A 45,459-nucleotide genomic window follows, 5' to 3' on the forward strand; every position below is an offset into this window, starting at 1 on the left:
GTGAGAAGGGTTTTCATTCTCAGTTTCGTCTGAAACAAAAAATTTCTATCTAACCTTGGCATAGACACACTCAAGGTTTATCTTTCCAACAGCCCCACGTTACGAACAGGAAATAAAATCATGCAAGGCGACGCGAAAGTCATCGAATTTCTGAACGCGCAGTTGAAGAACGAACTGACCGCGATCAATCAATACTTCCTGCACGCGCGGATGTATCAGCATTGGGGCCTCGAAAAGCTCAACAAGCACGAATACGACGAATCGATCGGCGAGATGAAGCACGCCGACTGGCTCATTCAGCGCGTGTTCATGCTCGACGGCCTGCCGAATCTGCAAGACCTGCACAAGCTGCTGATCGGCGAAGAGACCAAGGAAATCCTCGAATGCGATCTGAAGCTCGAACAGATTTCCCAGTCGACCTGCAAGGAAGCCATCGCTTATTGCGAGTCGGTGCGTGACTTCGTCTCGCGCGAAGTCTTCGAAAAGATCCTGCACGACACCGAAGAGCACATCGACTGGCTGGAGACGCAACTGGATCTGATCGACAAGGTCGGCATCCAGAACTACCAGCAGACCATGATGGGCGATCACGAATAATCGAATGTCCGGCGTAGCGCCTCACCCGATGCCGAACGAGCGTGCCGCGTCTGACGCGAGCGCGCCGGTCGGCATTTTCGATTCCGGACTCGGCGGTTTGTCGGTGCTGCGCGCCGTGCGCGCGATCTTGCCGCACGAGCGCCTGATCTACGTTGCCGATTCGCTGCACGCGCCCTACGGCGAGCGCGACGACGATTTCATCGTCGACCGTACGATGGCGATCGGCGAATGGCTCGTCGGACAGGGCGCGAAGGCGCTGGTCGTCGCGTGCAACACGGCCACCGCGCAGTCGATCGCGCTCGTGCGCGAACGTCTGCCGATTCCGCTCGTCGGCGTGGAGCCTGGCGTGAAGCCGGCGGCGGCGGTGTCGAAGTCGCGCGTGGTCGGGGTGCTGGCCACCGCCGTTACCTTACGCTCTGCCCGTTTTCAGTCGCTGCTCGACCGGTACGCCGGCGATTGCCGCTTCATCTGTCAGGCGGGACACGGCCTCGTGCAGGCGGTGGAGCGCTGCGACACATCGTCGCCCGCGCTGATGGCGCTGCTCGAAAATTATCTCGCCCCGATGCTCGACGCCGGCGCCGACACGCTCGTACTCGGCTGCACGCACTACCCTTTTCTGGACCGCGCGATCCGCGACATCGCGGGCGAGCGCCTGCAGATCGTCGATACGAGCGTGGCGATCGCGCGGCAACTCGATCGCCTGCTCGACGCGCACGCGTTCAAGAACCCTGCCGCGCCGCCCGGCAACCTGCCGCGCTTCTGCTCTACTGCCGACGGTGAATCCCAGCGCCAGCTCGCCGCGGCGCTCCTGCAAATCGAAGCCAAAGTCGAGCATGTCGACATCCCTTCGCGCCGCACGCGCCTCGCTGAACCCGACATCGTCTGAGGGTTTCTCACGCGCGTAGCCAGTTTCAGCGCGCGCTTCGCCCCGCCAGGCAAGCCTCCTAGCAATAAACCCGCTAACTTGGGCGCTCTGTTACAAAAAAGACGGAGCCCCGCTTGCAAACGCGCCAATACCGAATGATAATAATTCGCATTAACGCTAACTATTGCGAACGATCATGATTGTCTGTGTCTGCAAGTCAGTGTCCGACCGGAAGATCCGAACCGCCATCGCCGACGGATTAGACTCCTTCGACGAACTGCAATTCGAGCTCGGCGTTGCATTGTGCTGCGGCAAGTGTGAGGAAAGCGTTCGCGACGTAATGGCACAAAGCGGCGTCTGCGCGTCGCGCTGCGGAGTCGAGCAGCGCGAACACGTTGCACCGCTGACGTTCTACGAGCGCCAGGCTGCCTGAAGGAAGCCACGCCGCCGGGCCGCGCTCAACCGGCGGCGCCGAAGTTTCAGCCGCGCCGCCCGTTTTATCGCCTCCAGCAAGCCAGATTACCTTCGTACACCGGTCACTTCTAGCCAGCCGCGCAACCCCTTTACCCCTGGAGGGAAAGATGGAATTGCTGATCGGTTTCGTGACCACCCTGTTTATCTCCCTGCTTATTTTCCGAAAATGACGTCGTCTGGTTTCTTCCGCACCGTGCCTGTGCAACCGTTGGATGGCGAACCGGAAGGCAGCATTATCGGCAAGCATTCACGCGGCATCGCAAGCAGCCAATAACAATGCAGTCCCCGACCACTACTCCCGCCGCATTTCAGTCGGCGCCGGCAGCGAACGTCAATCCGCGCGTCATCGCGGCTTGCGTCGCGGTCCTCGCCATTCACGCCGCGCTCCTGGCCGTCGCGCTGACGATGCGCAACGCGCCGCTGCCGCGCCCGATCGTAGCCAAATCGATCACCGCGCAGTTGATCAGCGAAACGCCGCAGCCCGCGCCGCAGCCGGTTGCGGTCGAAACGCCGCCGCCGCCCAAGCCGGTGCCGAAGCCCGTTCCGAAGCCGCAGCCCACGCCGAAGGTCAAACCGAAAATCGAGCCGAAGCCCACGCCGATGCCCGTGACCGAAGCGCCGTCGCAAATCGCCGCACCCGCGCCTGAACCCACGCCGCCCGCTCCGCCCGCTCCGGCTCAACCCGCGCCGCCGCCGGCCGCGCCCGCCATCGGCAAGCCGAGCATGGATCTCGCCGCGCCGAAGAACGTCGCGCACCTTAGCTGTAACATCGCGCAACCAGACTACCCGGCAATGGCCAAGCGTCGCGGCGAAACCGGCACGGCCGTGATCCGTCTGACGGTGGGTCTCTCGGGCAAGATCGAAAACGCCACGCTGCAAAAGAGCAGCGGCTCGTCGCGCCTCGATGACGCGGCGCTTGAGGCCGTGCGCGGCAGCGCGTGCAGCCCTTACAAGGAAAATGGCGAAGCGATTCGTGCGAGCGCCACGGTGCCATTCGTTTTCAGTCTGAACGACTGATCGGTTTATTTAGAAACAAGGAAAGAGAAATGGAAAACTACGGGATTGCGCACGTCTGGGCGCAAGGCGACTTCGTGACGCGGGGCATCGCGCTCACGCTCGTCATCATGTCGGTGCTTTCGTGGACGGTGATCGTCGTGAAGGCGTGGAATGTCGTGCGCCTGAAGCGCCTCACCAAGAATGCTGAACAAGCGTTCTGGCATTCCGACGACTTCAACGACGGCATCAAGAAGCTCGGCAGCCAGTCGTCGAGCCCGGCGGACAACCCGTTTCTCGCGCTCGCGCTCGCCGGCCAGGAAGCCGCCGATCATCATCACCACACGCAGCCGCATCTGCACGATCGCATGGACGTGTCGGACTGGATCACGCGCTGCCTGAAGGATGTCATGGACGAAGGCGTCGGCCGCATGCAGTCGGGTCTCGCGGTGCTCGCGTCAATCGGCTCCACGTCGCCGTTCGTCGGTCTGTTCGGCACGGTCTGGGGGATTTATCACGCGCTGTTGACCATCGGCGCGACGGGCCAGACGTCGATCGATCAGGTCGCCGGTCCGGTGGGCGAATCGCTCATCATGACCGCGTTCGGCCTCTTCGTCGCGATTCCCGCCGTGCTCGGCTACAACGCCCTCACGCGCGCGAACAAGGGCATCGTCACGAAGCTGAACCGCTTCGCGCACGGCCTGCACGCGTTCTTCGTGACGGGCACGAAGCTCTCGTCGACCAAGCGCGCGACGAACGCCGCGTCGGACAATCTGCGTCTCGCGACGCGCGCGTCGTAAGCCGGGGAGGTCCGCATCATGGCCATGAGCCCTTTCGCCGGCGACGAAGACGACGGCATGATGAGCGAGATCAACATGACGCCGCTCGTCGACGTCATGCTGGTTCTCCTGATTATTTTCCTCGTCACGATCCCGGCCATGCATCACGCGGTCAAGATCGACCTGCCGCATGCAAGCAGCCAGCCGCAGGACGAGAAGCCCGCGCACGTGAATATCGCGATCAAGGCCGACGGCACCACGCTGTGGGACGATCAGCCGATTGACTCGGCGACGCTCGACGCACGCATCGCGCAAGCGGCGCAGCAGAATCCGCAGCCAGAGATTCATCTGCGCGCGGATCGTCAGGTGGCGTACGAAAAGGTCGTCGATCTGATGTCGGCGGCGCAGGCGGGCGGATTGACGAAGATCGGTTTCGTCACCGAGCCGAAGCACGGCAAGTAAGTCCCGGCGCGCCCTCTTTCGAGCGCACAAAGTAAAAGGCCTTCATCGTCGGATGAAGGCCTTTTTTAGTGCGCACTCGGCGCATTCGGGTGAGGCGGTCATTTCGGACTTTGATACCCAGAGCCCGAGTTCCCGTCACATGCAGCAGCCGTGGTCGACACGGACAGTGCAATCAACCCTATCAGGCTAACTATCAGAGCAGCCGTCAGTTTTCGCATAAGGAGCTCCTTAGCGAAGGGAGCTTCAATATACCGCCGCAACCTCTGACGATCAATTGAATCTGTCCATCGCAAGCGCGCGCTTCAATGTCATAAACCAATGACAAACGCCGATGCGGTCAAACTGTTTCCCGTTCCGGCTGTTCGTGAACAGGACATTCTCCTGGGAAGCGTTGACCGCTACCGATCGACTCGACAAGAAAATCCACGAATGCGCGCACCGCCGGGACCATGCCCTGACGCGACAGGAATACCGCGTAAAGTTGCGGCGACGGAAACGTCCAGCCCGGCATCACGGGCGATAGCTGCCCGGTGCGCAGCGGCGCGCCGTACATCATCTCGGGCAGCGCGGCGATACCGACGCCGCGCATCACGGCCTCGCGGATCATCGACAGGTCCGCCGTGACGAGCCGCGGCTCGTGTTCGAATTCGTGACGCGTGCCGTCCGGCGCGATCAGGCGATAGACGTGGCGGCCGTCCGACGAGGGCGTGTCGATCGTGTCGTATTGCGCGAGTTCGGCGGGCGTCATCGGCGGCGCGTTCGATTTCAGCAGCGACGGCGCCGCGACCAGCATCTGTTCCGTGCGCCACAGCGGCCGCGCGACGAGGTTCGAACTCGCGGGCGGTTCCGAACGCACGCGCAGCGCGACATCGACGGCATCCTCGAAGAGATCGACGACGCGGTTCGTCACGCGCAACACGACGCGCACCTCCGGATAGCGATGCATGAAATCCGGCAGCACGGCGGAAAGAAAGGTCTGCGCGATTGTCACGGGAACGCTCACGCGCACCGTGCCGCGCGGCGAGTCGCGCAGGCTCTGCACGACATTGACGGCCGCCTGCGCTTCGGCGAGCATCGCCTGGCAATGCTGGTAGAAAAGCTGCCCCGCCTCGGTCAGCGCAAGCTTGCGCGTCGAGCGCTGCAACAGGCGCACGCCGAGCGACGCCTCCAGTTCCGACACGCGCCGCGACAAGCGCGACTTCGAGATGCCGAGCACGCGTTCCGCGGCGGAAAACCCGCCGTGCTCGACGACGTGCGAAAAATACATCAGGTCGTTCAGGTCATGCGAGTCGGCTTTCATGGTCGCTCGTTGAAACTCTGGAGATGAATATCGGCGCGGATCGTCGCGATTCAGCGCGGTTCGTTATCCCCAGCGGGACAATCCATTGCGCCACGACGCCTTTTACTGCGAAATGCGGCCCATATAATAGCTCTGTGTTTCAAATTTATCGCTATTCCCTCATTTCTGTATCCGCGACGCGAGGCAACAATGTCCATCAGCCGCAGCATCGAACGCATCATTCCGGCGACCCGCACTGTCGAAGGCGGCGGTTTCGTCGTCTATCGCCCGTTTCCGACCCGTCTTCTGATGGATTTCGATCCGTTCCTTCTTCTCGACGAAATGGGCCCCACCGACTACGCGCCCGGCGAGGCGAAAGGCGCGCCCGATCATCCGCATCGCGGCTTCGAAACCGTGACGTACATGCTCGAAGGCGAGTTCGGCCACAAGGATTCCGCCGGCCATTCCGGCACGCTGCGCGCGGGCGACGTGCAATGGATGACCGCAGGCGCGGGCGTCGTGCACAGCGAAATGCCCGCCGAGGAATTCACGAGCCGTGGCGGACGTGTGCACGGCTTGCAGCTTTGGGTCAACCTGCCGCAGCGCGACAAAATGATCGCGCCGCATTATCAGGAGATTCCGTCGACGCAGATTCCCGTCGCGACGAGCGAAGACGGCAAGGTCAGCGTGAAAGTCATCGCCGGTGAAGCGCTCGGCGTGAAGGCCGCGATCGAGACGCGCACGCCGATCCTGTATCAGCACTTCTCGCTCGCGCCAGGCGGGAAGGTCGAGCTGCCCGTGCCGCGCGATTACCGCGTGTTCGCCTATCCGCTTTCGGGCACCGCGCTGTATGGGCCGCAAAGCCAGCCGGTGCGCGCGCAGCAAATGGTGATCTTCCGACACGACAGCGACACGATCGCGCTCGCAGCCGGCGAGGAACCCGTCGAGCTTCTGCTGATCGGCGGCGTGCCGTTGAAGGAGCCGGTCGTGCGCTACGGCCCGTTCGTGATGAACACCGAGGACGAGATCCGCCAGGCGGTGACCGACTATCAAGCGGGCCGGATGGGCGCCATCTCACACTGAGCGCGCTGAGCGCACTAAGCGCCCTCGCCCACGCAGCTCGGTCGAAATCGGCGAAGACGGTGCGGCATGAACGGACACATTGCGTCACAATGACCGTTCTTGTTGCACCGTATTCGTCATTCCTGCAGTCTCAACCCGAACCAGGAGCACGCATGGCCGGACCTTCCGTGACCGCCAGCATCGGCAGCATCGACTATCAAGTCCGTCTCGAAGACGGCACGCATTCGTGGATCGCGGACGAACCTGCCAGCATCGGCGGCGGCGACACGGGACCGGAGCCCGCGTCGCTGCTGCTCGCGAGTCTCGGAGCGTGTACATCGATCACGCTGAAGATGTACGCGAAGCGCAAGGAATGGCCGCTGGAAGGCGTGCACGTCGAGTTGTCGATGAAGAGCACCGCCGAAGGCACGAACATCGACCGGCGTATCACGCTCACGGGCGCGCTGTCCGGCGACCAGCGGGAACGGCTCTTGCAAATTGCCAATGCGTGCCCGATGCATAAGGTCCTGTCCGGCGCGATTCATATCGAGTCCGGTCTCGCGCAGTAATGCGTCGCAGGCACCACGAACGTCCAAGGAAAACGTCGTCTTGAATTTCGAACACCTCATCCAGATCAACGATCCGCTCAACCCGCTTCTCGACTCGCTGACGCGCGAGCAACTCTGGGAAGGCCTCGTCCTGCGCGCCGAGCAGCCGCAACTGTTCGTGCTGGGCCTGGATAGCTGCGACATCCTCACGCGTGATGGCGACACGATGGAACGCGAGCTCCATTACGGCCAGGCGACCGTGCGGGATCGCGTGACGCTCACACCCGGCTCCAGCGTGCGCTACGACATCCTGCCGACCGCCGATTACGTCGGCGGCTCGCTCACGATGGCGATCGAGCAGCCCGATGCGCTCCAGCTCTTCCTGCGCTTCAGCTACAGCACCACGCTGCCGGAAAACCAGAACCCCACGCCCGACGAGCGTCAGACGCAGGAGATCGTGAAGTCGGCGTATCGCGAATCCGACATCGACACTGTGCGGCTGATTCGCCAGTTCGTGCACGGCCGCAAGGACCAAAGTCCACTGCATTGAGCGTTTCCCGAATGCGGCAGCGAATGCCTCGCCGCCGCATCGAGATTGGCTATCAGAAGTTGTGCTTCAATCGGAAAGTCTAGTTGCAAATAGGAATAGTTATCATTTACTATAGACCCATCGAATCAACGAACACACACTTTCTGACATGACCGACACGCCGCGATCCTCCACGCTCAGGCTGCGCCGCCCGGCTGTCCGCGACGCCGCGATCACCCGCCCGAAGGCGACCACGGTCACCACGGTCCATGTCGCTCACGCCGGGGACGGCACCGGCGAGCGGTCGCTGAAAAGCGACGCGCTGCTGCAGGGACGCAGTCACGTGAGCATCGTGCATAACGGGGAGACGTATCAGTTACGCGCAACGCGTCTAGGCAAGCTGATCCTGACGAAGTAAGCAGCAACGAACGGCAAGAACAGCAGTACGTACCGGGTATTGTGGGGACCACCTCGCCAAGAGGTGTTTGGCCTTAGCCAGCGAGGACGACTTGCACGCGAGAATTTAGACCCCTTCGTGCAAACACCAGCCAGTCGTCGATAGCAAGCGAAGCCGCTTTTTTTGGTTCCCGCGCTTTTGCGATGCGCTCAATGACCGAGCCACGCAATGATGATCGAACGAACGGCACGCGCTTCATCACGAAGGCGTGCCGTTTTTGTTTTGCGGTACCGAACGGCGATAAGCCGTCAGACGTTCTCGATGCCCAGCGCCGCGATGCCCGCCTTCGCGATCTGCGCATCCTGATCCGACTTCACGCCCGACACGCCCACCGCGCCCACGATGTCCGCGCCCACGAAGATCGGCACGCCGCCTTCGAGCATCGCGGTCATCGGCGCGCTGAGAAAGGCCGTGCGGCCCTGCTTGATGGTGTCTTCGTAGACTTTGGTTTCGCGGCGGCCGAGCACGGCCGTGCGCGCCTTGCCCGTGGCCATTTCCACGGTGCTCGCGCCGGCGCCGTCGAGACGATGCAGATTCAGCAGATGTCCGCCATCGTCGACGATCGCAATCGTCACGTTCCAGTTGTGTTCTCTCGCGTGCGCCTCGGCGGCCGCGGCCATCGCCTTGACGTCTTCGTCGGTCAGTACAGGTTTGGTTCTCACTTCTCGCTCTCGTTGCCGCGCGTGACGGCGTGGACGGTTTATCGGCTGAAGCCCCAGAACATCAGGTACCACGCGCTGTCCGCAACGGCCAGCGCCGAGACAAACCATACCATCGCGAGCAGACGGGAACCAAGCGCCGATGCATGGCGGCTCGTCACGCGCCACGCAAGCCACGCGCTCCACAGATTCGCGGCCGCGAGCAGACCGAGCCGCAGACCCGGCACCCACCACAGCGGCAAATGCTCGGCGCGCAACAGCGACACCGTCGTCGCGGAAAGGCCCAGGAACACGCCGACGCCCGCGACCGGAATCAGCGCGAGCGTCAGATGATGCAGGCGCGTAGCGTTCGACTTGCCGAGCATGCGCGAGGCGCACGCGAGGAGCGCGAGCAGCACCGTGCCGTACACGAGCCCCGTCGCGACGATATAGCCGATGACCATCGTCCCGTCGAGCCACGAGAAGACGTCGTTCTGTTCAGGGTAATGCGTGAACAGGAACCACGGCGCGTTGGTATCGAGCGGCCAGAGGATGTTGTGATCGATCAGCCAGGCGGCGAGAAATTGCTTCAGATCGACGAACCACGTGCTCACGGTCCAGTGGAACGCGCCGATCGCGATGCCGAGCAGACCGTACAGAATGAGCGCGGTGTCCCACGGGTTCGCGGCCTTGTGGCCGAGCGTCACGACTTCCTCGGACGGCGAGCGCCACGTGAGCGAAATCGCATCGCGATGGCCGCTGCATCGGCCGCACATGTGGCAGTCGGCGGCGCCTTTCATATTGCGCAGCGGAACGAGCGGCGCGCAGTTGATCGGAATTACGCGATGACCATGCTCGCCCTCTTTGTACGAGCGGCGCCACGCGTCTTCGCTCACCTTGTAGTGAAACGGCGCGAGCCGCGCGAGCAGCGAGAACACGCCGTTGACCGGACACAGATACTTGCACCACACGCGCTTCTCGCGCCCATACAGCACGCCGATGATCATCGCGCCGACGGTCGAACCGCCGAGCACGAGCAGCACCGCTTTCGGATACTGATAGACGCTGACCATCTGCCCGTAGATCGTCGTGAGGCCGAACGCGACGAACGGCCAGCCGCCCCAGCGCATCCAGCGCGGAATCGCCCAGCCGCGGCCGAACTTGCTCGCGAACTCCGACAGCGCGCCTTCGGGACACAGCACGCCGCACCAGACGCGGCCGAGCATGACCATCGACAGCAGCACGAACGGCCACCAGATGCCCCAGAACACGAATTGCGCCGCGAGCGTGAGATTGCTCCACAAATGCGCGGAGCCGTCCGGAAGCGGCGTCACGGCGGGAACGATGATCAGAAATGCGTACACGGCAACGACGACCCACTGAATCATGCGGATCGTGCTGCCGTGGCGTTGCATCCATTGGCCGGCTTGTTGAAGCCGGCCCGGTCTAGGCATTACGGAACTCATGCTGGACGGCTTGCCGCCTTTTGTTTTTGCGCCATCCGGTGATTCGAACGACGCAGCAGAAGATAGATGACGACCCAATACACCGCATACGCGACGAGATTCATGCCCGCCGGATGCGCGCGATAGCCGGTGAGTGTAGCAACGAGCGATCCGAAGGTGCTCGAATCGTCGAGCAGCCACGACGTGTTCCACACCTGATTGACGATGGCCGGCAGCACTTCCATGTCGATCAGCTTGTCGACGCCCGACTCGAACAGACCGGCCGCGAGGAACAACAGCATGATTTCGGTGACGCGGAAGAACGAGCGCCACGAGAAGATCTTCCCGCCGAGTTGCAGGATATAGAACGTGAGCAGCGCGAGACCGAAGCCGAGAATGATCGCGATGTATTGCGACACGTCGACGTGCCCCGACTGCCCGAAGCCGACGCCATACAGGAACACGGCCGTCTCGCTGCCTTCACGCGCGATCGCCAGCGCGACGAGCAGCGCGATGCCCCACCAGTGCCCGTCCTGCGTGTTCTTTTGCAGCGAAGATTCCATGTCGCGCTTGAGCGTGCGGCCGTGGCGCTTCATCCACAGGACCATCTGCACGATCAACACGCACGCGACCAGCACCATCGCGGTCTGGAAGTAATCCTGCGCATCGCCCGACAGCACTTCCGTGAAGCCGATCAGCGCGGCGCCCAGCGCCACCGCGGCGAGCAGCCCGATGACGACACCGGCCCACAAATAAGGCAGGCCCCGGCGCGCCTGATGGTCGCCGTTCTTCAGCCACGCGTAGAGAATGCCGACGACGAGCAACGCCTCGACGCTCTCCCGCCACACGATGAAAAGTACCTGCCCCATACCCAACCTCCAGCAATTCCACTTCAACCGTCCGCGCGCGGCGTGAAACCGTCGCGCGCGGCACGTCCGTTACTTCGCGACGATCACGCCTTGCGCGCTCTGATGAAAGTCGTCGAAGAACTTGTATTCACCCGGGTCCAGCGGTGCGATCACCACGAACGAATCCGCGCCCGGCGCAAGCACTTTTTCCTTGCGCAACTGCACGCTTTCGAACTCGGCGGCGCCCTTGCCGATGTTGTGCACTTCGATCTTGATGCGCTGCCCCGCCGGCACCTCGATGCGCGCCGGGTTGAGCTTGCCGTCGTTCATTTCGAGCTTGAACGTCGGCAGGTCGGCGGCGCGCGCCATGTCGATCCCGGCAAAGGCGAACGCGGACATCGCGAGCGCGGCCACCTGGCTTTTCAGTTTCATGCGTACATCCTGAGAATTAACACGCCCGGTCCGGGATGCCGGGCGTCGCGGACGGTCAGTAGCCGCCCTTCTTGCCGATGCCCGCGAACGGGAAGTCGTATTCGATCGTGAACGGCTTGAACCACGGGCCCACGCCCGTTTCCTTGTCGGTGTGACGGCCGAACGCCATGTGACCTTCCTGCGAAGGCGCCGAGATATGCAGCTTCAGGTGATACTTGCCCGGCCCGAAGAGCTTGACGTTGTCGCCGTAGTGCGGGCCGTCGCTCGCGACCATCGGCATCAGGTCGCCCTTGATCGTCTGCGTCGTACCGGTCTTCGTGAGTTCATAGGTGACTTGCAGGTACGGCATCCAGTCGCCTTCGGCGAAACCGTTCGGGTTGTTCTTGACCGCGTGGATGTCCGCCTCCAGGTGGATATCCGAATCCGACGCCTTGCGCATCATGCCTTCCGGCGACATCGTGATCGGCTGAAGGTACACCGCGCCCGTTTCCATGCCGGCCTCGATGTGCTGCTTGCCGATCGGATATTCGGCTGCGGACGCCGCCATCATCGCCGTGAGACCCGCAGCGGCGACGAGGCCGCGCATCAACGTTGAACCCATAGAAACTCCTTGTTGTTATCGATCGGCGCGCGTGCCACGCGAGCCTTGTCACCGGAAGACCGGACCGGCACTTCAGACGCCCGGAATAGAAAGCGCCGGCCAGTTAAAACCTTCATTCGCAACGGTCCGCCAGCGCGTTCTTCAGAGCCGGCGAAGCACAACTCTGTGAACGTTAATACGAACCATTCTCAATGTTCGTCAGTTTAGCATCGTTCGACACCTGGAACAATTTGGGCGAGCTTACAGACCTAGACGCAGTAAGGCTTTTCGCTGGATCGGGCGATGCCGGCAGGCAATAAAAAAGCGCGGCGAACCGTCCGATTCGCCGCGCCCTTCAATTCAAGCCTCGGAATTCATTCCAAAAAGCTTATTTTTCACCGATGCCGGGCACATGATCGCCCACGTTCGCCCCGAACACGCGCTGCCGTAAGAGCGCCAATTGGTCGCGGGTCTGCGCCGCCTTTTCGAATTCGAGATTCTTGGCGTGATCCATCATCTGCTTTTCGAGGCGCTTGATTTCCTTGGAAATCTGCTTCTCGGACATGTCCTCGAACTTCGCGCGCGCCTGCGCTTCCTTGAGATCGGCGCGGGCTTCGTCGGCGTTGTAGACGCCATCGATCATGTCCTTGATGCGCTTCTCCACGCCGCGCGGCGTAATGCCCATCTTCTCGTTGTGCGCCATCTGCTTGGCGCGGCGCCGCTCGGTTTCGCCGATGGCGCGCTTCATCGAGTCGGTGATCTTGTCGCCATAGAGAATCGCCTTGCCGTTCACGTTGCGCGCCGCGCGCCCGATGGTCTGGATCAGCGAGCGCTCGGCGCGCAGAAAACCTTCCTTGTCGGCGTCGAGAATCGCGACGAGCGACACTTCGGGAATATCGAGACCCTCGCGCAGCAGATTGATACCGACAAGCACATCGAACGTCCCGAGCCGCAGATCGCGGATGATTTCCACGCGCTCGACCGTGTCGATGTCGCTGTGCAGATAGCGCACCTTCACGCCGTGATCGGCGAGAAATTCGGTCAACTGCTCGGCCATGCGCTTGGTCAGCACGGTGACGAGCACGCGCTCGTGCACCGCGACGCGCGCGTTGATTTCCGAGAGCACGTCGTCGACCTGCGAGCGCGCCGGGCGCACTTCGATTTCCGGATCGACGAGACCCGTCGGCCGCACGAGCTGCTCGGCCACCTGCCCCGCCTTTTGCTGCTCGTAGTCGGCGGGCGTCGCCGAAACAAAGACAGCCTGGCGCATCTTGCGCTCGAACTCGTTGAACTTGAGCGGCCGGTTGTCGAGCGCCGACGGCATGCGAAAACCGTAGTCGACGAGATTTTCCTTGCGCGCGCGGTCGCCGTTGTACATGCCGTTCAACTGGCCGATCAACACGTGCGATTCGTCGAGCAACATCAGCGCATCGGGCGGCAGATAATCGACGAGCGTCGGAGGCGGTTCGCCCGGCGCCGCGCCCGAAAAGTGCCGCGAGTAGTTCTCGATGCCCTTGCAGAAGCCGAGTTCCTGCAGCATTTCCAGATCGAAGCGCGTGCGTTGCTCCAGCCGCTGCGCTTCGACGAGTTTGCCGTCGCCGTGGAAGAATTCGAGCCGCTCGCGCAATTCGAGCTTGATGGTTTCGATCGCGCGCATGACGGTGTCGCGCGGCGTCACGTAATGCGACGACGGATACACGGTGAAGCGCGGAATCTTGTTGCGCACGCGTCCGGTGAGCGGATCGAAGAGCATCATCGATTCGACTTCATCGTCGAAAAGCTCGATGCGCACCGCCATTTCCGCGTGCTCGGCCGGAAAAATGTCGATGGTGTCGCCGCGCACGCGAAACGAGCCGCGCGAGAAGTCGGCTTCGTTACGCGTGTACTGCATCGCAATCAGCCGCGCGATGACGTCGCGCTGGCCAAGCTTGTCGCCCGTGCGCAGCGTGAGAATCATTCTGTGATACTCGGACGGATTGCCGATACCGTAAATCGCGGACACCGTTGCGACGATCACCACATCGCGCCGTTCGAGCAGGCTCTTCGTGGCCGAAAGCCGCATCTGCTCGATGTGCTCGTTGATCGACGAATCCTTCTCGATGAAGAGATCGCGCTGCGGCACATACGCTTCGGGCTGGTAGTAGTCGTAGTACGAGACGAAATACTCGACGGCGTTGCGCGGAAAGAACTCGCGGAATTCGGCGTAGAGCTGCGCGGCGAGCGTCTTGTTCGGCGCGAAGACGATCGCCGGGCGGCCCATGCGCGCGATGACGTTCGCCATCGTGAAGGTCTTGCCCGAGCCGGTCACGCCGAGGAGCGTCTGAAACGAAAGGCCGTCCTCGATGCCTTCGACGAGCGTCGAAATGGCGCTGGGCTGGTCGCCCGCCGGCGGATACGGCTGATATAGCTGAAACGGCGAGCCTTCGAACGTGACGAACTTCGATTCGTCCAGTTCTTCGGGGGATTCGATGAGAGTATCGGACATGTGAAATCGAGAGAGTCAACGCCTGGGGCAATCGATCATTCTAGCGTTGTACGCAATGCGCGCGCTCGCCCCGACGTGACCGGAATGTGAAAGCGTAGTCTTCGTCAGATTGGGCGTGGATCGCCAAAATCAAGCGAACTCAGTCGCGCCCTTTTTTATCGCCCATTTTCGGCGTTTATGTTGAAATAAGGGCCAAAAAGCACGCGCATTCGCACCATATTCGCCCGAAAAGCCTCGCCGGATTCGTTACAATGTGCGGCCAGGCTCAAGGGTTCAAAGCCGTTTTTCGCCTCGCGAGCCGCGCGATGTTTTCCAGGCGTCCGCATCATCCCTTGCATCCGCCGCACGTCTTTCCTTCACTGCCGATAGATCATGTCTCTTTTCTCTGCCGTCGAACTCGCTCCCCGCGACCCGATCCTGGGCCTCAACGAAGCCTTCAACGCCGATACGCGCACGACCAAAGTCAATCTTGGCGTCGGCGTGTACACGAATGAAGAAGGCAAGATTCCGCTGCTGCGCGCCGTGCGCGAAGCCGAAAAAGCACGCGTCGATGCCGCGCTGCCGCGTGGTTATCTGCCGATCGACGGCATCGCCGCCTATGACGCCGCCGTGCAAAAGCTGCTGCTCGGCGACGACTCGCCGCTGATCGCCGCGGGCCGCGTCGTGACGGCGCAGGCGCTCGGCGGCACGGGCGCGCTCAAGATCGGCGCCGACTTCCTGAAGCGTCTGAATCCGAACGCGATCGTCGCGATCAGCGATCCGAGCTGGGAAAACCACCGCGCGCTCTTCGAAGGCGCCGGTTTCGAGGTCGTCAACTATCCGTACTACGAAGCCGCGACGCACGGCGTGAACTTCGATGCCATGCTCGCCGCGCTGAACAGCTACGCGGCCGGCACCGTCGTCGTGCTGCACGCGTGCTGCCACAACCCGACGGGCGTCGATCTGTCGGACGATCAGTGGAAGCAGATCGTCGAAGTCGTGAAAGCGCGCGATCTCGTGCCGTTCCTCGACATGGCGTATCAGGGCTTCGCGGAAAACATCGCCGCGGACTCCGCCGCCGTGCGTCTGTTCGCGGCGTCGGAACTGAACGTGTTCGTGTCGTCGTCGTTCTCGAAGTCGTTCTCGCTGTACGGCGAGCGCGTCGGCGCGCTGTCGATCATCACGACGGGCAAGGAAGAGTCCGCGCGCGTGCTGTCGCAACTGAAGCGCGTGATCCGCACCAACTACTCGAACCCGCCGACGCACGGCGGTTCGATCGTCGCGGCCGTGCTGGCGTCGCCGGAACTGCGCGCGACCTGGGAGCAGGAACTGGGCGAAATGCGCGACCGCATCCGCGCGATGCGCATTGGCCTCGTCGAGCGTCTGAAGGCGAGCGGCGTCGATCGCGACTTCTCGTTCGTCAGCAAGCAGCGCGGCATGTTCTCGTACTCGGGCCTGACGGCGGCGCAAGTCGATCGTCTGCGTGAAGAATTCGGCATTTACGCCGTGAGCACGGGCCGCATCTGCGTGGCCGCGCTGAACACGCGCAACCTCGATGCCGTCGCGACCGCTGTCGCAGCCGTGCTGAAGTGAGCTTCTTATAAGGCGCTTCGGCGGCTTATAAATGAAATTGGCGCCCTCTGCGGGCGCCAATTTTTTGTGCGCGTCGAAAGCAGCAATTCAGAGCGTCTTTTGCGCCGAGACGGCAGCGGGCGCCGCTTCTTCGTCCTCGACGAAGCCGAGCGAAATCGCGCGCGCCAGTTCGGCGCTCACGCCCGCCACGCTGGTTTCTTCATGGCGCTTGGCCGCGCCGGTGCCTTCGCTCACGTGCATGCAAAACGCCAGCGCGATCGGAAGCAGAATGGCCACGGGCCAGTAGGTCGATATTGTCTTTTTCATGGGACTGCCTTTAGTCGATATGTCACAGCGGGTAACGCAAAAAAAGAACCCACTGATGGACACTTCGAATATTACGGACTCGTCCCAATCTTAAAAAGTCGTTGAAAAGCAAAAGTTTGTTGCACTCGCGACAACAAGCCTTTTGACGAGCCCTGCGGCACGCTCGCGCCTTTATGACAGCTTGCCGTCATAAAGGCTTACAAAGTTGTTGGCGACATCCACCCGCCGATGATGTCTGATTGACTAATGGTTCCACAGGTTCTTCCAAAGATCATGAAATCCGCAGTCGCTGGTGTTTTGCTTGCGTCGTCTGCCGCGCTACTCGGCGGTTGCGCGGTGTATCCCGATGGCTCGGCCTATGGCGGCGGCTATCCCGCTGTCTACGACGATCCGGGTTACGGGTACTACGGCGGCCCGCCGGTCGTGCAACCGGGCGTGGCGATAGGCGGCGGTTATTACTCCGGTCCGGGGCCGGTCTACTACGGTCCGGGACCGAATCGTTACTGGGATGACGGTCCCGGCTGGCGTCGGCCGCCGCAGGGCGGCTGGCACGGCGGACATCCTCCGCGCGACCGGGGTCCGGGCGGACCGCCTCCGCAAGCAGGCGGTGGACATCCGAATGGTCCTCCGCCGCAAGCAGGCGGCGGCGGTCGTCCGCCGCCAGCGCCGCCTCCGCAACAAGCGGGCGGTGGCTCACCCATGCCGAAGGCGGTAGGCGGTCAACCCCCCGGGCCGAATCGCGCCCCGCCGCCAGCCGCAAACGGCGGTGGCGGCAACGGCAATCGAGAAAGCGGCAATTCACGCGGCTTTCTTGGACGCTACGGCGGATAAAGATAAAGCGCCGAGCGCCTTCATCGAAAGATCGCATTGAAAACAAGGCCGCGCCGAATCTGGCGCGGCCTTGTTTTATCCGAGATGCGAGTGCTGCGCCTTGTACAACTCCCGGAACGTGCGTCCGACCGGCGCGGGCATGTCGCGCGTGCCGGTCCATCCCGCACCGAACGGCAACCGTGAAATCGCCTTCTTGTCGCCGCCCACGCGTTCGAGCACGCGCACCGCGAGCTTCGTGAAGAGCGCGTATGCAAGCGGACGCTTCGCGAGATAACCCCACGCTGCGAGCGCGGCGCGTTCGCTCCAGGGGCGCAGCCGACGCTCCATCTGCTTCTCGCGCAGCTTGCGCAGCAAATCCGACAGCGGAATGTCCACCGGACAGACGCTGTTGCATTCGCCGCACAGCGTTGCGGCTTGCGGCAGATCGAGCGCCTTGTCGATGCCGACATACGCCGGCGTCAACACCGAGCCCATCGGTCCCGGATACACCCAGCCATACGCATGGCCGCCGATCTTCTGATAGACCGGGCAATGATTCATGCACGCACCGCAGCGAATACAGCGCAGCATCTCCTGAAACTCACCGCCGATGAGCCCGGTGCGCCCACCATCGACGAGCACGAAGTACATATGTTCGGGGCCGTCCGTCTCGTCGGCGGCGCGCGGTCCGGTCAGCAGCGAAAAGTAGTTCGAGATCGTCTGGCCGGTCGCCGAGCGCGGCAGCAGGCGCATCGCGGTGGCGAGATCTTCGAGCGTCGGCAGCACTTTTTCGATGCCCGTCACCGCGACATGCACGCGCGGCATCACCGTGCACATGCCCTCGTTGCCCTCGTTCGTGACGACCGCCACCGATCCCGTCTCCGCGATCACAAAGTTCCCGCCCGTCACGCCCATGTCCGCCGACATGAAGTGCGGCCGCAACACCTCGCGCGCCTCGCGCGTCATCTCGGGGATATCGGTGAGGCGCGGCTTGTTGTGCGTCTTCGCGAAGAGATCGGCGATCTGCTCCTTATCCTTGTGGACGACCGGCGCGATGATATGGCTCGGCGGTTCGTTGTCGTTGATCTGCAGGATGTATTCGCCGAGGTCGGTCTCGATCGACTGCACGCCCATCTCGCCGAGCACGCGATTCAACTGCATCTCTTCCGAGACCATGGATTTGGTCTTGATGACCTTCTTCACATCGTGCTTGCGGGCGATTTCCGCGACGAGCTTCGCGGCATCCTGCGTCGATTCGGCATAGAGCACGGTCGCGCCACGACGCGTCGCCTCGCGCTCGAAGGTTTCGAGCCACACGTCGAGATTATCGAGCGCGCGATCGCGGCGCTCCTTCAACGCGTCGCGCGTCGCCTCGAAGTCGATGTCGCGCACCGCGCTCGCGCGCGCGCTGACGAACTTGGTCGAGAGCTTCGTGAGATTCTGCTGCAGGCGCTCATCGGCGAGCTTGCTTCCCGCGCGCGCCTTGAAGTGCATCGTCTGGACTTGCATGTGATGTCTCTCCTTTCGATGCGCTCAGGCGCGACCTTGTGCGTCGCCGGCAAGCACCTGCGCGATGTGCAGCACGCGCGTGGACGTGTCGCCCGTGCGGCGCAGGCGCCCTTCGATGTTCAGCATGCAGCCGAGGTCGCCGAGTACGACGGTATCCGCGCCGCTCGCCTTGATGTTCGCGCATTTCTCGTCGACGATCGCCGTCGAGATGTCGCCGTACTTCACCGCGAACGTCCCGCCGAATCCACAGCAATGCTCGCATCCGGCCATCTCGACCACCGGCACGCCCGCCTGCGCGAGCAACTCGCGCGGCTGCGATTTCACGCCGAGTTCGCGCAGGCCCGAGCACGAATCGTGATACGTCACCATGCCGTCGAACGCGCCCGGCTCCATGCGCGCTTTGGCGACATTCACGAGAAAATCGGTCAGTTCGAACACGCGTGGCTGGAGGCGGGCGAAGCGGCCCATCAATTGCGGATCGTCACGGAAGAGATCGCCGTAGTGCTCGCGAATCATGCCGCCGCAAGACCCGGACGGAATCACGACGTAGTCGAACTGCTCGAATTCGCGCAGCGTTTTTTCGGCGAGATCGCGGGCGAGCGGCCGGTCGCCCGAGTTGTAGGCAGGCTGGCCGCAGCACGTCTGCGACGGCGGCACGACGACTTCGAAGCCCGCCCGCTCGATCAGCTTGATGACCGAGAAGCCGATTTCCGGGCGCATCATGTCGATGAGACATGTCACGAATAGTCCGACTCGCATTGGGGGCGTTTCCTGTTTTGTAGAAATGATGTGAACGCAGCGCCGATTATCCGCGAAAAGTCCCGTCCGACGGGGCGCACGCCGGCCGCGCACGTCCGTGGCGCGATGATTGTTTTGAAGCAGCGTTCTTATTTTCACATTATGAGATACAATCGCCACTCCGCTGTTTGACGCGTCAACCGATTTTTCACGATGAGCGATACGAACCCGGAATCCAAAACCTCTATTCAGGTGATCGAGCGCATGATGCGTCTTCTCGACGCCCTCGCCGACCACACTGATCCCGTCAGCCTGAAAGAGCTTAGCCAGAGCACCGAGCTGCATCCGTCCACGGCGCATCGCATTTTGAACGACATGGTGCTGTGCCGGCTCGTGGATCGCTCCGATCCCGGCACGTATCGGCTCGGCATGCGTTTGCTCGAACTCGGCAACCTCGTGAAGGCGCGTCTTTCAGTGCGCGAAGCCGCGATGCCGCCGATGCGCGAACTGCATCGGCAGACCGGGCAGACCGTCAATCTTTCCGTGCGGCAAGGCGACGAGATCGTCTATATCGAGCGCGCGTATTCCGAGCGCTCGGGTATGCAGGTCGTGCGCGCGATCGGCGGCCGTGCGCCGTTACATCTGACATCGGTCGGAAAACTGTTTCTCGCCGCCGACGAAGCCGCACGCGTGCGCGCCTACGCGATGCGAACCGGGCTCTCCGGCCACACGCAAAACAGCATTACGGATCTCTCGAAACTCGAACGCGAATTGTCGCTGGTGCGTCAGCAAGCATGCGCGCGCGACAACGAGGAACTCGAACTCGGCGTGCGCTGCATCGCTGCAGGCATTTACGACGACACGGGGCGACTCGTCGCCGGCCTGTCGCTCTCCGCGCCCGCCGATCGCCTGCAGGACGCCTGGCTCAAGCAACTGAGCCACACGGCGCTCGAAATCTCGACAACGCTGGGGTATCACCCCGACCAGCCAGCCGCCGACGCGCAACACGCGCAGCACGCGCAACGCTGATCCACGCCGCATGAAAAAAACGGAATTCGTCTTTCGACGAATCCCGTTTCGCTTTGCTGTCTGCGAACAACAGGCGCTCAAGGATTCGCGCCGCCACCCATGTCCGCGCTCATGATATGCGGCTCGCCGAGCGCATCGAGATACGAGCGCAGACGGCCCGCGTCGGCGAAGCGCGAATACTTGCCGTACGAATCGAGCAGCACGATCACGACCGGACGGCCATTCACGGTCGCCTGCATCACGAGACACTCGCCCGCTTCGTTGATAAATCCCGTCTTCTGCAAGCCGATATCCCACGAAGCATTGCGGATCAGCGCATTCGTGCTGTTGTAGGCGAGATTGCGCTTGCCGGTGAAGACGTCGTAGTTGCGGTCGGTCGAGAACTTGCGGATCAGCGGATATTGATACGCCGCGTTGACCATTTTGACGAGGTCGCGCGCGCTCGACACGTTAAGGCTCGTGAGGCCCGTGGAATTCTCGAAGTGCGTATCGACCATGCCGAGCGACTTCGCCTTCGCATTCATCGCGGCGATGAACGCCGGACGGCCGCCCGGGTAAAAGCGCGATAGCGCCGCGGCCGCGCGATTTTCCGATGCCATCAGCGCGATGTGCAGCATGTCTTCGCGATTGAGCACCGAACCGACCGCGAGGCGCGAACCCGTGAACTTCTCGTAGTCGCGATCTTCGTCGGTGACGCTGATTTCATCCGTGAGCGGCATGTGCGAATCGAGCACGACCATTGCCGTCATCAGCTTGGTGATCGAAGCGATTGGCACGACGGCGCGCGAATTCTTGTCGAAGAGCGTCTCGGACGTGTTCTGGTCGACCACGTAAGCCACGCTCGAACGCAGCGCGAGGCTGTCGGGCGTGTCGCGCAGGCCGAATGCCTGGCCGACCGAGGTCGCGCGCGGCTGATACGCCACCGCATGCACCGCGGCGCGGCGCGCATGCGGTTCCATGCGATACGCCACGCGACGCTTGCGCGATGCGCGGGGCGCGTCGTCGTCGTCCTGGGCCGCCGCGACCTTGGCCGCCTTCGCGGGCTTCGGCGCCTTGAGCGTGGTTTTCGCCACCCGCGCGGGCTTTTCAGCCTTCGCGGTGGATTTCTTTTCGGTTTTGCTTGGGGTGGCGGTCTTCGCGAGGGCTTCAGCCGGAGCCGCTGCGAAGGACGTCGCTACTACGATGGAAACGGCGATGGACAATGCCGAGCGCATTGCCACGCCGTGTACCACCTTTAACGACGAAAACATTTCGGTTTTCATTAGTGTTCTGTTGGGCGGCTGGAGAGTACCGCCAAGTGTAGTGAAGCTACGAAATTTAAGCAATATTAAGCACTTATCGGCACTCTTTAAACCGAGTTGTAAGCCGCAATTGCGAATTGCTCAATAAAAAGCGCCTCGATCGGAAAAAACGATCGTCCCAGCGAAATAGTGCTGCCCAGAGCGCGCTTTTCTACACGACGACAAACGCACTATCGGCAAAACTTTCCACGACTTTAGGCAAACGTGACGACCAAACCGGCCAAGACGCGGAGTTTCGAATCGAGGAGCAAGCACGGTCGGAGGACGCGGACCAACACGCGGCATATCGGACAGCCGAAATGTTAACGTTTCTCCAACAATTTGGTGTACGGCGACATCCTAAAAATAGGACGACCTTCAGAAATATCTCATCCCCGCATCGCCGCAGAGCACGCGGGGGCTCGCGTCGTCGAAACATCAAACTTTCATCCTGCCGTGCTTTCATTCAGTACGGCGTGGCATGTTGGCGCGCCTCCGAAACCATGCCCAGCTTGTGTGCATAGGGTTTCCACGGGCATGCCCTTTGGGCGCGCGGTCGTCATGTAAGTTCTTGTTTAACATACGATTCCGCCAATTGTGCGGCGCACAAAAAGCGCTTGACATCCATAGGAATTTGTCTAAAATGTGTTTCATGTTGCGACGCACCAATCGCAGTTGCACCTAGCCGGCAAGGTTCATCGCGCCGGATCTACCCAAACCACGACCCGCATTGATGGGTCTGCCATCAGGAGCCTGAGATGACGCTGTTGACCCCCGAGCAAATCGCCGCTGCACAAAAAGCCAATTTCGACACGCTGTTCGGCCTCACGAACAAGGCGTTCGAAGGCGTCGAGAAGCTTGTCGAACTGAACCTGCAAGTTGTGAAGTCGACGCTGGCTGAAAGCCAGGAAAACGCACAACGCGCATTGTCGGTGAAGGACGCGCAAGAACTGCTCGCGCTGCAAGCCAGCCTGACCCAACCGGTCGCGGAAAAGGTGCTGTCGTATGGCCGTCACCTGTATGAAATCGCGTCGGCCACGCAAGCTGAATTTGCCCGTGTCGCGGAAGCTCAGTACGAAGAGCAAAACCGCAAGGTGCAAACGCTCGTCGACAACGTCGCGAAGAACGCACCGGCCGGTTCGGAAACCGCCGTCGCCGTGATGAAGTCGGCTATCACCGCCGCCAACACGACGTACGAAACGGTTCACAAGGCAACGAAGCAAGCTGTGGAAATCGCTGAAAGCAACTTCAACGCTGCCGCTACGGCTGCGACGAAGGCCGCTACGCAAGCGACCGAGCAAGCTTCGCGCGTGGCCAAGAAGTCGGTTGCGTAAGTTTGCCGCCGGGCTTCTGCCCGGTTGATGCAGCACGAATCACGAAGAACCCGGCCATCGCGCCGGGTTTTTTGTCGTCCACGCATTCGTCCGCATTAAAAAGGCGCGCTCCGTTGAAGGAGCGCGCCTTTGCACTTCTCGAAGTATGGCAGCTTACTTCTTGCGCTGCGGCGGCAAGTCCGTGCACACGCCTTCGTACAACTCGGCGGCCATGCCGACCGATTCGCCGAGCGTCGGGTGCGGGTGAATCGTCTTGCCGATGTCGGTTGCATCCGCGCCCATCTCGATCGCGAGACACACTTCGCTGATCAGATCGCCCGCATTCAGACCGACGATACCGCCGCCGATCACGCGATGCGTCTCTTCATCGAAGATCAGCTTGGTGAAGCCTTCGTCGCGGCCGTTGGCGATCGCGCGGCCCGACGCGGCCCACGGGAACACGGCCTTGCCGAACTTGATGCCTTCGGCCTTGCACTGGTCTTCCGTCTTGCCCGCCCACGCCACTTCCGGATCGGTGTACGCCACCGACGGAATCTGCAGCGCGTCGAAATACGCCTTCTCGCCGTGCGCCGCTTCCGCCGCCACGTGGCCTTCATGCACGGCCTTGTGCGCGAGCATCGGCTGGCCGACGAGATCGCCGATCGCGAAGATGTGCGGCACGTTGGTGCGCATTTGCTTGTCGACGTCGATGAAGCCACGATCCGTCACCGCGACGCCCGCCTTGTCCGCGCCGATCTTGCCGCCGTTCGGGCTACGGCCGACCGCGAGCAGCACGAGGTCGTAACGCTGCGGTTCGCTCGGCGCCTTCTCGCCTTCGAACGTCACGTAGATGCCGTCTTCCCGGGCTTCCGCCTTGGTCGTCTTGGTCTTGAGCATCAGGTTCGTGAAGCGCTTGGAATTGAACTTCTCCCAGACCTTCACGAGATCGCGGTCCGCGCCGAGCATCAGGCCGTCGAGCATTTCGACGACGTCGATGTCAGAGCCGAGCGTGGAATATACCGTCGCCATTTCCAGGCCGATGATGCCGCCGCCCACGACCAGCATGCGCTTCGGAAGCTGACGCAATTCGAGCGCGCCGGTCGAATCGACGACGCGCGGATCGTCCGGGAAGAACGGCAGCTTCACCGCCTGCGAGCCCGCCGCGATGATCGCCTGTTTGAACTTGACGACTTTCTTGCCGTCCGGGCCGTTCACTTCCATGTGGTACGGATCGACGAACGTGCCGACGCCCGTCACCACTTGCACCTTGCGCGCCTTCGCCATGCCCGCGAGACCGCCGGTCAGCTTCTTGACGACGCCTTCCTTGAAGCCGCGCAGCTTGTCGAGATCGACCTTCGGCTCGCCGAAGCTGATGCCGTGCGCCGCGAGCTCGGCCGCTTCGTCGATGACGAGCGCCGTGTGCAGCAATGCCTTCGACGGAATGCAGCCGACGTTCAGACACACGCCGCCCAAGGTCGAATAACGCTCGACGAGCACGGTCTTCATGCCGAGATCGGCGGAACGGAAGGCCGCCGAGTATCCGCCGGGACCGGCGCCGAGCACGAGCATGTCGCATTCGACATCGGCCGCGCCCGAATAGCTGCCCGCTTGCGGCGCGGGCGTCGGGGCTGCGGCAGGCGCCGGAGCGGGCGCGGCCTTCTGAGGCGCAGCGGCAGCAGCACCGGCGCCGCCTTCGAGTGTCAGAACCAGCGTGCCTTCCGACACCGTGTCGCCGACCTTGAGCTTGACTTCCTTCACCGTGCCGGCGGCGGGCGAAGGCACGTCCATCGTCGCCTTGTCGGATTCGAGCGTGACGAGCGACTGCTCCTTATCGACCGTATCGCCCGGCTTCACGTGCACTTCGATGACCGGAATGTCCTTGAAGTCGCCAATATCTGGCACCTTCACGTCCTGCACGCCACCGCCGCCCGCAGCCTTCGCGGGAGCGGCGGCCGGAGCCGGCGCTGCGGCCGGAGCGGCGGCAGCGCCCGCGCCTTCGGTTTCGACCATCGCGATGACCGTGCCCTGGCTGACCTTTTGACCCTGCTGAACCTTCACTTCCTTGATCGTGCCCGCGACATCGGCGGGCACTTCCATCGTGGCCTTGTCGGTTTCGAGCGTGATGACGCCCTGTTCCTTTTCGATGACGTCGCCGGGCTTGATATTGACTTCGATGACATCGACATCGGAGAAGTCGCCGATGTCGGGTACTTTTAGTTCGACGAGACTCATGTTGTCCCCTGAATAGAAGAGCGGATGGAACCGGACACGCCGGTTCCGCCGTCGGCTGGGATCGCGCGCTTCATCCGCCAACGAACGAAGCGCGCGCCACGATCAAAGAATGATGCGACGGAAATCCGCCAGAATCGCCGACAGATAAGCGTTAAAGCGCGCAGCGGAGGCACCGTCGATGACGCGATGGTCGTACGACAGCGACATTGGCAGCGTGAGGCGCGGCACGAACTGCTTGCCGTCCCACACCGGCTTCTGATAGCCGCGCGACAAACCGAGAATCGCGACTTCGGGCGCGTTGATGATCGGCGTGAAGTGCGTTCCGCCGATGCCGCCCAGCGACGAGATCGAGAAGCAGCCGCCCTGCATCTGATCGGGCTTGAGCTTGCCGTCGCGCGCGAGCTTCGACAACTCCGCCATTTCCTTGGCGATATCGACGAGGCCCTTCTTGTCGGCGTCGCGGATCACCGGAACGACGAGGCCGTTCGGCGTATCGGCCGCGAAACCGACGTGGTAGTACTTCTTGAACACGAGGTTGTCGCCGTCCAGGCTCGCGTTGAAGTCCGGGAACTTCTTGAGCGCCGAGACCACGGCCTTGATGACGAACGCGAGCATCGTGAACTTCACGCCCGCCTTTTCGTGTTCCTTGTTCAGCTTGATGCGCAGTTCTTCGAGCTCGGTGATGTCCGCTTCGTCGTTGTTCGTGACGTGCGGAATCATCACCCAGTTGCGATGCAAATTCGCGCCCGAGATCTTCTTGATGCGCGACAGCGGCTTCGGATCGACCGGGCCGAACTTCGTGAAGTCGACCTTCGGCCACGGCAGCAGCCCCAGTTCGCCGCCACCGCCGCCAGCCGGAGCCGCCGCTGCGGGCGCTGCGCCCTGACCGGACATGACGCCCTTCACGAACGCGGTGATGTCGCCTTGCGTGATGCGGCCCTTCGGACCCGAACCGCGCACGCGCGACACATCGACGCCGAGTTCGCGCGCGAACTTGCGCACCGAAGGCGAAGCGTGGCTCGACGTGCGCGTGCCGTCGCCGGCCGGCATGACGGGCGCCTGCGCGAGCGCGGAAGCCGGTTCCTTCGACGGCGCGGGCTTGGCCGGCGCATCGGGCGGCGCTTCGACCGGCTTCGGCGCTTCCTGCTTCGCGGCGGGCGCCGCGGCCGCGCCGCCGTCGCCGCCTTCCAGCACGATGATCAGCGTGCCTTCCGACACGTTATCGCCGACTTTGACCTTCAGTTCCTTGACCGTGCCCGATGCAGGCGAAGGCACATCCATGGTCGCCTTGTCGGATTCGAGCGTGACGAGCGACTGTTCCTTCTCGACCTTGTCGCCCACCTTCACGGCGATCTCGATGATCGGAATGTCCTTGAAGTCGCCGATGTCCGGCACCTTCACTTCGACCGTACCGCCGCCGCTCGCTGCTGGCGCTGGTGCCGGTGCAGGCGCCGCCGCAGGTGCAGCCGCAGCCGCCGGTGCCTCTGCGTTGGCGGTTTCCAGCACGATGATGAGCGTGCCTTCCGACACGTTATCGCCGACCTTGACCTTCACTTCCTTCACGACGCCTGCTGCCGAACTCGGCACGTCCATCGTGGCCTTGTCGGATTCCAGCGTGACGAGCGATTGCTCAGGTTCGACCGTATCACCCACCTTGACCAGCACCTCGATCACGGGGATATCCTTGAAATCGCCGATGTCCGGCACTTTGACTTCGATCGCTTGACTCATTATTAGTGTCTCCAGGGCTGCACGCGGCCTCTTTCCGTTTCGGAAAGAGGCCGCGTCACAACGCTCGGGGGCGATGCCTTTAGACGGTCATCGGATTGGGTTTGGACGGGTCGAGGTTGTACTTCTTGATCGCCTCAGCGACGACCCTTCGCTCGATGGTGCCTTCGTCGGCCAGCGCGTTGAGCGCAGCCGCCGTCACCCAGTAGCGGTCGACTTCGAAGAAGTGGCGCAGTGCTTCGCGCGTATCCGAGCGGCCGTAGCCGTCGGTGCCGAGCACCACGAACTTGTTCGGCACATAGCCGCGAATCTGGTCGACGAGCGCGCGGATGTAGTCCGTCGATGCGATCACCGGACCCTTCGCGCCCTTGAGCAGCGCCGTGACGTGCGGCTGGCGCTTCTCTTCGGTCGGATGCAGGAGGTTGTAGCGCTCGCACGCCTGACCGTCGCGCGCCAGTTCGGTGAAGCTCGGCACGCTCCAGAGGTCGGAGCTCACGCCCCAGTCGTTCTTGAGCAGTTCGGCGGCGGCGATCACTTCGTTGAAGATCGTGCCCGCGCCCAGCAACTGGACGTGCGCCTTGCCCGCGGCATCGGCCTTCCTGAACGCGTACATGCCCTTGATGATGTCCGCAGCAACGGCGTCGCCTTGCGGGATCGCCGGATGCTCGTAGTTCTCGTTCATCACCGTGATGTAGTAGTACACGTCCTCCTGCTCCGCGACCATGCGGCGCAGGCCGTCCTGCATGATGACGGCGAGTTCGTAGCCGAACGTCGGGTCATAGCTCACGCAATTCGGGACCGAAGCCGCCCACAAGAGCGAGTGGCCGTCTTCGTGCTGCAGGCCTTCGCCGTTGAGCGTCGTGCGGCCAGCGGTGCCGCCCAGCAGGAAGCCGCGCGAACGCATGTCGCCCGCCGCCCACGCCAGGTCGCCGATACGCTGGAAGCCGAACATCGAGTAGAAGATGTAGAACGGGATCATGATCTCGCCGTGCGTCGAGTACGACGTCGCGGCCGCGATCCAGTCACACATGCCACCCGCTTCGTTGATGCCTTCCTGCAGGATCTGACCGGTCTCCGATTCCTTGTAGAACATCAGCTGGTCGGAGTCTTCCGGAATGTACTTCTGGCCGTCCTGATTCCAGATGCCGATCTGGCGGAAGAGGCCTTCCATGCCGAAGGTGCGCGACTCGTCCGGGACGATCGGCACGATGCGCTTGCCGAGCGCCTTGTCCTTCAGAAGGATGTTGAGAATCCGCACGAACGCCATCGTCGTGGAGATTTCGCGGCCTTCGCCCGTGCCCTTGAGCAGCGGCTCGAATGCAGCGAGCGCCAGCACCGGCAGCGACTCCGCCTTCTCGCGGCGCGCCGGCAGATAGCCGCCCAGATCCATGCGCTTCTGGCGCATGTATTCGAGTTCCTTCGAACCTTCCTCGAACGTGAGATACGGCACGTCGACGATTTGCTCGTCGGTCAGCGGCAGACGGAACTGGTCGCGGAATTTCTTCAGCGTGTCGATCGGCAGCTTCTTCTGCTGGTGCGTGATGTTCATCGCCTGGCCGTGCTCGCCCATGCCATAGCCCTTGATGGTCTTGGCGAGGATGACGGTCGGCGCGCCCTTCGTCTTGGTCGCTGCGTCGAAAGCCGCGTAGATCTTGTGCGGATCGTGGCCGCCGCGATTCAGGTTCCAGATGTCTTCATCGGACCAGTCGGAAACCAGCGCCTTCAGTTCCGGCGTATTGAAGAAGTGCTCGCGCACGAACGCGCCCGACTCCGACTTGTACGTCTGGTATTCGCCGTCGACGACTTCCATCATGCGGCGCATGAGCGCGCCAGTTCTGTCGCGCGCGAAGAGCGCGTCCCAGCGGCTGCCCCAGATGACCTTGATGACGTTCCAGCCCGCACCGCGGAATTCGCTTTCGAGTTCCTGGATGATCTTGCCGTTGCCGCGCACCGGACCGTCCAGACGCTGCAGATTGCAGTTGATGACGAACACGAGGTTGTCGAGACGCTCGCGGCCGGCCATGCCGATCGCGCCGAGCGATTCCGGCTCGTCCGTTTCGCCGTCGCCGAGGAACGCCCAGACCTTGCGGCCTTCTGTCTTCGCCATGCCGCGCGCCGCCATGTACTTCATGAAGCGCGCCTGATAAATCGCCATGATCGGGCCGAGGCCCATCGACACGGTCGGGAATTGCCAGAAATCCGGCATCAGCCACGGGTGCGGATACGACGAGATGCCCTCGCCGCCCACTTCCTGGCGGAAGTTGTTCAGTTGCTTCTCGGTCAGGCGGCCAAGCAGGAACGCGCGCGAGTACACGCCCGGCGACGAGTGGCCCTGCACGAACACGAGGTCGCCGCCGTGTTCTTTCGACGGAGCGTGCCAGAAGTGATTGAAGCCGACGTCGTACAGCGTCGCGGCCGATGCGAACGATGCGATGTGACCACCGACGTTCGTGTCCTTGCCGGCGCGCAGCACCATCGCGATGGCGTTCCAGCGGGTGTACGAGCGGATCCGGTGTTCGATGTCCTGATCGCCCGGGATCTTCGACTGCGAGGCGACGGGGATCGTGTTGATGTACGGCGTGTTCGCCGAGAACGGCAGGTGCTCGCCGTGCACGCGGGCGAATTCGATCTGTTTCTCGATCAGGTAGTGCGCGCGATCAGGACCGACCGCGGAAATCACGCCGTCGAGCGCATCGAGCCACTCGGCGGTTTCCTGAGGATCGTCGTCCTTGGCGTTGGCGACATATTTGAGAACTTCGTCGGGTACAGCGGACATGCTCGTCTCCTGATGTGAGGAACACTCTCTCTGAAAACCGCCGGCGCACGCCGATCGAAGGCGGGCACTGGCCGCGTGCCGGCAATTTTAAAGAGGGTCCAGACCATGATGCAAGGAATTTTTCAAATCATGAGAGTTCATCTCACCATGCGAAAAATTGTTGCAACGCACCGTCCGATAAGACTTTTTTGTTCAGATGTTTCTCCTCCTTTTCCCGCAATCGAGCTTTCTTTACCGTCTTTTTACGCCAATTAACAATCAGGCGCTGCGTTACAATCGCTTCCATGTTGACCGAACGGCTGATCAAACGCTCGGCGCGAGTCGGGCGCAAGCCGACCGACGCCTCGCCCTCCCGCTGGCACCACGGACCGTGGTGGTCGAACTCCTATTTACTCACGCCGCTTATTTCGATCCTGGTATTCCTGGTCGTGATGAGTCTCATTCTCTGGAGTCTGAACCGGCGCGAGCAACAGCAGCAGGAAGACACGCTCTACCGCAACGTCGCCTGGGCCCAGCAACAAATACGCCTGTCGATGACCGGCGCGCAGGAGCAGATTCAGGCGCTCGCACGCGACATCGCGACCGGCCACGGCGACCCGCAAACTTTCCAGACGTCGTCCACCGACATCATGCAGGGGCATCCCGAGATCCTCTACATGAACTGGTACACGAGCGAGCATAAGCCGCGCTGGCCCAATACGCCGCTGCCCGTGCTCGGTTCACGTCTGGCGAAACCGAACGACACGCAAATGGACGAGGCGCTGCAAGCCGCGTTCGACGAAGCGCGCACCACTCGCCGCCAAGTCTACTCGCCGTTGCTCTACGACGATCTCGGTAATGGCTATATCACGCTGCAAACGCCGGTTTTCCGCGACCGCGAGTTCCTCGGCTCGGTCGCCGCGGTGTTCTCGATCGAAGGCGTTCTGAAGCACGACATTCCGAGCGAATTGTCGGCGAAGTACAAGATTTCCATCACCGATTTGAACAACCGCGAGCTCGCCACGACGTCGAGCCGCCCGCGCCTGCCGCGCGACATGTTCTACGACCTGCCGCTCGACCCGCCCGGACAAGGTTTGTCGGTGCGCGTCTATTCGTATCCGCAACTCACGAACTTCACCAACAACACGCTCGTCTGGCTCGTCGCGGGTTTGTCGTGCTTCGTGCTGTGGAGTCTCTGGAGCCTGTGGAAACACACGCGTCAGCGCTTCGAGGCGCAGCAGGCGCTCTACGCCGAAGCGTTCTTTCGCCGCGCGATGGAAAACTCCGTGCTGATCGGCATGCGCGTGCTCGACATGCACGGCCGCATCACGCACGTGAATCCCGCGTTCTGCCGCATGACGGGCTGGGACGAGAGCGATCTCGTCGGCAAGAACGCGCCCTTCCCGTATTGGCCGCGCGACGCGTATCCGGAGATGCAGCGTCAGCTCGACATGACCCTGCGCGGCAAGGCGCCCTCTTCCGGGTTCGAACTGCGCGTGCGCCGCAAGGACGGTTCGTTCTTCCACGCGCGGCTTTATGTCTCGCCGCTCATCGACAGTTCGGGCCGTCAGACGGGCTGGATGTCGTCGATGACCGACATCACCGAACCCAAGCGCGCGCGCGAAGAACTCGCCGCCGCGCACGAGCGCTTCACGACGGTGCTCGAAAGCCTCGACGCCGCCGTCTCTGTGCTCGCCGCCGACGAAGCCGAACTGCTCTTCGCGAACCGCTATTACCGGCATCTTTTCGGCATTCGTCCGGACGGTCATCTGGAGCTCGCGGGCGCGGCGTTCGACGGCAGTTCGCAAAGTTCCTCCGACACCATCGACATGGTCGACACCTACGCGGGCCTGCCCGCCACCGCGCTCACCGAAAGCTCGGCAGATGCGCAGGAGGTCTACGTCGAAGGCATCCAGAAGTGGTTCGAGGTGCGCCGCCAGTACATTCAATGGGTCGACGGCCATCTCGCGCAAATGCAGATCGCAACAGACATCACCCAGCGCAAGCAGGCGCAGGAACTCGCGCATCAGCAGGAAGAGAAGCTCCAGTTCACGAGCCGTCTGATGACCATGGGCGAAATGGCTTCGTCGCTCGCGCACGAGTTGAATCAGCCGCTCGCCGCGATCAACAACTATTGTTCGGGCTGCGTCGCGCTGGTGAAGTCCGGGCGCATGACGCAGGAAACGCTTCTTCCCGTGCTCGAAAAGACCGCGCAGCAGGCGGTGCGCGCGGGCATGATCATCAAGCGCATTCGCGAATTCGTGAAGCGCAGCGAGCCCAAGCGCCAGGCCGCGCGCGTCGCGGATATCGTCGCGGACGCGGTCGGTCTCGCCGAGATCGAGGCGCGCAAACGCAAGATCCGCATCGTCACCGAAATTCGCTCGCGCATGCCGGTGATCTACGTCGACCCGGTTTTGATCGAACAAGTGTTGGTCAACCTGTTGAAAAACGCGGCCGAGGCGATGCATGATGCGAAACCGAACGCCGTCGATCCGGTGATACGCGTCGTCGTGAAGCGCATGGACGGCGGCGTCGTGTGCATCAGCGTGGTCGATCAGGGTCCGGGCGTGGACGAGGCGACCGCCGAGCGCCTCTTCGAACCGTTTTACAGCACCAAGTCCGACGGCATGGGCATGGGGCTGAACATCTGCCGCTCGATCATCGAGTCGCATCGCGGACGACTTTGGGTGGTCAACAACGTCGAAGCGGACGGCCACGTGACCGGCGCGACCTTCCACTGCAGCCTGCCGATCGGCGAAGTGGAAGGCAGCTCGGGCACGGGCGGCACGGATGCGCAAGACGAACATACGAGACAACAAACAGTTACGGGAGAACTATGAGCACAGTCACCACTCAGGAAACCGTCTTCGTCGTCGACGATGACGAAGCCGTACGTGATTCCTTGCGTTGGCTGCTCGAAGCAAACGGCTATCGCGTTCAGTGTTTCTCCAGCGCGGAATCGTTCCTCGACGTCTATCTGCCGGTCGCCCATTCCGGCGCGATCTCCTGTCTGATTCTCGACGTGCGCATGGCCGGCATGACGGGTCTCGAACTGCAGGAGAAACTCATCGCCGAGAATTCGCTTCTGCCGATCATCTTCGTGACGGGTCACGGCGACGTGCCCATGGCCGTCTCGACGATGAAAAAAGGCGCGATGGACTTCATCGAAAAGCCGTTCGACGAAGCCGAACTGCGCAAGCTCGTCGAGCGCATGCTGGAGAAGGCGCGCAACGAAAGCACCAGCGTGCAGCAGCAGCGCGCCGCCGCCGAACGCCTCGGCAAGCTGACGGCACGCGAGCATCAGGTGCTGGAGCGCATCATCGCGGGGCGCCTCAACAAGCAGATCGCCGACGATCTCGGCATCAGCATCAAGACGGTCGAAGCGCATCGCGCGAACATCATGGAGAAGCTCTCCGTGAACACGGTCGCCGATCTGCTGCGTCTCGCGCTGTCGAACAAACCGCAGCAGTAACGACTGCGGCACGCCCCTTCGCGGCCGGCATCGACATGCCGGCCGCGCCTTTATCGGCGCGCTTTCGAGCGAATGCGCCCGCGTCTTCCTCCCACGAAGTTCGTTGTCTGCCGAACTGAAAAGTGATATTGGCTGAATCACGCCGGATCACTACCCGATGTTCTCGCTTCATTCCGGCTATTCGCAACGTCTTGCACGGGGGATTCGATGTCGAAACGAATTCGGGTCATTGGTTCGCGTATCGGCACGGTGAGAGCGATCGCACTCGCCGTCACGCTCGCCGCCATGCCGCTTTTCGCCGCGTATTCCGGCGACGCGCAGGCGCAGAACGCCGCGCCAGCCGGCCAGAAGCTCACGAACCAGCAACTCGATGCGCTGACCGCGCCGGTCGCGCTGTATCCCGATGCGCTGCTCGCGCAAGCGCTGATGGCGTCGACGTATCCGTCGCAGATCACAGACGCGGCCGCATGGTCGAAGGCGAATCCGAACGTCAAGGGCGACGACGCGGTTAAAGCCGTGCAATCGGAGCCGTGGGACCCGAGCGTGCAGTCGCTCGTCGCGTTCCCGCAGGCGCTCGCGACGATGGCCTCCAAGATCGACTGGGTAACGCAGCTCGGCAACGCCTTCATCGCGCAGCCGAGCGATGTGATGGACTCGGTTCAGCGTCTGCGGCGCGCGGCGCAAACCGCGGGCAATCTCAAGACGAACGAACAGCAAAAGGTCACGAGCGCGCCCGCGCCGGCGGGCAGCACGACCACCAGCACCACGGTGATCCAGATCGAGCCGGCCAATCCACAAGTGGTCTACGTGCCGACCTACAACCCGACGGTCGTGTACGGCACCTGGCCTTATCCGGCGTATCCGCCGGTCTACGTGCCGCCGCCTCCGGGCTATGCGATGGCGTCGGCGTTCGTTGGCGGCCTCGCGTTCGGCGCGGGCGTCGCGGTCGCGAATTCGCTGTGGGGCAATTGCGACTGGAATCGCGGCGACGTGAACGTCAACGTGAATCGCTATAACAACGTCAACGTGAACAACCGCATCAACGCGAACAGCAACAACGTGCGCTGGAACCGCAACGATCCGCAGTTCAACCGGACCAACGTCGCCGCGAACCGCCAGAACACGTTGAATAACGCGAACCGGGGCGCAAATGCCAACCAGTTCCGCGGCCGCGAGGATGCCCGCGCTCAAGCCGCCCAGACGCTGCAGCAGCGCACCGGCCAGAATCTCAACGAGTCGGCGAGTCAGCGCGCGCAGAGCATCCGCCAGAGCGGCGGCCCGAACGCGCGCGACACGAGCGATCTGCATCAGCGCTCGCAGAACGTGAATCGCGACAACGCGCTGCGCGGCGCGGGCGACGGCAACGGCGCGCGGCAGGACATGCAGCGCGGACAGGCGAGCCGCCAGTCGTTCGCCAATCAGTCGCACGATCGCGCTGGTGCGGGCGGCGGCGTTCAGCGTCAGGCGGGTGGCGGCGGCAATCCAGGCGTGGGCGCAGGCGGAGGCGGCGTGCAGCGCGGCGGCGGCGGTGGGGGCGGATTCCACGGCGGCGGAGGCGGCGGCGGCGGCCATCGAGGCGGCGGCGGAGGCTTCCGCCGTTGATGATCGAGTCCATCGTCAAGCGCCGCGGATGCGGCGAACGCCAGACCCAGGAGCCCGACATGAAGACCTACGCCTCATCGAAGAAGTCCGTCCTGCTTGTATTCACAGCCGCGTCGCTCATGCTCGGCGCGTCGCTCGCGCACGCGCAGGCCGTTTTCCCGACTGCCGAAGCGGCGGCGCAAGCCTTCACCGACGCCATCGCGACCAACGACGAGACCGCACTCGCCAAAGTTCTCGGCAAGGACCATCGCCAATATGTGCCCGAAGGCAGCATCGGCGAGCAGGATATCTATGCGTATCTGGGCGCGTGGGCGCAGCAGCATCGCATCGTCGAGGATGCGAAACCGGTCGACGGCCATCCGGCCGCGCGTATCGAAGCGGGCACGGACGGCTGGACGCTGCCGATCCCGATCGTCAAGGTGGCGGGCGGCTGGCGCTTCGACATGCGCGCCGGGCACGACGAAGTGCTGACGAGACGCATCGGCCGCAACGAGCGCTCGGCGATGCAGGTCGCGCTCGCGGTCGTCGCCGCGCAGAACGACTATCGCAAGACGGCGGAGCGCTATGCCGACCGCTTCGTGAGCACGCGCGGCAAGCACGACGGCCTTTACTGGCAAACAGCGCCGGGCGAGCCGGAAAGCCCGCTCGGCCCGCTCGCCGCGACGATGCCGAACAAGCCGACCGACAAGGACGGCTACTACGGCTATCACTACCGCATCCTGACGTCGCAGGGCGCGAACGCACCGGGCGGCGCGAAGAACTATCTTCAGGACGGGCGCCTGACGCAAGGCTTCGGCCTGATCGCGACGCCCGCGCGCTACGGCCAGACCGGGGTAATGACCTTCATCGTCAATCAGGACGGCCAGATCTACGAGAAGGATCTCGGCCCGGCAACAACCAGCGCCGCGGCGGCGATCAAGTCGTTCAACCCGGATTCGTCGTGGCGGGCGGCGACGCCCTGAGCGTCACGCGGATGGGCCGGCGAAACGTGCGATAGCGCCCGGCGGTATAATTTCGCCCTTCTCAAGGGCGCATCTGCCGCGCATTGGCAAAGAAAGCGCCCAGCACCATGCGCGAGCGCCGCGCACCGCCGCCGCACGAAAGCGGCGGGCGCGGCGTCGGCTTCACGCCCTCGCGCGCCCTCGCCCATCCTCGATCCGACTCGCCATGACCGCCCAACTCATCGACGGCAACGCCCTTTCCAAGACCCTTCGCGCCGACGTCGCCCAGCGCGCCGCCGCCCTCACCGCCCGTGGCCACCAGCCGGGCCTGGCCGTCGTGCTCGTCGGCGAAAATCCCGCGAGCGAAGTCTACGTGCGCAACAAGGTGAAGGCGTGCCAGGACAACGGCCTCTTCTCGGTGATGGACCGCTTCCCCGCGACGCTCGCCGAAAACGAACTGCTCGCGCACATCGCGAAACTGAACGCCGATCCGTCGATCCACGGCATTCTCGTGCAACTGCCGCTGCCCGCGCACATCGACAGCCACAAGGTCATCGAGGCGATCGCGCCGGAAAAGGACGTCGACGGCTTTCACGTGGCCAATGCGGGCGCGCTCATGACGGGCAAGCCGCTGTTTCGCCCGTGCACGCCCTACGGCGTGATGAAGATGTTCGCGGCGCACGACATCGACCTGAAAGGCGCGAACGCGGTCGTGATCGGACGTTCGAACATCGTCGGCAAGCCGATGGCGCTCCTCTTGCTCGAAGCGGGCGCGACCGTCACGATCTGCCACAGCAAGACGCGCGACCTCGCGAAACACACGCGCGACGCCGATGTAATCGTCGCCGCGGTCGGCCGCCGCAACATCCTCACCGCCGACATGGTGAAGCCGGGCGCGACGGTCATCGACGTCGGCATGAACCGCAACGACGAAGGCAAGCTGTGCGGCGACGTCGATTTCGCGGGCGTGAAGGAAGTAGCCGGCTACATCACGCCGGTGCCGGGCGGCGTCGGCCCGATGACCATCACGATGCTGCTCGTCAACACGATCGAAGCGGCCGAGCGCGCGGCGCAGGCGTAAAGTCCGGCGCGGGGGCGCGGCTCGGGTACGAATCGGCCCCTTGAAAACAATCGATTGGAATTTGCCGCGCCCGCCCCAATAATCTCGAAACGAGCCGGCGCGGGCCGCCCAGGTGCGACACTCCCCGCCCGCGCTTCACCCAACACCAGAACGGGAGAGCCATGAGCGATAACACGTCCACCCCGGCAGCGGCCAATCCGCTGCTCGATTTCTCCGATCTTCCGCGTTTCGGCGAGATTCAACCGGCGCACGTCACGCCCGCGCTCGATGTGCTGCTCGCCAGCGCGAAGGCCGCAGTAGACCGCGCGAGCGCGCCCGAGACGCCCGCGACGTGGAAAGACGTCGTCGAGGCGGTCGAGCAGGAATCGGAAAAATTGTCGCGCGCGTGGGGCATCGTCGGCCATCTGAACGCCGTTGCCGATACCCCCGAACTCCGCGCCGCGCATGCCGAAAACCTGCCGCGCGTCACCGAATTTTCCGCGAGCGTCGGTCAGAATCTCGCGCTCTACGAAAAGTACAAGGCAATCGCCGCCGGAACCGAATTCGCCGGCTTGTCGGCCGAGCGCAAGAAGATCCTCGAAAATTCCCTGCGCGATTTCCGTCTCTCGGGCGCCGAATTGCCCGAAGACCGCAAGCCGCGTTTCGCGCAGTTGCAGGAAGAGCAGGCGGCGCTGTCCAAGGCGTTTTCCGATCACGTGCTCGATTCCACCAACGCGTACGCGTACATCGTCACGCAGAAGAGCGATCTCGCCGGCCTGCCCGACGACGTGATCGAAGGGGCTCACGAAGCCGCGCAGCGCGACGGAAAGGACGGCTGGAAGTTCACGCTGCATTTCCCGTCCTATTTCCCGGTGCTGCAGTATTCCGAACATCGTCCGATGCGCGAGGCGATGTATCGCGCCTACGTCACGCGCGCGTCCGAACTCGGTGAAACTTACGGCGACGGCAAAGCCGAATGGGACAACACGGCGAACGTCGCCGAGCATCTGAAGTTGCGCGAGGAAGAAGCGAAGACGCTCGGCTATCAGAACTTCGCGGAGGTGTCGCTCGCGCCGAAGATGGCGCAATCGCCCGCGCAAGTCATCGCGTTCCTCGAAGACCTCGCGAAGCGCGCCCGGCCCTACGCCGAAAACGACTGGATGGAACTGCGCGCGTTCGCCGCGACCGAGCTCGGCATGCCCGAGCTGCAGCCGTGGGATATCGCGTATGCGGCGGAGAAGCTGCGTCAGAAGCGCTATTCGTTCTCCGAGAACGAAGTGAAGCAGTATTTCCCGCAGGAAGCCGTGCTGAAGGGCCTGTTCAAGGTCACGGAGACGCTCTTCAACGTGTCGATCCGCCGCGATGAGGCCGCCGTGTGGAATCCGGACGTGCGCTTTTTCCGCGTCGAGAACAAGGACGGCACGCTCGTCGCGCAGTTCTATCTCGACCTCTACGCGCGCGAAGGCAAGCGCGGCGGCGCGTGGATGGACGACGCCCGTTCGCGTCACAAGCGCATCGAAGGCGGCGTGCAGACGCCGGTCGCGTATCTCACCTGTAACTTCTCGGCACCGGTGGGTGGCAAACCCGCGTGCTTCACGCACGATGAAGTCATCACGCTATTCCATGAGTTCGGGCACGGTCTGCATCACATGCTGACGCGCATCGACGAGCTGGGCGTGTCGGGCATCAACGGCGTGGAGTGGGATGCGGTCGAGTTGCCGTCGCAGTTCATGGAGAATTTCTGCTGGGAATGGGACGTGTTGACCGACATGTCCGCGCACGTCGAGACCGGCGCGCCGCTGCCGCGCGAACTCTTCGACAAGATGCTCGCCGCGAAGAACTTCCAGAGCGGCCTTGGCACGCTGCGCCAGATCGTCTTCTCGATGTTCGACATGGTGCTGCACACGTCCTACGATCCGGCCGACGCGACGCAGAACGCGAACGATCTCGCGCGCGCGATCAACGAGAAGTTCCATGTGATTCCGCAGGCGCCGTTTTCGCGCTGGCCGAACACGTTCAGCCATATCTTCGCGGGCGGTTACGCGGCGGGCTACTACAGCTACAAGTGGGCAGAAGTCCTGTCCGCCGATGCCTACGCCGCGTTCGAGGAAGCCGCGAAGGCCGGCAACGGCTCCGTGCTCGATGCGACCACGGGCACGCGTTACCGCCGCGAGATTCTCGAAGTCGGCGGCAGCCGTCCGGCGATGGACTCGTTCAAGGCCTTCCGTGGCCGCGAGCCGGACATCGACGCGTTGCTGCGTCATAACGGCATGTCGGAGCAGACGCTGCACTGACGCCTCGCCCCGAAAAAACCCCACGTCGCAAAAACGTGGGGTTTTTTATCGCCTGTCGATCCGGAAATCGATCTCCTCCGGCCGCCCTTCGAGCGCCAGCGTCGCGCGCACGGCGGGGCTTCGGCTCACCACCTTCCCGCGCCGGATGACGGCCGTGCGCGCCGCGCGCAGGCGAATCGCTTCTATCGGATCGCGCGCGTCGAGCACGACGCAATCCGCGTTGCAGCCCACTTCGATCCCGTAGCCTTCGAGCCCGAGAATGCGCGCGGGGTTTTTCGTGACCGCATCGAAGCACGCGCGCATCGCGTCGACGCCCGTCATCTGCCCGACGTGCAGGCCCATGTGCGCGACTTCGAGCATGTCGCCGGAGCCGAGGCTGTACCACGGGTCCATCACGCAATCGTGGCCGAACGCGACCGTGATGCCCGCCGCCATCAGTTCCGGCACGCGCGTCATGCCGCGCCGCTTCGGATAGGTATCCGAGCGTCCCTGCAACGTGATGTTGATGAGCGGATTCGCGATCGCCGCGACGCCCGCTTCGCGCATCAGCGGGATGAGCTTGCTGACGTAGTAGTTGTCCATCGAATGCATCGACGTGAGATGCGAGCCGGTCACGCGTCCATGCAGGCCGAGCCGATGCGTTTCGGCCGCGAGCGTTTCGATGTGGCGCGACATCGGATCGTCGGATTCGTCGCAATGCATGTCCACGCGCAGGCCCTGCTCCGCCGCGTATTCGCACAGCAGTTTCACGGACAACGCGCCGTCCGCCATCGTGCGCTCGAAGTGCGGAATGCCGCCGACGACATCGACGCCCATCGCGATCGCGCGCTTCAGGTTCTCGAACGCGCCCGCGCTGCGCAACACGCCGTCCTGCGGAAACGCGACGAGTTGCAGATCGAGATACGGTTTCACGCGCCGTTTCACTTCGACGAGCGCTTCCACGGCCAGCAGGCGCGGATCGCACACATCGACGTGAGAACGAATGGCGAGCAGCCCGCGCGCGACGGCCCAGTCGCAATACTGCAGCGCGCGCTCGACGAGCGCTTCCTGCGTGAGATCGGGTTTCAGTTCGCCCCACAGCGCGATGCCTTCGAGCAGCGTGCCGGACGCATTCACGCGCGGCAGGCCGTAGGAAAGCGTCGCGTCCATGTGAAAGTGCGCGTCGACGAAAGGCGCGGTGACGAGCGCGCCGTTCGCATCGATCTGCTCGCGCGCGGTGGCCGAAAGATGCGGCTCGATCGCGGCGATGCGCCCCGCTTCCATGCCGATATCGACGAGTTCGTGCGAGTCCACGAGCGCCGCGCGGCGAATGATCAAATCCATGTGCGAAACCTCCGTCCCGGGCTGTTCGCCCGATTGTATCGGGACATAAAAGCCGTGCGGAGGCTCGCTTCAACCTGTCACGCGATGGCGGCCCACGACCGCGAAGCTGAGCGGCAGCGAACCGCGCGGCATTGTGCGTTCGGTTTCCGGCGCGATCGGATAGGCATCGCCCTGCCGCGTGAGCGGGCCGTAGAGATCGGGACGACGCGCGGCCCGCGCACGCTGTCCGGCGCTGGCCTCGGCCACGGACGGCCGCACGTTCGCGACGATCATGCCGTCACGCGCGTTGGCATGACGCGCGAGCACGCGGCCGTCCGGACCGACGATCAGCGCCTGCTCGCCCGATGCATGGCTGCAGGCGATATACATGCCGTTATCGGCGGCGCGCACGGCGAGTGTCGCTCGCGGCGAATGATCGCCGCGCATGGGCGCGATGAGCAGCGTCGCGCCCATGAGCGCCGTCATGCGCACGTTCTCGACGACGTCGTTGTCCGCGCCGATCAATATGCCGATACGCACGCCGCCCGGTGCAGCGAACACGGTGAAGCGGTTGCCGCTGTGCAAGCCGCGATGCGCCGGATGCAGCATGCGATGACGCACGCGCGCGCCGCCCGGAAAACATATCGCGTAGCTGTCGTAGCGCCTGCCGTCTTCCGTGCGCTCGATCCAGCCGACGCCCGCGGCGACGCCGGTCTCGTCGACGGCGGCGGCGATAGCGCGAATGAAAGGACCGTCGAACGGTTCGGCGCTTGCATCGTCGTCCGGGCCGCCGATGCTCGACGGCGGAAACACCGCGAGCCGCACGCCCTGCCGCGCGGCGTCGGCGAGCTTCCCGGCGATGAGCGCGCAATTGCGCGCGGCATCGCCATGCCGCGATTCAGGTGCGATCACGGCGATGCGAAACGAAGTGGCATCCAAGCAAAACTCCTGGAAAACGAGTGAACGCCCTCATTGAAGCGCCGCTGCATCGATAAGTAAAATGAATGTTTTGACCCGTTCGATCGCCAAATGGAATTGAAACTTCTGCGCACGTTTCTCACGATCGCCGAACTGCGCCACTTCGGCCGCGCCGCCGAAGCGCTGCATCTCAGCCAGCCCGCGCTCAGCAAGCAGATCGCGTCGCTCGAAGAAAGTCTCGGCGCGCGCCTTTTCGAACGCGGCCGTCACGGCGCCGATCTGACGACGTTCGGCGCGAGCTTCATCGACGATGCGCAATCGCTCGTGCGCGACGCCGATGCCGTGCTCGCGCGCGCACGCGAAGCCGCGAGCGGCGCGCGCGGATTTCTGCGCGTCGGCCTGTGCTTGTCGACGCTCACGCATGTGCCCAAGCTGATCGCGGCGTTCGGCGCGCTCAATCCGGGCGTGAGCATCACGCTGCACGATCTTTCGTCGCACGAGCAGACGCGCCGCATCCTCGCGAACAAGCTCGATGTGGGATTCATGCGCATGCCCGCGAGCGCCGGGCTGTCCGGCTTCAGCGTGCTCGATGAAACGCTCGCGCTCGCCGTGCCCGAGCACACGCGCCACGAGCGTCTGCCGGCGGATCTGAACGAACTGAACGAAGCGGGATTCATCGCGCTGTCGCGCATGCGCGGGCCGGGTCTCGCCGCGCAGATCGATCGCTGGTGCGCGGAGCATGATTTCGCGCCGCGCGTGATTCAGGAAGCGGACGATATCCAGTCCGTGCTCGCTTCGGTGGCGGGCGGCGTGGGCGCGGCGTTCCTGCCGTCGCGCGCGCAATATCTGCTGCGCGATGCGCGTGTGCTGACCCTGCGCGATCAGCCCGCGCGATGGCGCGTCGGACTCGCATGGCAAGCGCAACGCGACGACACGGTCACGCGCGGCTTCGTCGCGTTCATGAAGGCGCGCGTGAAGGAACTGAAGTCGCGCGCTACGCTCGATGCGTAAGCTGCATGAGCTTCGCGAGCAGCATCGCTTTGACGGCGGGCCATTCGTCGTCGATGATCGAGAAGCGCACCGAATTGCGCTTGCGGCCGTCCGGCATGATGCGCTCGTGCCGCACGACGCCTTCCTGCTTCGCGCCGACGCCGAGTATCGCCGCGCGCGATTTCTCGTTGAGCTCGTCGGTGGTGAATTGCACGCGCACGCAGTGCATCGCTTCGAACGCGTGCGCGAGCAGCAGATACTTCGCCTCCGTGTTGATGCCCGTGCGCTGCGTCGATGCCGCGAGCCACGTATGGCCGATTTCGAGCTTGCGGTTCGCGCGATCGATCTTCCAGTAACGCGTGCTGCCGACGACACGTGCATCGTCGGCTCGCACGATCACGAATGGCATGACGGTGTCGGCCTCGCGACCCGCGAGCGCGGTGTCGATATAGCGGTCGATCGTGTCTTCATCGGGCACGACCGTCACGCTCAGCTTCCAGAGTTCGCCGTCGGCGGCGGCATCGAGCAAGGCGGCGCGGTCCTCGCGTTGCAGCGGGCGAAGCTGCACGCGCTGACCGTTCAGGGTCGGTTGGCTCATCGTTGGTTTGCAGGTTGCTCGTGAGCCGACATCATAAATCGCCGCCTGAGCCGACGCCCGCCAGCCGATAACCCACGCCCGTTTCCGTCACGATATGCGCGGGCTGCGCGGGATCGCGCTCCAGCTTCTGCCGCAAATGTCCCATGTACACGCGCAGATAATGCGGATTGCCGACGTGCTCCGGTCCCCACACTTCGCGCAGCAATTGCCGATGCGTGAGCACGCAGCCCGCATGACGCATCAGCACGGTCAGAAGCTTGTATTCGGTCGGCGTCAGACGCACGGGCGCGCCTTCGCGCGTTACTTGCCGCTTGCCGAGATCGACGACGATATCGCCGAAGCGGATGGTCGGCGACTCGTCCTGCGTCTGCCCGTTGCGCCGCAACTGCGCACGCATGCGCGCGAGCAGTTCGGGCACGCCGAACGGCTTGGTCAGATAGTCGTCGGCGCCGGCGTCGAGCGCGGCCACTTTCGCCTGCTCGCCCGTGCGCGCCGAGAGCACGATCACGGGCGTCTGCGTCCAGCCGCGCAACTCGCGTATCACGTCGATGCCGTCCGCATCCGGCAGGCCGAGATCGATCACGATCAGATCGGGCTTGCGCGTCGCGGCCTCGCGCAGGCCGGCGGCGGCCGTGTCGGCTTCGATCGCCGTCATGCCGTGCGCGTGCAAGGTCGCGCGCACGAAGCGGCGAATCTGCGGATCGTCCTCGATCACGACCACCGATACGCCCGCCTCAGACATCGTCCGCTCCCGGCGCGGCGGCCTTCGATTCGACATCCTCGTCGGGCGGCAAAGCTTCAGGCGGCGCATCGTTTGCCGGCAGCGTGAACCAGAATCGCGCGCCCAGTATGCGTCCGCTCGCGTCTTCACGATTCTCGACGCCGATCTGCCCGCCATGCGCCTCCACGATCGCGCGGCAGATGGCGAGACCGAGCCCGATGCCCGGTTGCGCGGATTCCTTCTCGCCGCGCGTGAACTTGTCGAACAGACGGCTCTGCATGCCGGCGGGCACGCCCGGGCCTTCGTCGTCGATACACACGCGCACGAAGCGCGCATCGCCGTCGTGCGCAAGCGCCGCGCCGATGCGGATCGGCGTCGCGGGCGGCGTGTACTTCGCGGCGTTTTCCAGCAGATTGGCGAAGAGACGCTCCATCAGCACGGCGTCGAGTTGCAGCAACGGCAGGTTGGCCGGCACGCGCGTCTGCACGGGACGGCCCGCGAGCACCCGGCGCGAGCCCGCGAGCGCCGCGCCCACGGTTTCTTCGAGCATCGACCATTGACGGTTCAGGCGGATCGCGCCCGCCTGCAGGCGCGCCATGTCGAGCAGATTCGTCACGAGGCCGCTCATGCGCAGTGCTTCCTCGTGGATCGCGTGCACGAGTTCCTGCGACGCTTGCGAGTTGCCGCCCGCTTCGCGCGCCTCTTCCTCCAGCACCGAAGCGAAGCCGACGATCGACGTGAGCGGCGTGCGCAGATCGTGCGATATCGCGGACAAAAGCGAGTTGCGCAAGCGCTCCGATTCCATGTTGACGAGCGCGTCCTGCGCGATCTCGACGTAATGCACGCGTTCCAGCGCGAGCGCGATTTGCGACGCGAAAGTCTCGATCATGCGGCGCTGCTCGGGCACGGCGAGTTCGGCTTCGCGCTCGGTCGCGAGCGCGAGCACGCCGCGCGTGCGCATCGGCGCCTTGAGCGGCAGATAAAGCGCCTGCGCCGCGGGCAAGGTTTCCGTGCCGCGGCCCGCCGGCTTCTGCTGGTCATAGACCCATTGCGCGATGTCGAGATCGAGCCGCGCGGCATCCAGCGTCACATCGGGATTCGGCTCGTCCACTTTCTGCCGCACTTTTTCGGCGGCGTCGGGCAGGAGCATCGCAACCTTCGCCTGAAACACTTCCGCGACGTGGCGCGTGCCGATCTCGATGATCTGCTCGGTCATCAACGCGGCGCCGAGTTCCTTGGTCATCGCATACATCGCGCCGGTGCGACGCTCGCGTTGCGATGCGATGCGCGCCTCGCGCCGCAAGCTCGACGTCAGATGACTGATGATGAGCGAGGTCAGCAGCATGACGAGAAAGGTCAGCAGATACTGCGTGTCCGTCACGGAGAAAGAGAGTTCGGGCGGCACGAAGAAGAAGTCGAACGCGGCGACCGACAGAAACGACAGCATCACGCCCGGCCCGCGCCCGAGCCGCACCGCCGCGAAAATCACGCCGAGCAGATAGAGCATCACGAGATTCGTGATCGCGAACTGATGCGCGGCGAGCACGTCGGCGGCGAGCGTGATGGCGCCACCGATCGCGAGTGCGAGGAGATACGCGCGCGGCGACGAGTGCCCGCCGTCGCGCCACGTGCCAAAGGCCTGCGCGAGCGTGCGGCGTTGCTCGTCGCGCGCGCCGGTCGACACCAGCGTCACGTCGATATCCGAGCCTTGCCCGATGATGCGCTCGCTCACCGGCCGCGCGGCGAGGCGCCGCCATCCAGCGCTCGCCGATGCGCCCGCGACGAGCTTCGACACGTTGCGCATGTGCGCGTAGTC

The 45,459-nt window shown here is 63.4% G+C and carries 42 protein-coding genes; 22 read left to right on the forward strand and 20 right to left on the reverse strand.

All coding sequences use genetic code 11. The annotated features are described in order from the left end of the window. Nucleotides 1-120 precede the first annotated feature (120 nt). The 6 genes from bfr (at nucleotide 121) to AWB82_RS18465 (ending at nucleotide 4,170) form a co-directional block, all read left to right on the forward strand. Nucleotides 121-597: a bacterioferritin gene (bfr, locus tag AWB82_RS18440; protein ID WP_086969675.1), complete on the forward strand. Its 477-nt coding sequence runs from the start codon at nucleotides 121-123 to the stop codon at nucleotides 595-597. 4 nt (nucleotides 598-601) lie between these two features. Further along, nucleotides 602-1,483: a glutamate racemase gene (gene murI / locus AWB82_RS18445; RefSeq protein ID WP_086969677.1), complete on the forward strand. Its 882-nt coding sequence runs from the start codon at nucleotides 602-604 to the stop codon at nucleotides 1,481-1,483. 175 nt (nucleotides 1,484-1,658) lie between these two features. Then, nucleotides 1,659-1,895 (forward strand): (2Fe-2S)-binding protein, encoded by a 237-nt coding sequence (locus tag AWB82_RS18450; RefSeq protein WP_086969679.1) that lies wholly within the window; start codon nucleotides 1,659-1,661, stop codon nucleotides 1,893-1,895. 317 nt (nucleotides 1,896-2,212) lie between these two features. Continuing rightward, entirely contained in the window at nucleotides 2,213-2,953 is a 741-nt protein-coding gene (locus AWB82_RS18455) for an energy transducer TonB (RefSeq protein ID WP_086969681.1), read from the forward strand. A 29-nt stretch (nucleotides 2,954-2,982) separates the two neighbouring features. After that, the gene (locus AWB82_RS18460; protein WP_086969683.1) at nucleotides 2,983-3,729 is read left to right on the forward strand and encodes a MotA/TolQ/ExbB proton channel family protein; all 747 of its coding nucleotides are present in this window, start codon (nucleotides 2,983-2,985) and stop codon (nucleotides 3,727-3,729) included. A gap of 18 nt (nucleotides 3,730-3,747) precedes the next feature. Next, on the forward strand, nucleotides 3,748-4,170 hold the full coding sequence (locus tag AWB82_RS18465; protein WP_086969685.1) for an ExbD/TolR family protein: 423 nt from the start codon (nucleotides 3,748-3,750) through the stop codon (nucleotides 4,168-4,170). 337 nt (nucleotides 4,171-4,507) lie between these two features. Here the strand turns inward: AWB82_RS18465 and AWB82_RS18470 are convergent, their stop codons facing one another. Continuing rightward, nucleotides 4,508-5,470 (reverse strand): LysR family transcriptional regulator, encoded by a 963-nt coding sequence (locus AWB82_RS18470; protein WP_086969687.1) that lies wholly within the window; start codon nucleotides 5,468-5,470, stop codon nucleotides 4,508-4,510. A 189-nt stretch (nucleotides 5,471-5,659) separates the two neighbouring features. Between AWB82_RS18470 and AWB82_RS18475 the strand changes: the two genes are divergently transcribed. From AWB82_RS18475 to hemP, 4 genes are all read left to right on the forward strand, one after another. Beyond that, nucleotides 5,660-6,532, forward strand: a complete 873-nt coding sequence (locus AWB82_RS18475; protein WP_086969689.1) for a pirin family protein — start codon at nucleotides 5,660-5,662, stop codon at nucleotides 6,530-6,532. 152 nt (nucleotides 6,533-6,684) lie between these two features. Further along, nucleotides 6,685-7,080, forward strand: coding sequence for an OsmC family protein (locus tag AWB82_RS18480; RefSeq protein WP_086969690.1), 396 nt, complete (start codon nucleotides 6,685-6,687; stop codon nucleotides 7,078-7,080). A gap of 40 nt (nucleotides 7,081-7,120) precedes the next feature. Then, nucleotides 7,121-7,609 (forward strand): SRPBCC family protein, encoded by a 489-nt coding sequence (locus tag AWB82_RS18485; RefSeq protein ID WP_086969692.1) that lies wholly within the window; start codon nucleotides 7,121-7,123, stop codon nucleotides 7,607-7,609. Nucleotides 7,610-7,757: 148 nt separating this feature from the next. Beyond that, the gene (gene hemP / locus AWB82_RS18490; protein WP_086969695.1) at nucleotides 7,758-8,006 is read left to right on the forward strand and encodes a hemin uptake protein HemP; all 249 of its coding nucleotides are present in this window, start codon (nucleotides 7,758-7,760) and stop codon (nucleotides 8,004-8,006) included. 287 nt (nucleotides 8,007-8,293) lie between these two features. Here hemP and AWB82_RS18495 read toward each other — a convergent pair whose 3' ends face one another. From AWB82_RS18495 to uvrB, 6 genes are all read right to left on the reverse strand, one after another. Beyond that, nucleotides 8,294-8,707, reverse strand: a complete 414-nt coding sequence (locus tag AWB82_RS18495) for a GlcG/HbpS family heme-binding protein (RefSeq protein WP_086969697.1) — start codon at nucleotides 8,705-8,707, stop codon at nucleotides 8,294-8,296. Nucleotides 8,708-8,745: 38 nt separating this feature from the next. After that, entirely contained in the window at nucleotides 8,746-10,149 is a 1,404-nt protein-coding gene (locus AWB82_RS18500; RefSeq protein ID WP_200818139.1) for a 4Fe-4S binding protein, read from the reverse strand. After that, complete coding sequence (locus AWB82_RS18505) at nucleotides 10,146-10,997, reverse strand: FTR1 family iron permease (protein ID WP_086969701.1); 852 nt, start codon at nucleotides 10,995-10,997, stop codon at nucleotides 10,146-10,148. Before AWB82_RS18505 ends, AWB82_RS18500 begins: the two co-directional genes overlap by 4 nt. Nucleotides 10,998-11,066: 69 nt before the next feature. Beyond that, nucleotides 11,067-11,408 carry a cupredoxin domain-containing protein gene (locus AWB82_RS18510; protein ID WP_086969703.1) on the reverse strand — a complete coding sequence of 114 codons (342 nt, stop codon included), beginning with the start codon at nucleotides 11,406-11,408 and terminating at the stop codon, nucleotides 11,067-11,069. Between the two features lie 55 nt (nucleotides 11,409-11,463). Further along, nucleotides 11,464-12,009, reverse strand: a complete 546-nt coding sequence (locus AWB82_RS18515) for an iron transporter (RefSeq protein WP_086969705.1) — start codon at nucleotides 12,007-12,009, stop codon at nucleotides 11,464-11,466. A gap of 367 nt (nucleotides 12,010-12,376) precedes the next feature. Beyond that, nucleotides 12,377-14,473 carry an excinuclease ABC subunit UvrB gene (uvrB, locus tag AWB82_RS18520; protein ID WP_086969708.1) on the reverse strand — a complete coding sequence of 699 codons (2,097 nt, stop codon included), beginning with the start codon at nucleotides 14,471-14,473 and terminating at the stop codon, nucleotides 12,377-12,379. Between the two features lie 372 nt (nucleotides 14,474-14,845). Between uvrB and AWB82_RS18525 the strand changes: the two genes are divergently transcribed. Next, nucleotides 14,846-16,045, forward strand: coding sequence for an amino acid aminotransferase (locus AWB82_RS18525; RefSeq protein ID WP_086969710.1), 1,200 nt, complete (start codon nucleotides 14,846-14,848; stop codon nucleotides 16,043-16,045). 87 nt (nucleotides 16,046-16,132) lie between these two features. Here AWB82_RS18525 and AWB82_RS18530 read toward each other — a convergent pair whose 3' ends face one another. Next, nucleotides 16,133-16,351: a hypothetical protein gene (locus tag AWB82_RS18530; protein WP_086969712.1), complete on the reverse strand. Its 219-nt coding sequence runs from the start codon at nucleotides 16,349-16,351 to the stop codon at nucleotides 16,133-16,135. A 273-nt stretch (nucleotides 16,352-16,624) separates the two neighbouring features. Between AWB82_RS18530 and AWB82_RS18535 the strand changes: the two genes are divergently transcribed. Next, nucleotides 16,625-17,182, forward strand: coding sequence for a hypothetical protein (locus AWB82_RS18535; RefSeq protein WP_086969772.1), 558 nt, complete (start codon nucleotides 16,625-16,627; stop codon nucleotides 17,180-17,182). Nucleotides 17,183-17,257: 75 nt separating this feature from the next. On the opposite strand, the gene AWB82_RS18540 is transcribed toward AWB82_RS18535, so the two are convergent. Together AWB82_RS18540 and AWB82_RS18545 are read right to left on the reverse strand one after the other, a co-directional pair. Then, nucleotides 17,258-18,670, reverse strand: a complete 1,413-nt coding sequence (locus tag AWB82_RS18540; RefSeq protein ID WP_086969714.1) for a lactate utilization protein B — start codon at nucleotides 18,668-18,670, stop codon at nucleotides 17,258-17,260. Between the two features lie 24 nt (nucleotides 18,671-18,694). Next, nucleotides 18,695-19,429, reverse strand: coding sequence for a (Fe-S)-binding protein (locus tag AWB82_RS18545; protein ID WP_086969716.1), 735 nt, complete (start codon nucleotides 19,427-19,429; stop codon nucleotides 18,695-18,697). A gap of 192 nt (nucleotides 19,430-19,621) precedes the next feature. Here AWB82_RS18545 and AWB82_RS18550 point away from each other — a divergent pair, with 192 nt between their 5' ends. Then, nucleotides 19,622-20,437, forward strand: a complete 816-nt coding sequence (locus tag AWB82_RS18550; protein WP_086969718.1) for an IclR family transcriptional regulator — start codon at nucleotides 19,622-19,624, stop codon at nucleotides 20,435-20,437. Between the two features lie 77 nt (nucleotides 20,438-20,514). On the opposite strand, the gene pbpG is transcribed toward AWB82_RS18550, so the two are convergent. Then, nucleotides 20,515-21,510: a D-alanyl-D-alanine endopeptidase gene (gene pbpG / locus AWB82_RS18555; protein ID WP_235023344.1), complete on the reverse strand. Its 996-nt coding sequence runs from the start codon at nucleotides 21,508-21,510 to the stop codon at nucleotides 20,515-20,517. Here pbpG and AWB82_RS38350 point away from each other — a divergent pair. Beyond that, the gene (locus AWB82_RS38350; protein ID WP_235023345.1) at nucleotides 21,497-21,826 is read left to right on the forward strand and encodes a hypothetical protein; all 330 of its coding nucleotides are present in this window, start codon (nucleotides 21,497-21,499) and stop codon (nucleotides 21,824-21,826) included. The two genes, pbpG and AWB82_RS38350, sit on opposite strands and share 14 nt — an antisense overlap. Before the next feature lie 649 nt (nucleotides 21,827-22,475). Further along, nucleotides 22,476-23,051: a phasin family protein gene (locus AWB82_RS18560; RefSeq protein WP_014190976.1), complete on the forward strand. Its 576-nt coding sequence runs from the start codon at nucleotides 22,476-22,478 to the stop codon at nucleotides 23,049-23,051. Between the two features lie 153 nt (nucleotides 23,052-23,204). Here the strand turns inward: AWB82_RS18560 and lpdA are convergent, their stop codons facing one another. From lpdA to AWB82_RS37675, 4 genes are all read right to left on the reverse strand, one after another. Beyond that, nucleotides 23,205-25,262, reverse strand: a complete 2,058-nt coding sequence (gene lpdA / locus AWB82_RS18565; protein WP_086969722.1) for a dihydrolipoyl dehydrogenase — start codon at nucleotides 25,260-25,262, stop codon at nucleotides 23,205-23,207. A gap of 102 nt (nucleotides 25,263-25,364) precedes the next feature. Beyond that, nucleotides 25,365-26,993: a dihydrolipoyllysine-residue acetyltransferase gene (aceF, locus tag AWB82_RS18570; RefSeq protein ID WP_086969724.1), complete on the reverse strand. Its 1,629-nt coding sequence runs from the start codon at nucleotides 26,991-26,993 to the stop codon at nucleotides 25,365-25,367. A gap of 79 nt (nucleotides 26,994-27,072) precedes the next feature. Continuing rightward, on the reverse strand, nucleotides 27,073-29,766 hold the full coding sequence (aceE, locus tag AWB82_RS18575) for a pyruvate dehydrogenase (acetyl-transferring), homodimeric type (RefSeq protein WP_086969726.1): 2,694 nt from the start codon (nucleotides 29,764-29,766) through the stop codon (nucleotides 27,073-27,075). Between the two features lie 142 nt (nucleotides 29,767-29,908). Then, nucleotides 29,909-30,052: a hypothetical protein gene (locus AWB82_RS37675; RefSeq protein ID WP_159462600.1), complete on the reverse strand. Its 144-nt coding sequence runs from the start codon at nucleotides 30,050-30,052 to the stop codon at nucleotides 29,909-29,911. Here AWB82_RS37675 and fixL point away from each other — a divergent pair. The 6 genes from fixL to AWB82_RS18605 all read left to right on the forward strand — a co-directional run bounded on the left by fixL (nucleotide 30,051) and on the right by AWB82_RS18605 (nucleotide 39,114). Then, the gene (gene fixL, locus AWB82_RS18580) at nucleotides 30,051-32,585 is read left to right on the forward strand and encodes an oxygen sensor histidine kinase FixL (protein WP_086969729.1); all 2,535 of its coding nucleotides are present in this window, start codon (nucleotides 30,051-30,053) and stop codon (nucleotides 32,583-32,585) included. The two genes, AWB82_RS37675 and fixL, sit on opposite strands and share 2 nt — an antisense overlap. Further along, on the forward strand, nucleotides 32,582-33,217 hold the full coding sequence (fixJ, locus tag AWB82_RS18585; protein ID WP_086969731.1) for an oxygen response regulator transcription factor FixJ: 636 nt from the start codon (nucleotides 32,582-32,584) through the stop codon (nucleotides 33,215-33,217). The genes fixL and fixJ overlap by 4 nt, the downstream gene beginning before the upstream one ends. Before the next feature lie 207 nt (nucleotides 33,218-33,424). Then, nucleotides 33,425-34,819, forward strand: a complete 1,395-nt coding sequence (locus AWB82_RS18590) for a DUF3300 domain-containing protein (protein WP_200818140.1) — start codon at nucleotides 33,425-33,427, stop codon at nucleotides 34,817-34,819. A 59-nt stretch (nucleotides 34,820-34,878) separates the two neighbouring features. Next, the gene (locus tag AWB82_RS18595; RefSeq protein WP_235023346.1) at nucleotides 34,879-35,781 is read left to right on the forward strand and encodes a DUF2950 domain-containing protein; all 903 of its coding nucleotides are present in this window, start codon (nucleotides 34,879-34,881) and stop codon (nucleotides 35,779-35,781) included. A 205-nt stretch (nucleotides 35,782-35,986) separates the two neighbouring features. Next, nucleotides 35,987-36,841 (forward strand): bifunctional methylenetetrahydrofolate dehydrogenase/methenyltetrahydrofolate cyclohydrolase FolD, encoded by an 855-nt coding sequence (gene folD, locus AWB82_RS18600; RefSeq protein ID WP_086969735.1) that lies wholly within the window; start codon nucleotides 35,987-35,989, stop codon nucleotides 36,839-36,841. A gap of 161 nt (nucleotides 36,842-37,002) precedes the next feature. Beyond that, the gene (locus tag AWB82_RS18605; RefSeq protein ID WP_086969737.1) at nucleotides 37,003-39,114 is read left to right on the forward strand and encodes a M3 family metallopeptidase; all 2,112 of its coding nucleotides are present in this window, start codon (nucleotides 37,003-37,005) and stop codon (nucleotides 39,112-39,114) included. Nucleotides 39,115-39,159: 45 nt separating this feature from the next. On the opposite strand, the gene AWB82_RS18610 is transcribed toward AWB82_RS18605, so the two are convergent. Further along, nucleotides 39,160-40,437 carry an amidohydrolase family protein gene (locus AWB82_RS18610; protein WP_086969739.1) on the reverse strand — a complete coding sequence of 426 codons (1,278 nt, stop codon included), beginning with the start codon at nucleotides 40,435-40,437 and terminating at the stop codon, nucleotides 39,160-39,162. A 69-nt stretch (nucleotides 40,438-40,506) separates the two neighbouring features. After that, on the reverse strand, nucleotides 40,507-41,355 hold the full coding sequence (locus AWB82_RS18615; RefSeq protein WP_086969740.1) for a nitrilase-related carbon-nitrogen hydrolase: 849 nt from the start codon (nucleotides 41,353-41,355) through the stop codon (nucleotides 40,507-40,509). Nucleotides 41,356-41,445: 90 nt separating this feature from the next. Between AWB82_RS18615 and AWB82_RS18620 the strand changes: the two genes are divergently transcribed. Beyond that, complete coding sequence (locus AWB82_RS18620) at nucleotides 41,446-42,345, forward strand: LysR family transcriptional regulator (RefSeq protein WP_086969742.1); 900 nt, start codon at nucleotides 41,446-41,448, stop codon at nucleotides 42,343-42,345. On the opposite strand, the gene AWB82_RS18625 is transcribed toward AWB82_RS18620, so the two are convergent. The 3 genes from AWB82_RS18625 to AWB82_RS18635 all read right to left on the reverse strand — a co-directional run. After that, a complete protein-coding gene (locus AWB82_RS18625) occupies nucleotides 42,329-42,922 on the reverse strand; it encodes a GNAT family N-acetyltransferase (protein WP_086969744.1) in 594 nt (197 codons plus the stop codon). The genes AWB82_RS18620 and AWB82_RS18625 overlap by 17 nt on opposite strands. Before the next feature lie 31 nt (nucleotides 42,923-42,953). Further along, nucleotides 42,954-43,664: a response regulator gene (locus AWB82_RS18630; RefSeq protein ID WP_086969746.1), complete on the reverse strand. Its 711-nt coding sequence runs from the start codon at nucleotides 43,662-43,664 to the stop codon at nucleotides 42,954-42,956. Next, a partial coding sequence (locus tag AWB82_RS18635) for a DUF4118 domain-containing protein (protein ID WP_143756771.1) occupies nucleotides 43,657-45,459 on the reverse strand: 1,803 nt, incomplete at its 5' end. The genes AWB82_RS18635 and AWB82_RS18630, both read right to left, overlap by 8 nt.

It is taken from the genome of Caballeronia glebae, from assembly GCF_001545035.1.
Lineage (GTDB): Bacteria > Pseudomonadota > Gammaproteobacteria > Burkholderiales > Burkholderiaceae > Caballeronia > Caballeronia glebae.

Excerpts from the sequence above, each read along its gene's own strand:
- bfr (WP_086969675.1), top strand. The coding sequence starts at position 121 with ATGCAAGGCGACGCGAAAGTCATCGAATTTCTGAACGCGCAGTTGAAG.
- murI (WP_086969677.1), top strand. The coding sequence starts at position 602 with ATGTCCGGCGTAGCGCCTCACCCGATGCCGAACGAGCGTGCCGCGTCT.
- AWB82_RS18450 (WP_086969679.1), top strand. The coding sequence starts at position 1,659 with ATGATTGTCTGTGTCTGCAAGTCAGTGTCCGACCGGAAGATCCGAACC.
- AWB82_RS18455 (WP_086969681.1), top strand. The coding sequence starts at position 2,213 with ATGCAGTCCCCGACCACTACTCCCGCCGCATTTCAGTCGGCGCCGGCA.
- AWB82_RS18460 (WP_086969683.1), top strand. The coding sequence starts at position 2,983 with ATGGAAAACTACGGGATTGCGCACGTCTGGGCGCAAGGCGACTTCGTG.
- AWB82_RS18465 (WP_086969685.1), top strand. The coding sequence starts at position 3,748 with ATGGCCATGAGCCCTTTCGCCGGCGACGAAGACGACGGCATGATGAGC.
- AWB82_RS18470 (WP_086969687.1), bottom strand. The coding sequence starts at position 5,470 with ATGAAAGCCGACTCGCATGACCTGAACGACCTGATGTATTTTTCGCAC.
- AWB82_RS18475 (WP_086969689.1), top strand. The coding sequence starts at position 5,660 with ATGTCCATCAGCCGCAGCATCGAACGCATCATTCCGGCGACCCGCACT.
- AWB82_RS18480 (WP_086969690.1), top strand. The coding sequence starts at position 6,685 with ATGGCCGGACCTTCCGTGACCGCCAGCATCGGCAGCATCGACTATCAA.
- hemP (WP_086969695.1), top strand. The coding sequence starts at position 7,758 with ATGACCGACACGCCGCGATCCTCCACGCTCAGGCTGCGCCGCCCGGCT.
- AWB82_RS18500 (WP_200818139.1), bottom strand. The coding sequence starts at position 10,149 with ATGAGTTCCGTAATGCCTAGACCGGGCCGGCTTCAACAAGCCGGCCAA.
- AWB82_RS18505 (WP_086969701.1), bottom strand. The coding sequence starts at position 10,997 with ATGGGGCAGGTACTTTTCATCGTGTGGCGGGAGAGCGTCGAGGCGTTG.
- AWB82_RS18510 (WP_086969703.1), bottom strand. The coding sequence starts at position 11,408 with ATGAAACTGAAAAGCCAGGTGGCCGCGCTCGCGATGTCCGCGTTCGCC.
- AWB82_RS18515 (WP_086969705.1), bottom strand. The coding sequence starts at position 12,009 with ATGGGTTCAACGTTGATGCGCGGCCTCGTCGCCGCTGCGGGTCTCACG.
- uvrB (WP_086969708.1), bottom strand. The coding sequence starts at position 14,473 with ATGTCCGATACTCTCATCGAATCCCCCGAAGAACTGGACGAATCGAAG.
- AWB82_RS18525 (WP_086969710.1), top strand. The coding sequence starts at position 14,846 with ATGTCTCTTTTCTCTGCCGTCGAACTCGCTCCCCGCGACCCGATCCTG.
- AWB82_RS18530 (WP_086969712.1), bottom strand. The coding sequence starts at position 16,351 with ATGAAAAAGACAATATCGACCTACTGGCCCGTGGCCATTCTGCTTCCG.
- AWB82_RS18535 (WP_086969772.1), top strand. The coding sequence starts at position 16,625 with ATGAAATCCGCAGTCGCTGGTGTTTTGCTTGCGTCGTCTGCCGCGCTA.
- AWB82_RS18540 (WP_086969714.1), bottom strand. The coding sequence starts at position 18,670 with ATGCAAGTCCAGACGATGCACTTCAAGGCGCGCGCGGGAAGCAAGCTC.
- AWB82_RS18545 (WP_086969716.1), bottom strand. The coding sequence starts at position 19,429 with ATGCGAGTCGGACTATTCGTGACATGTCTCATCGACATGATGCGCCCG.
- AWB82_RS18550 (WP_086969718.1), top strand. The coding sequence starts at position 19,622 with ATGAGCGATACGAACCCGGAATCCAAAACCTCTATTCAGGTGATCGAG.
- AWB82_RS18560 (WP_014190976.1), top strand. The coding sequence starts at position 22,476 with ATGACGCTGTTGACCCCCGAGCAAATCGCCGCTGCACAAAAAGCCAAT.
- lpdA (WP_086969722.1), bottom strand. The coding sequence starts at position 25,262 with ATGAGTCTCGTCGAACTAAAAGTACCCGACATCGGCGACTTCTCCGAT.
- aceF (WP_086969724.1), bottom strand. The coding sequence starts at position 26,993 with ATGAGTCAAGCGATCGAAGTCAAAGTGCCGGACATCGGCGATTTCAAG.
- aceE (WP_086969726.1), bottom strand. The coding sequence starts at position 29,766 with ATGTCCGCTGTACCCGACGAAGTTCTCAAATATGTCGCCAACGCCAAG.
- fixL (WP_086969729.1), top strand. The coding sequence starts at position 30,051 with ATGTTGACCGAACGGCTGATCAAACGCTCGGCGCGAGTCGGGCGCAAG.
- AWB82_RS37675 (WP_159462600.1), bottom strand. The coding sequence starts at position 30,052 with ATGGAAGCGATTGTAACGCAGCGCCTGATTGTTAATTGGCGTAAAAAG.
- fixJ (WP_086969731.1), top strand. The coding sequence starts at position 32,582 with ATGAGCACAGTCACCACTCAGGAAACCGTCTTCGTCGTCGACGATGAC.
- AWB82_RS18590 (WP_200818140.1), top strand. The coding sequence starts at position 33,425 with ATGTCGAAACGAATTCGGGTCATTGGTTCGCGTATCGGCACGGTGAGA.
- AWB82_RS18595 (WP_235023346.1), top strand. The coding sequence starts at position 34,879 with ATGAAGACCTACGCCTCATCGAAGAAGTCCGTCCTGCTTGTATTCACA.
- folD (WP_086969735.1), top strand. The coding sequence starts at position 35,987 with ATGACCGCCCAACTCATCGACGGCAACGCCCTTTCCAAGACCCTTCGC.
- AWB82_RS18605 (WP_086969737.1), top strand. The coding sequence starts at position 37,003 with ATGAGCGATAACACGTCCACCCCGGCAGCGGCCAATCCGCTGCTCGAT.
- AWB82_RS18610 (WP_086969739.1), bottom strand. The coding sequence starts at position 40,437 with ATGGATTTGATCATTCGCCGCGCGGCGCTCGTGGACTCGCACGAACTC.
- AWB82_RS18620 (WP_086969742.1), top strand. The coding sequence starts at position 41,446 with ATGGAATTGAAACTTCTGCGCACGTTTCTCACGATCGCCGAACTGCGC.
- AWB82_RS18625 (WP_086969744.1), bottom strand. The coding sequence starts at position 42,922 with ATGAGCCAACCGACCCTGAACGGTCAGCGCGTGCAGCTTCGCCCGCTG.
- AWB82_RS18630 (WP_086969746.1), bottom strand. The coding sequence starts at position 43,664 with ATGTCTGAGGCGGGCGTATCGGTGGTCGTGATCGAGGACGATCCGCAG.